The following is a 57,671-nucleotide window of genomic DNA, read 5'->3' on the forward strand; positions in this document are numbered from 1 at the left end:
CCCGCCCGCCATGGCGGCGGTCTATTCGGCGACCATGCTCAAGATCTCGGTCGGTTTCATCACCGCCGCGGGGATCGCCGTCATCGTTCGCCTGGCGGTCGAAGAGCGTTCCGGCAGAGGCGAAGTGGTGATGGCGAGCGCAACCAGCCGCGCCCGCTGGTTCCTTGCGTATGCCGTGGGCGGCCTGGCCCTCGTCGCGCTTCTCACGCTCGTCATGGCTTTCGCGATGGGCTCGCGCGGTGCCGCCGCTCTGGCCGCGGCCCCTTCGGTCGGGCAGACCCTGCAGGGTGCCGCCGAGGCGATCCCCGCGGCGTGGGTCGTCGTCGGCGCGGCCGCCCTGCTCACCGGACTCAACGCCCGCTGGGCGCCCTACGCGTGGGCCGTGCTCGGCGCCGCCTTCGTGCTGGGGGAGTTCGGGACGACGATGAACCTGCCGTCATGGCTCGTGGGGCTCTCCCCGTTCGCGCACGTCGAGGCCTACCCCCTCGGTCACTGGGACTGGGCCAATGTCCTCGTCCTCACCGCGATCGCGGTGGTGCTCACGGGAGCCGGTCTCGCGGCATACCGACGGCGCGACCTGACCTGACCGCCAACCGGCGTTGTTCCGGATGGCCGCGGTTGTTCCCGGGTACCCGGGAACAACCGCGGCATGTGGGAACAACGCCGACAGGGTCAGGTGAGGTCGGGACGGCCGCCCGCCTTCAACGCGTCGACGACCGCCTTGACATCCTGGGCCCGCTCGACCGTCGTCACGAGCACGGCATCGCCGGTGTCCACGACGACGACGTCGGTGAGACCGAGGACGGCCACGTGTCGACCGCCGCGTGGGGCGACGAACCCGCTGGCGTCGATCGTCGTCACGAGAGCGGGATCGCCGAGGACGGCGACCCCGTCGTCCGCGGTCGGCAGCAGCTCGCGCAGGGTGGCGAAGTCGCCGACGTCGTTCCACGTGAACGCGCCGGGCACGACGGCCACCCGGCCGATGTCGGCGGCAGGCTCCGCGATCGCGTGGTCGATCGCGATCCTCGTCAGCTCCGGCCAGCGCTGCGCGAGGGTCGACGGGTCGGCAGCGATGGCCCGGACTCCCGCCGCCAACTCAGGGTGCCAGCGCGTCAGCAGGTCGAGCAACACGGTCGCCTTGACAACGAACATGCCTGCATTCCAACGGAATTCGCCCGTCGCGAGATAGTTCGCAGCGCGCGAGGCGTCCGGTTTCTCGACGAATTGGCGGACCCGCGCCGCCGTCGCGTGACCGTCGAGCGCTTGGCCCATCTGGATGTAGCCGAAGGAGGTCGCCGGAAACGTCGGCTCCACCCCGATGGTCACGACGTAGTCCTCGCGCGCGACGGCCACCGCCTCGGCCACGCACGCCCGGAAGGCCTCGCCGTCCGGGATGACGTGGTCGGCAGCGAACGACCCGATCATCGCCTCCGGGTCCTCTCGCTCGATGACGGCAGCTGCCCAGGCGATGGCCGCCATCGAGTCACGCGGGCTGGGCTCGGCCAGCACCCGGTCGGGTGTCAGACCCGGCAACTGGGCACGCACGGCTTCGGCGTGCGCCACGCCGGTGACGACGACGACCCGGTCGGCGGCGAGCGGCGCGACCCGGTCGACGGTGCCCTGGATGAGGGTGTGTCCCTCACCGGTGAGATCGTGCAGGAACTTCGGGTGCCCGGCCCGCGAGAGCGGCCAGAGACGCGTGCCGGAGCCGCCGGCCGGGATGACGGCCCAGAAGTCGGGGATCGAGGACATGCCGGTCACCTTAGCGACGGGCGCCGCGGCCACGAGGAGGTGACGCCCCGGTGAACGCGTTCTCCGGCCCGATGCCCAACGCTCACCCGACCCACCCTCGCGGGTCACCGTGGCAGCACGACGCTGCACCACCGTGGTGCCCATGCGCGTGGCCATCGTCACCGAGTCCTTCCTCCCGACGCTCAACGGCGTCACCACCAGCGTCTGCCGGGTTTCCGAGCAGTTGTATGCCGGGGGCCACGACGTTCGCATCGTCGCCCCTGCACCGGCCCCCGACCGCTTCGGCGAGATCCGGGTGGCCACCTGCCCCTCGGTGTCGGTGCGGCAGTTCCCGACCGGACTCCCGACGCCCGGGCTACGACAGGCCCTGGAGGACTTCGCCCCGGAGGTCGTCCACGTCGCCTCGCCGTTCGTGCTCGGCGCGCGTGCGCTCCAGTGGGCGGACCGCACCCAGACCCCAGCCGTCGCCATCTACCAGACCGATGTGCCCAGTTACCTCGCCCAGCACACGCCCGGCAGAATCGGCACCCGAGCCTCGAACGCCGCATGGCGCTGGATCCGGCGCATGCACGCTCACGCCGACCTCACGCTCGCCCCCTCCTCGGCGACGATCGAGGAGCTCCGGCACCACGGCATACCGAGGGTGGAGCGGTGGCGCCGGGGCGTGGACCACTCCCTCTTCTGCCCGAGGTGGCGAGGGGACGCAGGGGCGCGCGAGCTCCGGCGGGCGCTGTCTCCGGCCGGGGAGGTGCTCATCGGCTATGTCGGCAGACTCGCCCCGGAGAAGGAACTCCACCGTCTGGCAGAAGCCGCAACCATCCCCGGCACCCGACTTGTGATCGTCGGTGACGGCCCCGCTCGATCCGAGGTCGGAGCCCTCCTCACCGAGGCCGTCGCGGACATGCCGGGGCGGCCCAACCGCACCCCGATCGTTCTCGGCCAACGCTGTGGCGACGACCTCGCCCGGGCGTATGCCGCCTTCGACGTCTTCGTCCACACCGGCACCCGCGAGACCTTCGGGCAGACCCTGCAGGAGGCTGCTGCGATGGGCCTGCCGGTGGTGGCGCCGGCCCGCGGTGGCCCGATCGACCTCGTCGACCACGGCCGCTCCGGTTACCTCTTCGACCCGGATCGTCCGGGCGCACTGCGCGAGGCCGCGGCGACGCTCGTCGCCGACCCACAGTTGCGAGTGTCGATGGGTGAGGTCGGGCTGGCCCGGATCGCCCAGTGCTCCTGGGGGGCACTCACCGCTGAATTGGTCGGCCACTACGAGCGAGCCCGCGTCACGCGTCGAGCCCGCGCGCCACACGCGGCCTGACAACTATTGGCGCCGACGCACTCGACGCCAGGTGCCGACCACAGCACCGAACGCCGCCGTCGCGCCGGCGCCGACGACGGCACCGGCGACGATCGAGGCCCGATCCACCGCACGTTGCTCGGCGCCCGAGAGGTCTGCCGCGGGGTCGCGGGCCGGCGCCAGGGAGCCCGCGGCAGCCTCGACCTGGGCCGCGTCCGCCGAGGGCGGGCCCTCGGCCAGTTTGTCCTGAACGCCGGGGGTGAGCGCCACCGACTGCTGCTCGTCGAGATGGTTCGCGGCCCAGGCAGATGCCAACAGGACGATCCTGGACATGTAGTTGAGCCAGACCAGCAGGCCCACGACCAGGGCGATGGAGGCGAAGAGCGGGTTGTTCATCGCGCCCAGCAAGGTCGTGCCGAGCGCCTTGAGGACGGTCAGTCCGATGCCCCCGATGAGGGCGGCCGACCGAAGCCCGCGCCAGGGTACGTCCACCCCACTGAGCAGGCGCAGCATGACCAGGACGATGAGGCCGTCGAGGACGACGCCGACGAGGACACTGATCGCCTTGACGACCCACCACGAGCCGCCGAGCCCGATGAGCTCGGCGATCCCCGAGGCGGCGGCGCCGGCGACACCGGTCACGGCCGCCGAGACGACGATAGCCAGGCCGAGCAGCACGAGGACGCCCAGGTCGCGCAGCTTGTTCGTGAAGAAGTTCCCGGGTTCGCCCTCGGCCCCGAAGATCGTGCGGATGCCGTCCCGCAGGGCCCCCAGCCACCCCAGCCCTGCCCACAGCAGGCCCGCGACACCGATGGCCCCGGTGACCGAGAGGGTGTTGCCGGTCGGCGCCTCGAGCGGGATCAGTCCCTCGTCACCCTCCTTGATGAAGCCGGGCAGGGTCTCGTTGAGGTAGTCCCGGATCTGGTCCAGCCATTCGGGGTGCCCCTTGAGGAGCGCCCCGAAGATGGTGAAGGCCAGCGCCACCGCCGGGAAGATCGAGAAGAACGCGAAGTAGGTGACGCCGCCTGCGAGCAGGTTGCCGCGCGCATCGCTGTAGCGCTGCCAGGCCCGCATCACCTCGGTCCGTTGGAAACGGCTCCAGGCTTTCTTCACTGCATCCATGCGCTTCAGCTCCTGTCCCGACCTGCGCCCTCCAGCGAGAAGGTCCGCAGCGGTCGCCACACGTCGTCGTTGCCCTGCTCGAAGAGGTCGAAACCCACGACCGGGAACTCTGCCACGAAGTCGGCGGTCGATCGGGCCGTGGCGTCGAGGGCTTCGTCCTCGACATGGTGGGCGATCGTGACGTGCGGGTGGTAGTCGAACTCGAGACGGCGTTCCACGGGTCCTGACCGGATGGCCCGCTCGAGGCGTTCGCACGACGAGATGCCTTCACTGACCTGGACGAAGACAACCGGGGACACCGGCCGGAAACTGCCCGTCCCGGCCAGCCGCATCGTGAAGGCCGGATGGCTGTCCGCGACGGAGGACAGATGATCGATGAAGGCGTCCAGGTCGGTGCCCGGGATGACGGTCGGCGGCAACAACGTCACGTGCGGAGGGATCACGGCTGCCATCGGGTCACCGGCCGCATGGCGCGCAGCCGAGAGTTTGGCCCGATGGGGCTCGGGAATGGCGATGGCGACGCCGACGACCGGCATGTTCAGGCACCCGCGGGTCTGGCCGGCAGCAGGCCCACGGCTTCGCGGACGCGCTGCATCGTGGCCCTGGCCACGACGGTGGCCCGCTCCGCCCCGGCGGCGACGATCCTGTCGAGTTCGGCCGGGTCGTCGAGCAGTTCAGCCATGCGGGTCTGGAAGGGCTCGACCGCTGCCAGCACCACGTCGGCCACCTCCCCCTTCAGCGCGCCGTACCCCTGGCCCGCGAACCGTGACTCCAGGTCAGGAAGCGAACTGCCCGAGAGCGTCGAGTGGATGACCAGCAGGTTCGACACCCCTGCCTTGGTGGCGGGGTCGTAGCGGACCTCGGCCTCGGTGTCGGTGACGGCCGACATGATCTTCTTGCGCAGCCTCTTGGGGTCGTCGCTGAGCAGGAGCAGACCCTTGTCCGGCGAGTTCGACCCCGACATCTTCGAGGTGGGGTCGGTCAGATCCATGATCTTGGCCGACTCCTTGAGGATGTAGGGCTCCGGCACGACGAGGGTGTCCGCGGCATACCGCGTGTTGAAGCGTTCGGCGAGGTCGCGGGTGATCTCGAGGTGTTGGCGTTGGTCCTCACCGACGGGGACGTATGCCGCGTCATACATGAGGATGTCGGCCGCCATGAGCATGGGATAGGTGAGCAAACCGACGTTGGCGTTCTGCCCGCGGGCCACCTTGTCCTTGAACTGGGTCATTCGGCGCGCTTCGCCATCGGCGGTCAGGCAGTTCATGACCCAGCCCAGCTCGGCGTGCTCGGTGATGTGGCTCTGGCAGAAGACCGCCGAACGCGCCGGGTCCACACCACCGGCGATGAACTGGGCAGCCGTGACGCGCGTCCGGCGGCGGAGCACGGCAGGGTCGGTCGGCACGGTCAGCGCGTGCAGGTCGGCGACGAAGTAGTAGGCGTCGAACTGGTCCTGCAGGGTGACCCAGTTGACCAGTGCCCCGATGTAGTTGCCCAGGTGCAGCGAATCGCTCGTCGGCTGCATCCCGGAGAGAATCCTGGGCACGCTGCGGTGATCGTCGGCATCGGGCATGGGGTCAACTCTAATGAACGGCGGGTTGACCAAGGTGCGCGTGTCCGGCCGGAGCGGACCCGCGCGGCAGACCTCCAGGCCAGCGACCTCATCCTGGTCATGGAGCGGGGCGTTCTCGGGCGCGCCCCTCAGCGTTCCAGCGGTCAGCGCTCGAGCGGTCGCAGCCGCGCGACGAAGACCACCCGGGTGCCGTGCGGCGAGGAGTTCTCCCAGCGGATCCGACCCTGTAGGTCCTGCACCAGTGATGTCACGATGCGCGTGCCGAGCCCGGCGAGCACCGGACGGAAACCCGGCGGCAGCCCGACCCCGTCGTCGGTCACCGTCACCGTGAGTTCCTCTGCGCCGTCCGTCCCGGTGGCCCGATGGGCCGCCAGGTCGATCGTGCCGCCGCGGTCGGCGAGCCCGTGCTCGGCCGCGTTCTGCACGAGTTCGGAGATGATCATCGCCATCGCCGTCGCGTCCTCGGCCCGCATCCGCCCGAAGCTGCCGGTCAGCGTGTGACTGACCGGATGCTCACGCGTGGCCACCTCGACAACGGCGCGCAGGCCCCGGACAGCGATCTCGTCGAAATCCACCATCTCGTCGAAGCCCTGGCTGAGCGTCTCGTGGACGAGCGCGATCGTCCCGACCCGGCGCACCGCCTCTGCGAGCGCGTTCTTGGCCGTCGGCTCCGGCACCCGGCGGGCCTGGAGCCGAAGCAGAGCTGCCACGGTCTGGAGGTTGTTCTTCACCCGGTGGTGAATCTCGCGGATCGTGGCGTCCTTGGTCAGCAGTTCCTGCTCGCGGCGCCGCAGCTCGGAGACGTCGCGCAGCAGGATGAAGGCCCCGGTGCGCGTCGCGTTCGCCGTGATCGGGATGGCGCGCATGCTGACGCTCGCCGACCGAGTGGAGAACTCGGTGCGCCAGGGCGCCCGGCCGGTGACCACCAAGGCCAGCGATTCGTCGATGGGTTGTTCAGCGGCCTGGGCGAGGTCGGTGATGATCCTGGCGAAGTTCGATCGCACGAGGTCACCCAGATGTCCCAGCCGGTGGACCGCCGAGAGCGCATTGGGGCTGGCGTAGGTCACGCCGCCGTCGACATCGAGCACGATGACCCCGTCGCCCACCCGGGGAGCTCCCCGACGCAGGCCGGTCGGCGCCGCCGGCGACGGGAACTCGCCATGGGCGATCATCCGGGCCAACGCGTCGGCCAGGCGCCGATAGGTCAGCTCGAGTCGACTCGGCGTGCGTTGGGCGATGGCATGGGTGTGCATCGTGATGACGCCCACGGTCCGGGCGCCCCGGACCACCGGGATCGCCTCGACGCGCACGCCGTACTCCTCCCCCGCATGCGGCTCCCGGCCCCGCACGAGCCGACGCGACCGGTGGGCCTCCTCGATGAGGGCCCGGCGGGTCGACGTCGGCGCCGTGCCGACGATGTCGTCATGGAAGACCATGGGCCCGGTGTTGGGGCGCACGTGGGCGACCGTCTGCCAGCCCGCCTGGCCGCCCTGGACCCAGAGGACGAGGTCGCTGAAGGCGAGGTCTGCGACGAGTTGCCAGTCCCCCACGACGAGGTGGAGCCACTCGATCTCGGCAGGCTCCAAGGTCGTGAGGGACTGGAGGTGCTCGGCGAGGGTCGTCACACCGATCAAGCCTAGTTCGCCGTTGAGGTCCTCACGTCGTGGCCGCCCCGACGCGGACCACCGAGCGCAGGGTGCGTAAGGCGACCGACAGGGCGGCAATGTTCGGGTTGTCCAGACGCACGATCGCCGAGAGCGCCCCCTTGGTCCGCGAGATCGAGTCCTGGTTGGCGCGGGCCCACACGTCGTACTGCTCGCCCGGGTCGGAGGCCGCCCCGTCGGCCGGGTTGGCGTCCAGGACCCCGCGGGTGAGTGACTCCAGCACCGAGTAGAGGTCGTCCCGGAGGGCACCCCGGGCGAGTGCGTCCCATCGGTCCTCACGGGGCAGCCGCGTGACCTTGCCCAGCATCGCGTCGATCCCGAACCGCTCCGAGACCACGTAGTAGAGCGCCGCCACGTCCTGTGGGTCGCGACCGGTGTCGGTGGCGATCTCGACGATGTCGAGCAGGGAGTACCAGTCGAGCAGGCTCGCGGTGTGCCGAGCCAGCGCCTCGGGCACCCCGGCTTTCTCGAACTCCGCCGCCCGGCGGTTGAGCCTCTTGCGCTCGTCTCCCCGGAGCAGCTCGGGCACCTGGGGTCCCATCGCCTCGACGACGGGGCCGAAGCGCTCGACCTCGGCACCGATGTCGAGCCGGCCGGGGCGGGCGGTGAGGAACCACCGCACGGCCCGGTCGAGCAGGCGTCGGAACTCGAGGTAGAGCGAGGTCTGCGCGTTGGTCGACACGACGTTGTCGAGGGCTTCGACCTGCTCGACGAAGTGCGCGAGCCCGAAGACCTCGCGGCAGACGACGAAGGCTCGGGCCATCTGCTCGACGCTGGCACCGGTCTCCTCACCGGCGCGGAAGGGGAAGGTGATGCCTCCACGGTTGACGATGGAGTTCGCGACCGAGTTCGTGATGATCTCTCGGCGCAGCGGGTGCTCGGCGAGCTCCGCGGCATACCTCTCCCGCATGGGGGTCGGGAAGTAGTCCGCGAGGGTTGCCTCGAAGTAGGGGTCGTCGGGGAGCGCCGAGGCCAGCAGATCGTGCTTGAGCGCGAGCTTGGCGTAGGCGACGAGGACCGAGAACTCCGGGGACTTCAGGCCCTTGCCCTCGTGGGCGCGCTGGGCGAGCTCGGCCTCGCTGGGCAGGAACTCCAGCTGCCGGTCGAGGTCACCGCGCTCCTCGAGCCACTTCATGAGCCGCTCGTGCACGCTCGCCATCTGGTGCTCCTGGGCGCGGGCGTTGCCGAGCAGGACGTTCTGCTCGTAGTTATCCCGGAGCACGAGATCGGCGACCTCGTCGGTCATCGACGCGAGGAAGGTGTTGCGTTCCTCGAGGTCGAGACCACCCGACCGAACGACCTCGCTGAGCAGAATCTTGATGTTGACCTCGTGGTCGGAGGTGTCCACACCCGCGGAGTTGTCGATGGCGTCGGTGTTGATCCGCACGCCCGCGAAGGCCGCCTCGATCCGGCCGAGCTGGGAGCAGCCGAGGTTGCCTCCCTCCCCCACGACCTTGACGCGAAGCTCCTCGCCGTTGACCCGGATGGCGTCATTGGCGCGGTCCCCGACCGACAGGTTGTCCTCGGTGCTCGCCTTGACGTAGGTGCCGATGCCGCCGTTCCAGAGCAGATCGGCGGGGGCCAGCAGGACGGCCTTCATCAGCTCAGCCGGCGTCATGCTCGTCGTGCCGTTGGGCAGGCCCAGTGCCGCGATCATCTCGGCCGAGACGGGGATCGCCTTGAGCGATCGGGCGAAGACGCCACCACCGGCGGAGATCAGGCTCTTGTCGTAGTCATCCCAGGACGATCGCGGCAGGTCGAAGAGGCGGCGCCTCTCGGCGTGGGACAGAGCAGCGTCCGGGTTGGGGTCGATGAAGATGTGGCGGTGGTCGAAGGCGGCCAGCAGGCGGATGTGCTCGGAGAGCAGCATGCCGTTGCCGAAGACGTCGCCACTCATGTCACCGACCCCGACGACGGTGAAGTCCTCGGTCTGGGTGTCGTGACCCATCTCGCGGAAGTGGCGCTTGACCGATTCCCACGCGCCTCGGGCGGTGATGCCCATCCCCTTGTGGTCGTAGCCGGCCGAGCCACCGGAGGCGAAGGCATCATCGAGCCAGAAGCCGTAGGACTGGGCGACCCCGTTGGCGATGTCGGAGAAGCTGGCCGTGCCCTTGTCGGCGGCGACGACCAGGTAGGGGTCGTCCCCGTCGTGGCGCACGACGTCCGCGGGCGGCACGATGTCGCCGCCCACTCGGTTGTCGGTGAGGTCGAGCAGGCCCGAGATGAACATGCGGTAGGACGCCTTCCCCTCCTCGAGCCATGCCTCGCGGTCGACGGTGGGGTCGGGCAGCGCCTTGGGGTAGAAGCCCCCCTTGGAGCCGGTCGGCACGATGACGGCGTTCTTGACCATCTGGGCCTTGACCAGGCCGAGGATCTCGGTGCGGAAGTCCTCGCGCCGGTCACTCCACCGCAGGCCACCGCGGGCGACCGCGCCGAAGCGCAGGTGCACGCCCTCGACCCGGGGGCTGTAGACCCAGATCTCGTAGGCCGGGCGCGGCGCCGGCAGGTCGGGGATCGCCTTGGGGTTGAGCTTGAGCGACACATAGGGCTTGGGTCGGCCCTCGGCGTCGGGTTGGTAGAAGTTGGTCCGCAGGGTCGCCTTCACGACGGCGAGGAAGGCGCGAATGATCCGGTCGTGGTCGAGGCTGGACACCGCGTCGAGGGCATCGAGCACCCGAGCGCTGATCTCGTCGCAGGCTGCCTCGCGGGCCTTGCGGCCGGCCTCGTCGTCGGCGAACCGGGCCGGATCGAAGCGGATTTCGAAGAGGGCGACCAGGTCGGCGGCCACCGCAGGGTTGGCAACGAGGGCGTCCTCGAAGTAGTGCTGGGAGAAGGCCGTCTGGGTCTGGCGGAGGTACTTGGCGATGGAGCGCAGGATGATGACCTGGCGCCACGTGAGGTGGGCGCCGAGCACGAGTCGGTTGAAGCCGTCGGACTCGGCCTCACCCTCCCAGACCGCCAGGACCGCGCCCTCGAAGAGGTCACGCAGGCCTTCATGGGGCAGCGATTCCCAGGTGGTGGCGTCCTTGACGCGCAGCCCGAAGTCGTAGACCTCGAGGGGGGTTCCGTCGACCCGGGTCACCTCGTAGGGCTGCTCGTCGACGACCTCGACCCCCATGTGGGTGAAGATCGGGAGCACGTCGGTGAGCGACAACGCGTCGGCCCGGAAGAGCTTGAAACGACGCACGTCGGGGCTCGCGTCGGACGGCCGGTAGAGCGCCACACTCGTACCCTGACCGCTGCTCAGGCGGTCAAGGTGGGCGAGGTCGGCGACACCCTGGCTGGTGGTGAAGGTTTCCTCGTATGCCGTGGGGAAGCCCCGCGCGAAGGAGTCGACCAGGCGGTTGCCCTCGACCTCACCGAGTCGCTCGCGCAGCGCGTCACCGAGGCGATCACTCCAGGTGCGGCTCACCGCGACGAGCCGCTCCTCGAGGCGGTGCTGCTCCGCTGCGGTGAGGTGGCGCACCCGCTCGCCCAGCGGCATACGAACGACGAACTGGAGTCGGGAGAGCGCGGACTCGGAGACGCGTGCGGTGAACTCGACGCTCTCGCCCCCGAAGGTCTCCTTGAGCAGGTCCGCCATGCGGGTGCGGACCGAGGTGTTGTAGCGATCCCGGGGGATGTAGACGAGCGCGGAGACGAATCGTCGGAAGTCGTCCTCGCGGAGGAAGAGCTTGGTGCGGCGGCGCTCCTGCAATTGGGTGATCGCCATCGCGGTGTCGAAGAGTTCGTCCGTGCTCGACTGGAAGAGCTCGTCGCGGGGGAAGGTCTCCAGGACGCCGAGGAGGTCCTTGCCCGTGTGAGAGTCAGCAGCAACGCCGGAGCGACGGATCACCTCCTCCACCTTGTCGGCCACGAGCGGGATCCGAGTCACCGAGTCGGTGTAGGCCGTCGACGCGTAGAGACCGAGGAAGCGACGCTCGCCGATGACCTCGCCGGTCTCGTCGAACTGGCGGACGCCGACGTAGTCGAGGTAGGTCATCCGGTGCACTGTCGAGCGGGAGTTGGCCTTCGTGATGACCAGGGCCTTCTTCTCATGCGCGAGCTCACGCGCCCATGGGGTGAGGACATCGGGCTCCTGGCCCATCGGCGGGTCGCTGCGCAGCAGCCCCAGCCCGGTGCCGGTCACCGGGACGACCGCCTCCCCCTCCCCGAGGTCCTTGAGGACGTAGTCGCGGTAGCCGAGGAAGGTGAAGTGGTTGTCGGCCATCCAGCGCAGGAAGGTCGTGGCGCGGCGGACCTCGTCGGCGTCCAGCCCGACCGGGGGCGTCCCCTCGAGCTCGGCGGCAATGACCAGGCAGCGGGTGCGCATCTTGGGCCAGTCCTCGACCGACTCGCGCACGTCGGTGAGGACGCCGCGGATCGTCGTCTCGAGGTCGGCCAAGGTCTGCTCGTCGGTTTCGCGGTCGATCGTCAGCAACATCCAGGACTCGTTGATCCGTCCGACGGCGTCAACACGCACACCCTGCCCCGGTTCGGCGTGCTCGACCGACTCCAGACGCCCCGCAGCGTCACGACTGACGACGAGTTGCGGGTGGACGAGCAGGTGGATGTCGAGGTCCTGACCGACGATGGCATTGGTCACCGAGTCGACGAGGAAGGGCATGTCGTCGGTGACGATCTGGACGACCGTGCGGGCGCTGGACCACCCGTCGTCGTCGGTCGTGGGGTTGAACACCCGCACGTTGGCAGTGCCCGGTTGGCGGACCTCGGCGAGCTCACGGTGGGCCGCCGCCACGCCGGCGAGCGTTGCCGCAGAACGGGACCGCAACTCGTCGGTCGCGACGTGTCGGTAGAACCGGCCCACGAAGTCAGCCGCGTCCCCCCCTCCGCCCAACTTCTCGTAGGACTCGGCGATCCGCTCGAGGATCGACTCGCGGGAGGTCATGGTCGTCTGCTCGGTCATCTCGGTGGGTGTTCCTTCGTGACTGATCGCGCCGGGCGCGGCACATCGTCGTGCCGCACCCTGAGCCTAGCCACTTCCCCGCGCGCCTGTGGACGACCCCCGGCGCACCGACCCGCAGGGCTAACGTGTGGAGGTGCCCTCGACCGATGACCTGCGATCCCGGACCAGCGATGGCCCCGGGATCCGGCTGGTGGAGGCAGGCATTCCCTCGTCCGGATCGTCACTCGAGGCAGCGCTGACGGCGGGGCCACGCTCCGCGAGCGCCTGGCTCAAGGCATTGATCACCGCCGGAGCCGACGCCGAGGAGGAGCTCTTCTCGATGATTCCGGTCCTCGGGGAGGCCTCGTCGCAGCATGCCGTCGACGACTGGGTCGACCAGGTCGTGGATCTCCTGCGGGCCATCGGCGAGCTCGCCTCTGAGACGGAGTTGCGCACCAATTTGGCAGACGGGGACCTGCCATGACGCGGGGGCTGGCCAACACGGCACCGGGCGATCCGGGCTCGATCGCCCGCCTCGCCACGGCCGCTGGGGTCGTCCAGCGCCGTCTGGCCACTCTCGACCCACCCAAGCCCCCCGTGACCGACGACCTGCCCCGCCGCCTCGACCGGGTGCACCGCGAGTTGGATCGCCAGCGGTGCTCCCTCGACCGAGCACGCACGACGGCGGCCGCTGAGCTGGGCACAGTCGGCGAGGCGTTGCGCACCCACGCCGACGAGCTCTCGACGACGCACGCGTCGCTGCGCGCGGTCCTGGACCGGGCGGCGGTCCGCGGGTTGGTGCTCGAGGACCGTCACCTGCGCCCGGAGCCCGGCATCAGGGGGACGGTCGACGTGCAGCACGAGGTCGACCTGGATGACGAATTGTCCCTTCTCGAGGCTCAGTTGCAGTCCCTCATCCGGGATGCCGCGCGCCGACGAGCTCGCCTCGAGGACGTGCTCCGCGGCTCGATGACTCGTGTGGCCGAGGAGTCCGCCCGACTGCGGCGCGGGTGAGAGGATCGCGCCCATGGACATCCGCACCCGCGCCGACTACGACCACGGGCCCAACGAGGTCTTCACCGTCCTGACGGACCCCGACTTCGTGGCGGCCACAGTGAACCAGATGTCGGTGGGCGGGCAGTCGCACCAGGTGACCACCCGTGGCGACCACACCGTGGTGACCACCCGGCGGACGCTTCCGACCGACGACCTTCCCGATGTCGCGAAGAAGTTCGCTGGGCCCGTGCTCATCCTCGACGAGGTCCAGGACTGGGGACCGGCAGGGCCGGACGGCGCCCGTCACGGGACCGTCACGCTTCGCATCGACGGCGTGCCGGTGGCCCTGACCGGCACCATCGACCTCACACCCAGCGCCAAGGGGGCCACCCAGGAGGTCAGGGCCGACCTCAAGGCCAAGGTCCCTCTCATCGGGGGCACCATTGAGAAGGCCGCCGCCCCCGCAATCCTCGCAGGCATCGACGCGGTCGCCGAGATGGCAAAGGAGCGGCTGCACGGCTGACGGCCTGCTTCTGGGGACTCTCAGCGGAGTCCTTGTCACGCATCGTTCGTTCGGCCATACCTTCCCCTGGACTGTGGGAATCCACGCACGCGGTCAGCCATCGTTGTGCCAGGCAACATCCACCTTCAGCACAGGGTGATCAGGAGGCACTCATGCGCAAGGTGGTCGTTGGCCTCGGTTCCCGCGCTGCCCAACACGACCTTCACCGTGAAGGTCTCCAAGGGCTGACGGGTCAGTCCCTCGTCGATCATGACCGCAGGGGTGTGCCGCGTGACCACGCGGCACACCCCTCCGGTCGTTTGCTCACCCCATGTGCGGGTAGGCGTGACTCGTCGGCGGCACGAAGGTCTCCTTGATCGAGCGTGGTGACGTCCAGCGCAGCAGGTTCTGCGGGGCGCCGGCCTTGTCGTTCGTGCCGGAGGCCCGACCGCCACCGAAGGGCTGCTGCCCCACCACCGCACCGGTCGGCTTGTCGTTGATGTAGAAGTTGCCTGCCGCGAAGCGCAGTGCCTGCATCGCCTCGGCGATGACCTCGCGGTCCTGGGCGATGATCGACCCGGTGAGCGCATAGGGCGAGGACGACTCCATCTGCGCCATCACCCTGCGGAACTGCCCGTCGGGGTAGACGTGGACCGAGAGGATCGGACCGAAGTACTCCTCGGTGAAGATCCGGTCGGTCGGATCATTGGACTCGATGATGGTCGGCCGCACGAACCAGCCCTCGGAGTCGTCGTAGGTGCCGCCGGCCACGATGTTGAGTCCCGCGGTCGCCTGCGCCCGGTCGATGACCGCCTTGTGCTTGGCGAAGGCGCGATCGTCGATGACCGCGCCCATGAAGTTGGACAGGTCGGTGACCGGACCCATCGACAGTCCGTCGGTGATCGTCACGAGGTCGTCCTTGATGATCTTCCACAGCGACCGCGGCACGTAGGCACGTGAGGCGGCGGAGCACTTCTGCCCTTGGTACTCGAACGCACCACGGATCATGGCCGTGCGCAGCACGTCCGGGTTCGCCGACGGATGCGCGAGGATGAAGTCCTTGCCGCCGGTCTCGCCGACGACCCGCGGGTAGTGCCGGTAGTTCGGCAGGTTCTCCCCGATCTGGCGCCACAACTCCTGGAAGACTCGCGTGGACCCCGTGAAGTGAAGCCCGGCGAACTCGCTGTGTCCCAACACTGTTGGAGTGATCGCCGGCCCATGGCCCGTCACCATGTTGATGACGCCGGGAGGCATCCCGGCTTCCTCGAGGACCTCCATGATCATCGAGGCGGCGAACTGCTGGGTGTGGCTCGGCTTCCACACCACCGTGTTGCCCATGAGCGCCGGCGCGGTCGGCAGGTTGCCCGAGATCGCCGTGAAGTTGAAGGGGGTGACGGCGTAGACGAAACCCTCGAGCGAGCGGTAGTCCGTGCGGTTCCAGATGCCCCGCGCATTCGCGGGGGGTTGCTCGGCGAGGATCTGCCGCGCGAAGTGGACGTTGAAGCGCCAGAAGTCGATCAACTCGCACGCGCTGTCGATCTCGGCCTGGTATGCCGTCTTGCTCTGTCCCAGCATGGTCGCGGCGTTGATCCGGGCTCGCCAGGGGCCGGCGAGCAGGTCGGCTGCCTTGAGCAGGATCGCGGCCCGGTCGTCGAAGGAGAGGTCGCGCCAGGCAGGGGCAGCGGCCATGGCCGCGTCGATGGCGGCCCCGGCTTCGGCCTTGGTGCCGTCCCGCAGGGTGCCGAGCACCTTGCGGTGGGCGTGCGGCTGGACGACCTTGGCTGCCTTGCCCTTGCCCTGCACCCGCTTGCCACCGATGACGTGGGTCAATTCGGTCGGTTTGGCGTTGCCCAGTTCGGCGAGCGCCACCTCCAGGGCGGCACGCTCGGCGCTTCCGGGGGCGTAGTCGAGGACCGGCTCGTTGATCGGTGCGGGGGTGCTGGTCACGGCATCCATGAAGGGACACTCCTGGGCTCGGCGATGAGATGCGCTCATCGTCTCACCCCCGCGGTGCATGCTCCCTCAGGGTGCGTCCACGAGCGCGCGAACAGCCTCGATCTCGGTCACGTCATGCCAGAGCAGGTCGCCCAGTTCGGAGCCCACCGTCTCGTCGACGTGGAAACTCACGACCGCCTTCAATGGCAGAGCGACGGTGAGGACACCGGGCATGGGGTGGTCACCGGGAATCGGGTCCACGGCGGTCTCGTCGACGTCCGCAGCCACGACGATCCGACGGCGGCCATCGGCTGTGGCCCACGTCCCGGCCAGATCGGCTGCCTGCAGCCAGGCCTCGTGCTCGCGCTCCTCGGTGGCTCCCGGCGCTACAGCGATGACCTCGGCGCCGGCGGGGAGCGCGCCGGCCTGCAGGGCCAGCAGACCATCGCGGCGCAACGGCAGGTAAACCCGCGACCGGGCCATCAGGACCGCCGTCCACGGGCACGGGGCGCGTCGAGGAGCTCTTGGAGTCCATCCACGATGCCGTGGCCGAGCACGTCGAGGTCGGGGAAGGCATCCCGGTCGGCATACAGCCCGTAGTAGACGCCGCCGTCATAGGACGTCAGACCGATCGAGAGGCCCTGGCCGGGGCTGAGCGGCATCGCCGGGTAACTCGAGACCATCGCCGCGCCCGCGGCATACAAGGGGCGCTGGGGACCCGGCACGTTGGTGACGGCGACGTTGTAGAGGCGCCGGTTGAAGGCGCCGGCCAGGCGAGCCCCCATGGCGTGCATGGTCGGTGGCGCGAAGCCGGCGAGGCCGGCGAGGGTGTCGGCGCCCATGGCACCGCCGCCCTCCATCTGTTGGCGCATGGCGAAGGAGATCTGGTGCAGGCGCATGGCTGCCCGGGGCTCGCCGATCGGCAGGTCGACGAAGCAGGCGGTGAGTTCCTTGCCGGGCTCGTCGGCTCGGTCCAGTCGAACCGGGACCATCGCACGGATGGTGGTCGTGGTGTGAACCGGCTCGCCCCGGGTGAGCAACCACGCCCGGAAGGCACCGGCCAGAGTGGCCAGGACGACGTCGTTGACCGTGATGTCCTCGGCGACATTGCCCTGGGCCAACCGCGCTCGCACGCGCCGGTGGTCCTCGAGGTCCGTGCCGATCATGACGTACCGGCGGGCCCGCCCCACCTTGGCGTTCAGGGGGGACTCGGGGGCCGACCGGGACGCGCGAGCGATGGCCGAGATCACCTCACCCGCCACGGACACTGCCCGGCCCCCGGCAGCCTTGACGTCAGAGACACCGGATCGAACCGTCTCGATGAACTCGGCAGGTCCACGGACCGAGTCCGCGATGGCGCCCACGAGCAATTCGGGCCCCGTGGGTTCGCGAGAGGGGCGCCAGGCGGGAGGGTGGGCCACTTCGGCGTCTTGAGCACCGTCGAGGATGACCTGACCGATGTCGACCGTGTTGTAGCCGTCGACGAGGGCATGGTGGGTCTTGGTGAGGATCGCAAATCGATCCTCGGCCAAGCCCTCGACGAGATAGACCTCCCACAGGGGCCGGTGCCTGTCGAGGGGGCGCGGCATGATCCGGGCCACGAGTTCTTCGAGTTGCGCATCGGTGCCCGGTCGAGGAAGGGCAGAGCGCCGAACGTGATAGCCGACGTCGAAGTGCTCGTCATCGACCCACACGGGGTTGGCCAAACCGCCGGGAACGCCTCTGACCCGTTGGCGGTATCGCGGCACGAAGGCGAGGCGGTGGGCGATGAGGTCGACCATGGCGTCGTGGTCGAAACCCCCAGGTGGCGAGTCGAAGACCATGACCGACCCCACGTGCATGGGTGTCGAGGCGTCCTCCATCACCAGGAAGGAGGCATCGAGCGAGGTGAGTCGGTCAGGCACGGGGCCATGGTGTCAGACAGCGGGCCACTGCGGCACGAGGACGGCTCAGCGACGTCGACGACGTCCCCGTCGAACGGCCGATTCCTGGGTCAGCAACCACCCGCCGGCGAAGGCCCGGATGGCCGTCACCAGCTGTCCGTCGCCTGCGACCTCGCTCAAACTGCGGCCCTCCCAGAGGGCGCGATCGGTCTCGTCCGGGGCCCAGGGCAGGCAATGCACCACGTCGAGCCCGGCGAACCGCCCGAGCAACTCGGTGATGGTGCGCTCCGGGTCGGGGCCGCAGGCGGAACGCCGGGTCTTGTTGACGACGACCCGCGGCGTGACGTCGGCATGCTCCACAACGTCCTGGACCGCGCGGACGAGTCGCTGCAGGCCCACAGGATCGGCGGACCCGACAACGACCAGTTCGTCCGCGGCGGCCAGGCTCGCGAGCGTCGTGGCATTGCGCCGGGGTGCGGCGGTATCGTAGCTGAGCTCTTCGTCGTCCTCGATCGCGAAGCCACAGTCGACGATGACGACCTGCGCCAATCGGGTGGCGACGGCGAGGACGTCCGCCATGGCGGCCGCCCTGACCTCGTGCCAACGATCGGGCCGGGGCAGGCCGGTCAGGACACGCAGGCCGGGGGCCACCTCAGGAGACACCCGCGAGAGCCTGGGCACGTCGAGCATTCCCTGCTCGGAGAGCCGGGCAGCCGCCGCGATGCCGGGCGCCTCATCGACCAGGCCGAGGACTTGCCCGATGCTGCCGCCCCATGTGTCGGCATCGATGAGGAGCACCTGCTTGCCCTCCGAGGCGGCCAGGGCCGCCAGGCTCACCGCGAGGGTCGTCCGGCCGGGGGCGCCGGTCGGGCCCCACACGGCCACCACCCGCCCCACCGGACCGTCATCGCCGGATCCGACCGACTCCTCGGGTGCGATTGACTGCGGGGTCGGATCAAGTCCTGCTCCGACACCAATGGGTCGCAACCCGGAGGCCGCAGCACCGCTTGGACCGACCAGATCGGGTGCTGGTCGGTCCACCGGGTCGGTGGCTCGAGAGAACGCGCCACCGGCACCAACGGACGCCAGCCCTTCGCCGATGCCGAGCGAACGCAGTGACTGGGCGATTGAGTCGGGCGAAGCCCCGGGGTCCACGATGTCGGGGATCCCCAGTTGCCGGAGAACTCGTTCGGCGACCTCGTCATCGGCAGCACAGACGCCGATCGTGCGCACCCCATGACTCGCGAGGGACCTGAGCGCGTCACGATCCACACCACGGAAGGTCGCCGATACCAGCGCGAGGTCGGCGGCACCCGAGGCCGCCACGGACAGCAGTTCCGGAGTGTCGGCGCAGCGGCGGACCACCCGGATGTCGGGCGCCACCTCGAGCGCGGCCACCAGTTGGGCCTCGTGGCGATGGCCGACCGCCGTGAGGAGGGTCAGCGTCATCCCTGTGCTCCGGCGCGGTCACCCGGAACCGGCACCAAGGTGATCTTGGCGGCCAGATCGATGTCCTCGACGAGGCCTTGGACTGCGGAGGTCGGCACAATGAGCTGGATCGGCACCTGACTGGAGATGCCGCCCAGGACGCTGCCCTCCTCGGGGACCGCAGCCACCGTGGCCCGCTCGAGCCGGCGTTCCGGGCCGGCCAGCACGGGTCGACCACCGGGACCGGTCGTTCCGGTGGGCCGATTGACGTAGACGTCGACCAAGGATCCCTGGGCCAGCGAGTTCGCCGCCACACTGTCGACGAGCACCGACACGACACGCGTGTCGACGCGCTCGCGGTCACCCACTGACGACCGGGAGATCAACTCACCCCCACCGATGGCACGCAGGGCGTGCAGGCCCGCGGGCAGATCGCCCTCTGCGCTCAGGTAGCGCCCCATGGTGTCGCCGAGTCGGACATCGACCCGCTGCACGTCTCCGTCACCGAGGGCCTGACCAGGCACGAGGTCGGCTTTCGCGGCATACACGGGCACGGTGTCCTCGGCTCGGGACACCACAAAGCCACCCAGGGCCGTCGACAGCAGGACGAGAAGCAAGCCGACGAGCAGGCGGGAGTCCTTCCACGTCGGCCGGCGGAGCCGGTTGGCCTGAGTGGTCGTGACGTCCGACATGCGTGTTCCTCCCCGGCGCACCCCCTGCACGCCTGAGGCGATTCTGCCCCAGCCGGTGGTGCTTCGCCCGACGGGCGGTCCGCCCTGTGGACACCACGCTTCGATCCGATCACCGGAGTGTCGTGCCTGTGGACGGCGGCGGACGGAGGGTTGAGCAGTGGCAGACTGGACCAACTGTCCACACCTGACAAGGAGACTCCCGGGTGGCCCGCCGCTTCATCCCCCTGACCGAGGTCTCCGAGATCCTCGACATCTCGAGCGACCAGGCCTATGCCCTCGTCCGCAGCGGGGACCTGCCAGCGATCAAGGTCGGCGGCCGTGGCCAGTGGAGGGTCGAGACCGTCGAGCTGGAGGCCTACATCCAGCGGATGTACGCACGCACGCGCGAGATGGTCGAGCCCGAGCAGCGGTCCTGATCCCAACCACCTCGCTCACCGACGTCGGACGACACTGACGGCGTCGAAGGGGATGATCACCCGCCCGAGGACATTTTCGGCCCGCCGAGCCTCGGTCAGGTCATGACGGGCCAGCTCGAGGGCGTCGGCATGGACGACGTCGATCGTCCCGGCCGACCGGCCACCTCGTCGGTCGACCACTTCCACGGGAGCCCGGTCGCGCGCGAGCTCGCGCAGGACTGACCCGAGGCCGAACCGGCGCGAGGTGACATCTGACCCGACGCGTCGGCCGAGCCCGGTGATCGAGAGCACCGCGGCGGTACGCACGAGGTCCTCACCACCGCTCTGCGGTCGAACAAGCAGCCAATCGGCCCCGACGTCGCGAACCGCGCCTTCGATGATCACGCCCCCGTCGAGGACGAGGCTCAGGGGCTGCGTGCGATGGCCGATGACGCGGTCGACCCAGCCGACGAGGGCCTGCTCACGACGCGTTCGATCAGCGGTCTCGGCATCAGCCTCGAGCCGGTTCTGCATCGCCATCTGGGCATCCAGATCCGCGAACAGGTCCTCCCACCGTTGCTCCCCCATGGCTCGAAGGGTGCCATGCCTCCGCCTCGGGGAGCCACCCGGTCAACCCGTCCCAGCAGCGAACGGTTGCACGGCTGACTCATCTCACTTATGGTCATATCCATGCAAACTGCCTCAAATCGCTCTATATCGCCTCATTGGCAAAAGATCGGTTGCCTTCGGCTGCTCACGGGACTGATCGGCGTCACGCTCGGATTGGCCGCCGCCGCTTGGCTCCTGGCGCTCGGCGCCTGGTGGGTCCGAGGTGAGTGGACGCGGTTGGCGAGCGCTGGCCCGGTGTCCCCGGCGGAGGCTCTGATGGTCGGCTGCTGTGCGACGGCACTCGCGGTGGCGACCCTCCTCTGGGTGCTGACCGCTCTCGAGGCCACCAGCCAGGTCTTCCACGGCCTTCGTCGAACGCGCTCTCGGGTGGGCCACGGCATGGTCCCGGCAGTGGTCCGACGCGCCGTGGCCATCGCCCTGGGCTTGGCTGTCACGACCTCGGCCCTGCCGGCCATGGCGTCGGCAGCAACTCCACAGCCCGTCGCCGCAGCCATGGCCGAAGGAACTCCGTCGCCCGTGATCGGGGCTGTCCGCGACGTCGGCTTCCGACCCACTGCCTCGGTCATGCCCGGCGGGACCGTTCCGGCGCCCGCGGCCAACTTCCGCGCCACCGCCCCCACAGTGAAGGTCCAGCCCACGCTCGACCCCCGCCCCGCGATGGCGGCGAGACCACTGGCCGACGAGAAGGTGGTGGTCCTACGGGGCGACACCCTCTGGAGCATCGCGGCAGACCATCTCGCCGCTGGCGCGCCGGACAGCGAGATCGCGGCCGCCTGGCCGCAGTGGTATGCCGCGAACGCCGCTGTCATCGGGCCCGACCCCAACCTCCTGCGTCCCGGAGTAGAGCTCACCATCCCGGGGAAGCGGTGACGGCGATGAGCCCGGTGCCGCCACCGGGAATGTCGACCTGGCTTCCGTCGGTGCGGGCGACCTCCCAACCCACCAACAGACCGGAAGTCGTCTCGCTCGACGAGGCGATCGCGCGATCCCGGGCAGACCGTCAATCCCCTCGCCACATCCAGGGCACCCTCGCGCTCGAACTGGTGCCGGACCGGATCCTCTTCGGACCTCAACCGACGGCCCGCGCCGAGTTGCCCGAGCCCCTGAAGTGGGGCCGCCGACTCGCCCAGGCGCTCGCCGAGGTGTTGGTGGGGTTGCGGCAACCCACGCAGTTGCTGCGCTGGACCACCCCCGAGGTGTATGCCGTGATCGCCCGTCGGTCGCTGGTGGCCCGTTCACGATCGGGCACCTCGGCCAGCGGCCAGTCACCCCGGCCCCGAATCGCTGTACGCAGCGTGCGCGTGTGCGAGCCGGCCGACGGGGTCGCGGAGCTTGCGGTGGTCCTGCAGGACGGTCCTCGCGTGCGTGCCATGGCACTGCGTCTGGTCGGGCAGGACGGGCGATGGCGAGTCGAGGCCCTCCACGTCGGCTGACGTCATCCCCCAATGGCGGCGTCCCGAGGGGTTGCCACTGGGCAGGCCGGGGCCCGGCGCCATCAGAGGGTCAGGAGGTCAGGAGGCCTTGCCGTGGCACATCTTGAACTTCTTGCCCGATCCGCATGGGCAGGGAGCGTTCTTCGGCGTCTTGGTCAACTGCTCCTGGGTGAGCTGCACACCCTGGCCACCTGGTCCTTCGTCGTGCTCCTCGACACCACCGCTCTCACTGGGTGCCGAGTAGTGCAGGTTCCGGGCCTTGGGTGCCTCGAGCCCCGCACCGGTGACCTTCACGCCGTGGCCAGAGGCTGATGGAGCCACCGGCTCGGTGCCATCACTGTGCGTCGCGGACTCCTCGCCGGCCGCACCGGCCAGAGCCGAGAGCATGTCGGAGACGTGCACGGGCTGGGGCGCGGCCGGGGCTTCCTCGGCCTGGACCTCGACGTGGAAGAGCAGACCCACGGCCTCCTCCTTGACCGACTCGTTCATCGCCTGCCAGAGCAGGAAGCCCTCACGCTGGTATTCGACGAGCGGGTCGCGCTGGGCCATCGCGCGCAGGCCGATGCCCTCTTGCAGGTAGTCCATCTCGTAGAGGTGCTCGCGCCACTTGCGGTCCAGGACCGAGAGCATGACGCGACGCTCGACCTCACGCATGACCTCCTCGCCCAGCGCGGCCTCGCGGGCGTCGTAGGCGTGGTGGGCGTCGGAGAGGATCTCCTCCTTGAGCCGCTCGGGCGAGAGACCGGAGAGGCCCCCGGCCGCGTCGGCGAGCTGCTCGGGCGTGACCGAGATCGGGTAGAGGCCCTTGAGGGCGGTCCACAGGCGGTCGAGGTTCCAGTCCTCGGGATAGCCCTCGGCGGTCTCGGCGTCGATGTAGCCCTCGATGACGTCGTTGACGAAGTGGCGCAGCTGCTCCTGCAGGTCCTCGCCCTCGAGCACGCGGCGACGCTCCTCGTAGATGACGGTGCGCTGGCGGTTGAGGACGTCGTCGTACTTGAGGACGTTCTTGCGGATCTCGTAGTTCTGCGCCTCGACCTGGGTCTGCGCGGACTGGATCGAGCGCGAGACCATCTTGGACTCGATCGGCACATCCTCGGCCAGGCCGGCGGTGTTCATGACCCGCTCAACCATGCCGGCGTTGAAGAGCCGCATAAGGTGGTCCTGGAGCGAGAGATAGAAGCGTGACTCGCCCGGGTCACCCTGACGACCGGCACGACCACGCAACTGGTTGTCGATGCGGCGGCTCTCGTGGCGCTCGGTGCCCAGGACGTAGAGACCGCCAGCAGCCCTGACCTCATCGTGCTCGGCGGCCACGGCCTTCTCGGCCGCGGCATACGCCTCGTCCCAGGCCGCTTCGTAGTCCTCGGGCGTCTCCTGGGGGTCCAGACCCCGTGCCTTGAGGTCCTGCACGGCCCGGAACTCGGGGTTGCCGCCGAGCATGATGTCGGTGCCTCGCCCGGCCATGTTCGTCGCCACGGTGACGGCACCTTTGCGCCCGGCCTCGGCGACGATCGCGGCCTCGCGCTCGTGGTGCTTGGCGTTGAGGACCTCGTGCTTGACGCCGCGGCGACGCAGCTGCTCGGAGAGGTACTCGCTCTTCTCGACCGACACGGTGCCGACGAGGACCGGCTGGCCCTTTTCATGGCGCTGGACGATGTCGTCGACGACGGCGTCGTACTTGGCGACCTCGGACTTGTAGACCAGGTCGGGCTGGTCGATGCGGATCATCGGCCGGTTCGTCGGGATCGGGACGACATCGACCTTGTAGATGCCGTTGAGCTCGGCGGCCTCGGTCTGGGCGGTGCCGGTCATGCCGGACAGCTTGGCGTACATGCGGAAGTAGTTCTGCAGGGTGATCGTCGCCAGCGTCTGGTTCTCGTTCTGGATCTGCACCCCCTCCTTGGCCTCGATGGCCTGGTGCATGCCGTCGTTGTAGCGCCGGCCGGCGAGCATGCGACCGGTGTGCTCGTCGACGATGAGGACTTCGCCGTTCATGACGACATAGTCCTTGTCGCGGTGGAAGAGCTCCTTGGCCTTGATCGCGTTGTTGAGGTAACCGATGAGAGGTGTGTTGCTCGACTCGTAGAGATTGTCGATGCCCAGGTAGTCCTCGACCTTGTCGATGCCCTTCTCGAGCACGCCGACCGTCTTCTTCTTCTCGTCGACGGCATAGTCCCCGCGCGGCTCGATGCCCCGCATCGGGTCACCGTCCTCACCGCGCTCGAGGCGCTGGGCGATCCGGGCGAACTCCTGGTACCACTTGGTCGGCTGGTCCGCCGGGCCGCTGATGATCAGCGGCGTGCGGGCCTCGTCGATGAGGATCGAGTCGACCTCGTCGACGATGGCGAAGTTGTGCCCGCGCTGGACCAGCTCGGCCGGGCTCCACGCCATGTTGTCGCGCAGGTAGTCGAAACCGAACTCGTTGTTGGTGCCGTAGGTGATGTCCTTGGCGTACTCCACCCGGCGCTGCTCGGGCGTCATCGAGGACAGGATGCAGCCGGTCTCCAGGCCCAAGGCCCGGTGGATGCGGCCGACGAGCTCGGACTGGTACTCAGCCAGGTAGTCGTTGACGGTGACGACGTGCACGCCCTTGCCGGTCAGGGCGTTGAGGTAGGACGGCAGCGTCGCGACGAGGGTCTTGCCCTCACCGGTCTTCATCTCGGCGACCTTGCCCTGGTGCAGCGCCGCGCCGCCCATGAGCTGGACGTCGAAGTGACGTTTGCCCAGCGTGCGCTTGCTCGCCTCGCGCACGGCGGCGAAGGCTTCGGGGAGGAGGTCGTCGAGGGTCTCGCCGGCGGCCAGGCGGGCCTTGAACTTGTCCGTCTCGCCGCGGAGCTCGGCATCGGAGAGCTTCTCGAAGTCCTCCTCGATGGCGTTGACCTGCCCGGCGATGTTCTCGAGCCTCTTGACCGTCCGGCCCTCACCGGCACGCAGCAGCTTCTCGACGATCTTCACCACGGGGGAACTCTCCTGACGCAGTCACCACTTCGACCGCGGCACATTCCGCGGGGACCAACCAAGACTAGTCGGCTGGGCGGCATACCCCGATATTCGGTTCCCTGCCGTCGGGGCCGCGTGATTGGGTGGACGCCATGGCCGACGGTAGGACGCGCGCTCCCGAAATCCCCGAACTCACCGATGGTGTCGTGCGGCTGCGCGCGCACCGGTTCGGGGACGTGCCCCGGATCGTCGAGCAATGCCTTGACCCTGAGTCGATTCGCTGGACGACCGTGCCGCTGGGCTACGACGAGGCGATGGGTCGCGATTGGGTCGAGACGAGCCACCAGGACTGGGGCGTCGAAGGGGCCAACCGGCTGTGGGCGATCGAAGCGGTCGCCGACGACGACACCGAGCACGCCCACGAGTTCCTGGGGACGATCGACGTCCGCCCCCGAGGGGGTGGCCTTGGCGCGATCGGCTTTGGCCTGCATCCCGAGGGCCGTGGACGGCACCTCATGACGGGCGCTCTGCGGCTGGCCACCCAGTGGTGGTTCGACCAGGGCGGGGTGCGCATGTTCTGGGACGCCAACGCCGGCAACTTCGCCTCGTGGCGCGTGGCGTGGGCGTGCGGCTTCACCTTCCAGGGCGTCATCCCTCAGGGTCTGGACCATCGCGGGACCATGGTCGACGCCTGGCGCGCCAGCGTGGGTCGTGACGACGACCTGACCCGTCCGGTCAAGCCGTGGCGCGAGCAGGTCGTCCTCGAGGGCGAGGGGGTCCGGTTGCGGCCGTGGAGGGACGACGATGTCGATGCCCTCGAACCCGGCGACTCGCCCAGCCACTTCATGCCGCCGGGAGCGGAGCCGATCGCCGAGACCTATGACGCCTGGCGGCTCCGGCGGGGCCTCAACCGCGCGCTGGGCAAGGCGACCAACTGGTGCATCGCCGACAGCGCCACGGATCGAGCCCTGGGTGACGTCTGCCTCATCGAGGACGGCCAGGAAGAGGGCACGGTCGAGCTGGGCTACTTCCTGCTGAGCTCTGCTCGGGGTCGGGGCGCGGCGACCGCGGCGGGGCGCCTCGCGCTGACCTACGCCTTCACGCCCGTTGAGGACGGCGGACTCGGAATGCGCCGGGCGGTCGCCCTCACGGTGGGTGACAACGACGCGAGTTCCGCAGTGCTGCAGCGCCTGGGCTTCGCCGAGTGGGGCCGCGAGCCGGCCTTCTGCGCCCGCGAGGACGGCTCCTTCGACGATGCCCGTCACTGGGTGCTGCGCGCCAACCCAACTTCTGCGTGACGCGGAAAATGGGTTCGCGAACGGTTATTTCTGCGCGAGGTACGAAATTCCGCGTCACGCAGAAGCTGGGGTGAGGGCGAGCCACTGGGCCATCAGGTCGAGTTCGGCGTCGAGTTCGGCGCGATCGCTGACTCCCCCGCGGCCCGGCTCCCAGGTGAGGCGCTGGACCCTGAGCAAACCAGCGGCGCGGTCGGCCTTGAGGTCAACCCGACCGACGAGGCCCTCACCGAGCAGGAAGGGGAGGACGTAGTAGCCGTGCACGCGTTTGGCCTCCGGCACGTAGATCTCGAGCCGGTAGTCGAAGTCCCAGAGTGCACGCACCCGATCCCGTTGCCAGACAAGGGAATCGAAGGGACTGAGCAGCGCTCTCGCGTGCACCTTCCGCGGCACTCGCGCCTCGCGGTGGAGGTATGCCGGCCGCCTCCATCCCTCCACCCGCACCTCCCGCAGCACGCCGGTTTCCACCAGTTGGGCGATCGCGGGACGAGCCTGCTCGGGCCACAAGCGGGCATAGTCCCGCAAGCACTGCTCGGTGCCGATGCCGTGGGCCCGGGCACCCAACTCGATGAGCGCGACGAAGGACTCTTCCGGACTCGGCGGGTCCGAGAGCACCTCGCGGCTGCGCGGGGGCACCACGCGCGCGGGCACGGCATACCGACGCTCGAACTGGGTGGTGCGTCCCGCGGAGGTGACCTCACCGGACCAGAAGAGGTGCTCGAGAGCGCGTTTGACCACGGACCAGTTCCACCCCCAGTTCTCGCGAGGGCGGTCGTGATCGTGGGTCATCCGAGCCTCGAGTTGACGCGCGGTGAGAGGGCCGCGGGCGGCCACCTCGGCCAGGACCGCTGCCACGACGTCCGGGTGCTCTCGGGCCACACTTTGCATCCCGCCCCAGGCATCCTGCTGGGCGCGGTCCATCCGGAAGCGGAAGTGCCGCCAGACCGGCCACGGCACGAGGCTGGCTTCGTGAGCCCAGTACTCGCCGACGTGGCGAGGGGCGCGATCCCTCAGCGCATCGAGCAGACCGGTGTCGTAGGGACCCAGTCGGGAGAAGAAGGGGAGGTACTGACTGCGGGCGAGCACATTGACACTGTCGATCTGGACGATGCCGACGGTGTCGATCACCCGCTTGAGGTCCCGGACCGTGGGGGCACTGCTCGGCCGTGGCCGCGCGAATCCCTGTGCGGCCAGGGCAATCCGCCGCGCACGGTCGCGGCTGATCACCTCGGGTGACATGGCCGACATCGCCGCGCTCAGTCCTGGTCGAGGAGATTGGTGCGCATCGCGTACATCGCTGCCGCGACCCGGCTGTGCATCTGCAACTTGTCGAGGATGTTGCGGATGTGGTTCTTGACGGTGTTCTCGGAGATGAACAGCGTCTTGGCGATCTCCTTGTTCGCCGCGCCGCGGGCCACGAGTCGCAGCACCTCGATCTCGCGATCGGTGAGTTTGGGACCGCGTTCCCGCTCCTTCGCCTTCCGCGACAATCGCCCGAACTCGGTGACGAGCATCGCCGCCATCTGCGGCGGGATCATCGAGTGCCCGGCGTGCACGGCCCGAATCCCGTCGATGACTGCCTCGGCGGGCTCGTCCTTGAGCAGGTAGCCACTGGCTCCCGCCCGCAGGGCGTCGAAGAGGTCGGCCTCCTCGTCGCTCATGGTGAGCATGAGGATCTTGGCCGAGGGAACGAGGTCCTTGATGCGCCCACAGGCCTGGATGCCGGTCAGGACGGGCATGCGGACATCCATCAACACCACGTCCGGCACCAACTCGACCGCGAGGTCGACCGCCTCGGCCCCGTTGCGACCCTCCCCGACGACCTCGAGGTCATCCTCCTGTCCGAGGACCACCTGCATTCCCCGGCGATAGAGGTCGTGGTCGTCAGCCACGAGTACGCGCAACCGGTCGATGCCCACGGGCGGCACAGCGTTCACGGCGACCATGCTTGCACGGACCGCCGACGAGGCAAGGTCAGGATGCCGCTTCTTCGGCATTCTCGGCGTCGTCGCCCCCCGCAGACCGGCGAAGATCCAGGTGAAGGACGCCATAGGACCACCCGTGGCGCCGATAGACCACGCTGGCCTTGTCGGTCTCGACGTCGTGGAAGAGGTAGAAGTCGTGACCGACGAGCTCCATCTCACGCAGAGCATCGGCGAGGGTCATCGGCGCCGACGTGTGGATCTTCTCCCGCACCTCGACGGGACTGTCGTCGAAGCCGTCACCACCATCAGGTGCCGACTCCTCGGGCGCGGGGCTCACCGACGGCTCGGCCGCCCAACTGCGCGCTGTCGCACTCGCGACCGATTCGGGGCTGCGCCGACCACGCCGCACCTGGCGCCGGTCGTTCTGCCGGCGCAGGCGTTCCATCAACTTGTCGAGCGCGACGTCGAGCGCGGCATACGGGTCCTCTTGGCAGGCCTCCGCGCGCACCACCGGCCCCTTGTCGTGGCACGTGATCTCGACGCGTTCGCACGCCTTGGCCTGCCGGCGGTTGGGTTCATGGCTGACCATGACCTCGACCCGGCGGGTCCGGGGGGCGAGTTGCGTGACCTTGGCCAACTTCTCGGTGATGTGCTGCCGGAAGCGGTCTGAGACGTTCACGTGACGGCCGGTGACGACAATGTCCACAAGTCCTCCTTGGGGCTTCGACTGGTGATCTGCGCGGGCGCACCGAACCCGATGATTGGGGCCGCACCACCTCCCGAGGGGATGTCCGTGTCCCCTGACGCTAGTCGGGTTCGCGGTCGCGGACAACCGGTTGTCGCTGGGTCGCGGCGAGCACCGCCGCACGAGGGTGTGCGCCACACTCCCGGAGGACCCGCGCCGCCTCGACGAGGGTGGCGCCTGTCGTCATGACATCGTCGACAATCACCACCTGCCGTCCCTCGAGCCGGCGCCCCAGACCCGGTGACGGCATCATCGACTCGCGCAGGTTCGCGGCACGGGCTTCCCGATCGAGTCCGGCCTGGTCCGCCGGTGACCGCGCGAAGACAACGGCCCGCCACACCGGCGGCGGATCCGCGAGCCGAGCAGTCGCCGCCACCACCAGGTCCTCGACCGGGCGATCACCGCGGTGACGTCGGCCTCGCGATGAGCCGGGCACGGGGACCACGACAGGTGACGCCGTCGCGTGGACGGCCACCCGGAGGGCACCGGCCAGGACGTCGGCGAGCAGGTCGACCAGGTCGCGGCGACCTTGGTCCTTGTAGGCCGTCACCAACCCCCGAAGCGGCTCGACGAGGGGAGCGGCGGTGATCGTCGTCGGGAGCCCCGGAGGGCAGGGGGTCGGGGTGGCCCGGGAGGGAAACGGCAGGCGCGCCCGGGAGAAATCGTGGCGGCAGGGGCGACACAGGACGTCAGCCGGCTGCCCGCACGACGCGCAACGGCCGGGCAGGAGAAGCCCGACCACGGCGCGAGCCACATCACCCACCGAGCGCCGCATCCCCATGCGCCCAGCCTTGCGCCACCGCCGCTGCGGAACCAATCCGTCCGAGCCGCCTGTGGACGACGCCCACATCGCGAGACGCCTGTGGATCACCGCCCGGGGACGAGCACCTCGGCACCTTCACCGGCGGACAGCCACAACTGCCCGGCACGCACGAGCACGTGACCGCTGCCGTCGAGCACGACGAGACCACGCTCGTTGTCGGCCGATGTCAGGGAGAGCGCAGCCGGCGTGTCGGGCAAGGACAGCGAGGTCCCGTCCAGCGAGAGCACGACCGGTCGGGTCACCCCTCCCTCTGCCGTGGCGAGCGTCGCAACACTCGTGGAACTCAACCACACCACGGCCTGCTTGCGGCCCACCTGCGCCCCGAGTTCGACCGGCTCGGCCAGACTGGTCGGCGCCGCTCCCGCCCCGCGGACAACGCCCGCAACGAGCAGTCGCGACGCGCCGCCCTCGGTGCCCACGAGCAGTGCCACGCGCTCACCGTCAGGGCTGACCTTCACGGCCTGGACGGCCTCGCCGGCGAGCCAGTCGGCGCTGACCTCACGCGGCGCAGCCGTGGCTGGGGCCTCGGCCAGACTGATGACCCGAACCGGGTTTCCGTCGCTGCGGCCACCGATGGCTGTCCACAGATAACCCCGGCTGTCGAAGGTCGGGGGGGCGAGGGAGGACCCGAAAGGGGCAACGTCGTAGCGGTCACGACCTCGCCACCTCGCCAGGTTGTTCCCGTCACGGGTGAGCGCGGCCACGTCACGAACATCAGCCGACACCGCCACCGAGGTCCATGCCGCACCGATGGCGGGCAGGTCGTCACGGGCCGGGGCGGCGGACTTGGGGTCCTGTCCACTGATCGGCGCCTCGGTGTCCAGGGGCCACAGTCGGTCGCCGCGTCGCACCAGCGGGGCTGCCGTCGTCAGGGGGATCGGGGCAAAGCCCACCTGACTGGGATCCGACACGGGCACGGACGCACCCGGCGGCTCGATCGCCGAACCGTCGACCTGGAGGGTGACCGACACGACGCTCGGATCCTGGGTGAGGGTGGCCACGAACTGGGCCCAGAGGTTCTGACGAATCGCTTGGTCCGCCGGGGGCCTGACCGACAGGTCCACCGTCGCGACCCCGTCGACGACCGAGACGGACTCAGCGGCCAACCGGGTGCCGGCCGGCACGGCCGTCGTGGCGACCCCGGCAAGGGCGTCAGGCACCGGCGCCAGCTGGGCGCGAGCCAGCCGCGAGGTCAGGTGATCGAGGGGGAACCAGCGGAGGTCCTGGATCAGGGAGCGTCGGTCCACCGCGACGTAGTTCACCGCATACGGCTGGACCAGGCGCCCGACATCCGCACCGGCGAGCCACCGCGCGAAGCCGTCGGGCAGTTGCGCGATCCTCCACTCCCCCTCGATGCGGGCGAAGCGGAAGGTGGCCTGGACGGTGTCGCCGGGCGCAGCCGCGGCATACCGGCCGTCGGCGCTGATCCTCGCCAAGGCCGGCACGGTGACGGTCGTGGTGGCGTCGTCCACCGTGTGGATCGCCACGTCCGCCTCGGTCGAGAAGACGAGGATCTCGCCGTCGGGCACCCAGGACTTCGCGGCGTCAGGGGTCAGGAAGGACCGGGCGGTGTCGTAGTCGCCATCGCTGGCGGCACCGCTGCGCAGGAATCCCCTGATGATCGACTCGGGCGTGGCGCCGTTGACGGGGCCGGGAAAGAACACGCGCACGCGGGGTGCGTCGGCCCCCCCGACCTCGAGACCGGGCTGCACCGGAGAGGTTCCCCCGATCCCCGCGCACCCGGAGAGCCCCAGGAGCGCGGCGACAAGCACCAGGAGCACAAGCCGCGGACGTCTCACGCCGACACCTCGTCCGGGTCCAGCGGCAAGGGTGCGAGGGTGATGGACTCGCCGGATCGGCGGGGCAGCGTCAACCGGAACCTGGCACCTTCCCCGGGGCGCCCCCAGGCCTGCAGCCAGCCGTTGTGCAGGCGTGCATCCTCGAGGGCGATGGCCAGTCCCAGTCCGGTCCCACCCGTCGTGCGGGCCCGAGCCGGGTCGGCTCTCCAGAAGCGGTTGAAGACCAGCGAGGCCTCCCCCGCTCGGAGTCCGACACCGCGGTCCTCGACCACGACGGCGACCGCGTCACCATCGGAGCGAGCCGTGGCCACGACCGGATGACCTTCGCTGTGTTCGATCGCGTTGACCACCAGGTTGCGCAGGATGCGCTCGACCCGCCGCTCATCGACCTCGGCCTCGCAGGGCGTGTTGGGCAGGTCGAGAGTGAGGTGCGTGCCGCGTCGATCAGCCAATGGCCGGGCCGCGTCCACCACCTTGCGCAAGGTGGTGCGCAGGTCAACCGGTTCAAGATCCAGGTTGGCGGCACCGGCATCGAATCGGCTGATCTCGAGCAGGTCGGCGAGGAGGGACTCGAATCGGTCCAGTTCCCCTTGGAGCAGCTCGGCCGATCGAGCCACCGAGGGCTCGAAGTCCTGCCGGCTGGAGTGGATCAGGTCAACAGCCATCCGGATCGTCGTCAGTGGGGTGCGCAACTCGTGGGACACGTCGGAGACAAAGCGTTGCTGGACCCGCGAGAGCCCCTCCAGTTGGCGGATCTGGCTCTGCAGCGAGTCTGCCATCTCGTTGAAGGTCGTGGCGAGCAGGGCCAGATCGTCCTCACCGTGCGACGCCATCCGCTCGTTGAGCTTCCCGCTCGCCAGCCGCTCGGCGACCGCGGCTGCGCGACGCACCGGGGTGACGACCTGACGCGTCACCACCCAGGCGATGGCGCCGACGAGCACCGACAGGATGAGTCCGGCGATCAGGAAACTGTTCTGGATGAACTCCATCGTCGCCTGTTCCTGGCGCATCGGGTAGACGAAGTACAGGTCATAGGCGCCGGCCGAGGGCACTTGGATCGAACTGCCGACCATGACGGCGGGCACCCGCGCGCCGTCGATGATGACATCGCTGAGTTGCGTCTGCTGAGTGCCGGGGTGATCGTTGACCGCCTGCTTGAGCTCACTGCGGATCGAGGCCAGGCCGAGGGACCCGGACTCGACCGTCGCCAACACCGTGGGGTTGGTGTTGCCGATGCCGCGAGTCATGATGACGTAGCGGTTGGGGTCCGGATCCGAGGGACGCAGGCGCGCCATGATGTCACCGGCCGCGATGTTGAGCTCGCCGACCGTGCGCGCCGTGGATGACTCCCAGCGGGTCTGCGCCTCCCGCGACAGGGTGCGCGCGTCGTATTGGCTGGCGGTGATCTTCTGGTCCTTGAGCCCGCGAGCGATCTCGTTGTAGAGGTAGGCCCCGAGGAGGCCGATGACCAGCACACTGAGCAGCACCGTCGTCGCCACGACCCGCAGCTGCAGTGACTGCCGCCACTCACGGACCGCGCGACTCGAGGTGGTCCGCGCCGCACGTTCGAGGCCGCGCAGGCCGGACGAGCTGGCCGTGCGGAATTGTCGCAGGTGGCCGGCGAGCGTGGGTGTGGTGCCCGCCTCCATGATCAGGCCGGGCCGGCCTTGTAGCCGACGCCGCGAACGGTGACGACGACCTCGGGGCGCTCCGGGTCCTTCTCGACCTTGCTGCGCAGGCGCTGCACGTGGACGTTGACCAAGCGCGTGTCACCGGCGTGGCGGTAGCCCCAGACCTGCTCCAGCAACACCTCACGGGTGAAGACCTGCCACGGCTTGCGGGCGAGGGCGACGAGCAGGTCGAACTCCAGGGGCGTGAGACTGAGCGGCTCACCATCGCGTTTGACCGAATGTCCGGCGACGTCGATGGTCAGGTCACCGATCTGGAGACGCTCTGGCTCCGGGTCGTCACCGCGGCGAAGCCGGGCCCGCACCCGGGCGATGAGCTCCTGGGGCTTGAACGGCTTGACGACATAGTCGTCAGCCCCCGACTCCAGCCCCAGCACGACATCGACGGTGTCGGTCTTCGCGGTGAGCATGACGATCGGGACCCCGGACTCGGCGCGGATCCGCCGGCACACCTCGAGGCCATCGATTCCCGGGAGCATGACGTCGAGCAGGACCACATCGGGGCGTGACTCACGGAAGGCGGCAACGGCGGACGACCCGTCGGCCACGTGGGTGACCTCGAGACCCTCATTGCGCAGGACGATGCCGAGCATCTCGGCGAGCGCCAGGTCGTCGTCGACGATCAGGATTCGTCCCTTCACCTTCTGCGCTCCCTCTGTGCGGCGGTCCGGACAATCTTCACACATCGGCCCGTGATCACCAGGCGGGATTCCCCGAAGCGGGTATGCCGCGCCGCCGGCGACCTTACCCTTCCCCCATGCCCGGAGAGGTTCGCCAAACACTCGACCTTTCGACCAAGATCCGGCTCGGGTTCGCGGTCGTCGCGCTGAGCAGGTCAGGGCAGGGCCGCCCCCATCCCCGGGCAAGTGGTCTTCAACGATCCCTACCCTGCACTGTCCAGCCGTCCGTGGATCCAACAGCCTGGGCGGATGGCTCTTGCTCACCCAGCCGAACCTGACCGTGGCGGTCGATACTCGGACCTACCTGTACGACTATGACTACTTGGTCGCCCAAGGCAGGGCGCGGGGGCTCCGTCCGGGATGGCAGGCGTTCGTGGCGGCCACCGGTGCCGGCGCAGCGGTCCTCCCCACCGAGGACCCGATGACCCTGGCGTTGGTCCAGCAACTCGATTGGACAGAACGTCAGAGGACCGACGGCTACACTCTGTTGGTCGCCCCCTGACATGGGTATGCCGCGCGCCCGGGCGGGCGCGCGGCATACCGAAGCCGTTGTGTGAGTTGAGAACTCAGTAGCGGTAGTGCTCCGGCTTGTAGGGGCCGGCGACGTCGACGCCGAGGTACTCGGCCTGCTCCTTGGTCAACTCGGTGAGTTCCACACCCAGGGCCTCGAGGTGGGCGCGGGCGACCTTCTCGTCGAGGTGCTTGGGGAGGGTCTTGACCTCCGGCTTGCCGTCCTCGTCGACGTACTCCTCGGTCTTGGTGAAGAGCTCGATCTGGGCGATCGTCTGGTTTGAGAAGGAGTTCGACATCACGAAGCTCGGGTGACCGGTCGCGTTGCCCAGGTTCATCAGGCGGCCTTCGGACAGCACGATGATCGAGTGGCCGTCGGGGAAGGTCCACTCGTGGACCTGCGGCTTGATCTCGGTCTTCTCGATGCCTTCGATCCGGGCCAGGCCGGCCATGTCGATCTCGTTGTCGAAGTGGCCGATGTTGGAGACGATCGCCTTGTTCTTCATCGACGCCATGTGCTCGGCGGTGATGACGTCGTAGCACCCGGTGGTGGTGACAAAAATGTCGCCGTACGCGGCGGCCTTGTCCATCGGGACGACCTGGAAGCCCTCCATCGCGGCCTGGAGCGCGCAGATGGGGTCGACCTCGGTGACGACGACGCGCGCGCCCTGGCCCTTGAGCGCGTCGGCGCACCCCTTGCCCACGTCGCCGTAGCCCGCGACGACGGCGGTCTTGCCGGCGATGAGCACGTCGGTGGCGCGATTGAGTCCGTCGATGACCGAGTGGCGGCAGCCGTACTTGTTGTCGAACTTGCTCTTGGTCACCGAGTCGTTGACGTTGATGGCCGGGAAGAGCAGCTCACCGGACTTGGCGAGCTCGTAGAGGCGGTGGACGCCGGTCGTGGTCTCCTCCGTGACGCCCTTGATGCCCTTGGAGATCTCCGTCCACTTCGTGGGGTTCTCCGCGAGGGTGCGGCGCACGAGCGCCTTGAAGACGCCGAACTCCTCGGAGTCCTCCTCGGTGGTGGGCGGCACCTGGCCGGCCGTCTCCCACTCGCGGCCCTTGTGGACCAGCATGGTGGCGTCGCCGCCGTCGTCGAGGATCATGTTCGGGCCCTCGCCACCGGGCCAGGTGAGGATGGCGTCGGTGCACTCCCAGTACTCCGGGAGGGTCTCGCCCTTCCACGCGAAGACCGGCACACCCTGCGGGTCCTCGGGGGTCCCGTTCGGGCCGACCACGACCGCCGCCGCGGCGGCCTCGTCCTGCGTGGAGTAGATGTTGCACGAGGCCCAGCGGACCTCGGCGCCGAGCGCGGTGAGGGTCTCGATGAGGACGGCCGTCTGGACCGTCATGTGCAGCGAGCCGGCGACACGGGCGCCGGCGAGCGGCTTGGAGTCTCCGAACTCCTCGCGCAGCGACATCAGGCCGGGCATCTCGTGCTCGGCCAGGCGGATCTGGTGGCGGCCGGCCTCGGCGAGGCCAAGGTCTCGCACCTTGAAGTCGAAGGACATGACAAATCTCCTTGGGGAAGGTGGCTGACCCGGCGCCGCCCATCTGGGCTGGAGGTGGTGGGTTATCGCCCACGCCGGCAAGGTTCGATTCTACCGGTTCGCCGACCCCCCATTAGCCTTCACCCATGAGTGGTGGCCTCTTCGCGCTCCTGGACGACATCGCCGTGCTCGCCAAGGCGGCGGCGGCCTCGATCGACGACGTCGGCGCGGCCGCGGGCCGGGCCAGCGCCAAGGCGGCCGGTGTCATCGTCGACGACACCGCGGTGACCCCGCGCTACGTCCAGGGCCTGGACCCCAAGCGCGAGCTCCCGATCATCAAGAAGATCGCCATCGGCTCCCTGCGCAACAAGTTGCTCTTCATCCTTCCGGCCGCCCTCCTGCTCAGCCAGTTCCTGCCGTGGGCCCTCACCCCCCTGTTGATGATCGGTGGCACCTACCTCTGCTTCGAGGGTGCCGAGAAGATCTGGGAGAAGATCTCACATCACCCCGAGGGCCAGGCCGACGAGCTCCACGAGGGCGGGCAGGTCGCCGACGAGAAGGACATCGTGTCCGGCGCCGTGCGGACCGACTTCATCCTCTCCGCCGAGATCATGGTCATCTCGCTCAACGAGGTCGCCAATGAGCCACTGCTCTCGCGGGCCGTCATCCTCGCGATCGTGGCTCTTGCCATCACCGCTCTCGTCTACGGCGTCGTCGCGCTGATCGTCAAGATGGACGACGTGGGGCTCAACCTCGCAGCGCGTGGGAACGGCGTCGCGAGCCGCCTCGGCCGGGGCATGGTCGCTGCCATGCCCAAGGTGCTCACCACGCTCAGCACGGTCGGGATCGCGGCGATGATCTGGGTCGGCGGCCACATCCTGCTCCTCGGCCTCCACGACCTGTCGGAGATGCTTGGCTGGCACGTCCTGGCCCTCCCCTACGAATGGGTTCACCACGCGGAGGAAGCCGTCCATGGGGCGACCGGCGCGCTCGGCGGCCTCCTGGGCTGGATCACCAACACGATTGGTTCGGCGATCCTCGGCCTGATCGTCGGCGCCATCGTCGTCGCCGTGCTGCACCTGCTTCCCCAGCGCGCCCGCGTCGCGGCGGAAGCCCACTGATGGGTATGCCGTCCGCCCACGGCACGCTCCCCTGGTCACCAGCCGCTGAGCACCCCGAGCTCCTGGCCGACGCCACCGCGGACGCTGTCGCCTCGTGCCCGAGCGCCCAGGTGGCGCCCATCGACGACACCCTCGCGGACACGGCCGCTTTCTGTGCGGCATACGACGTGGCCCTGGGTTCGTCGGCCAACTGCGTGGTCGTTGCCGGACGCCGCGGTGACCGCGAGACCTACGCGGCCGTCATGGTGCTGGCGACCCACCGAGCCGACATCAACGGCGTGGTGCGGCGCCACCTCGACGTCCGCAAGATCTCCTTCGCGCCGCGCGAGGAAGCGACCGGGCGAACGGGCATGGAGTTCGGTGGGATCACGCCCATCGGGCTGCCGTCGGACTGGCCGGTCCTCATCGATCGGGCGGTACTCGAGGCGGGGCCGGTCGTCGTCGGCTCGGGCCTGCGGCGCAGCAAGATCCTCCTCGACGCCGCAGATCTGGCGGCGCTGCCCTCCGCCGCGGTCCTCGACCTCGCATCCCCGCTGGCCTGACCCACCCCACCCCCCCACCCGGCACGGGACCGAAACCCAACGTCTGCGTGACGCAGACGATCGCAACCCACGCAGCAATAACCGGTCGCAATCCCAGCTTCCGCGTGACGCAGAAGTTGGTTTCAGTGATCGGTGCGGCGACGCAGGTCCGCCACGTGCGGTGAGTCCGTCGGGTCCACGCCCAGTCCGAGGGCGGCATACGTCACGGCGTAGTCACCCAGCGACATCAGCGAAGCAAGCCGGACCAATGGGGCTCCGGCGCTCGCCTCGATCTCGCGCACCTTCACACCGGCGTCGCGAGCAGACTCGGCCACCGCTGTGGCCAGGTTGACGCGATCGGCCTCGACGCGGGTGAGCCGTGACGGATCGGGCGACGCGTCCCGCACGAGCAGCAGGCTGAGCGGCAGCGTCGCCGGGGCGTCGAGGTAGGGGTCAGCGAAGATGTCCGCGTCCGGTCCGCGTGGGGCTCCAAACCGACCGGCACCCGCGAGCGGGCCGTCGAAGCACGCGACGACTTCCGCGGCAGCATCGGGCAGCGTGCCATGCGTCGCGGGGATCCGGGCAGTCCGGGCCAAGCCGGACGCCAGTCGACGCCCGGCGACCCCCGCCAGGGGCCCGTCGGCCAGCACGATCGGGATGACGCCGGAGAAGGCCATCGCAAGGTCCTTGGCCGGATTGACGAAGGATTCGCTCGACGGTCGGCATTCATCGGCTCTGGCCTCGAGCAATGTCGCCACCGACTCGAGGACCTCCTCGCCGACCTCGACCAGACCCAGGCGCCCCGCGGCATACAGGGCCGGAGTGAGCAGCGACCACAGCGCTGTGCGTGTCGACGACGCGGTGCTGACGAGGTCGACGTGGGTGCCCCGCGCCCGCGCGCACACGTCGGCGAGCGGGCTGTCGGCGGCACCGATGGTGAGCAACTGCGCGCCTCGCCGCGCCGCCTCATGCGCGAGCGCGAGGGGTCCCGCCGCCCGACCGGATTGGGAGACGGCGATCACCAGGTCCAGTGGACCCACCCAGCCCGGAAGGGGCGCGGAGTGGCGCGTCGTGACGGGCACCGGACTGTGTGGCTCGGCCAGCAGGTCCAGAACGTCCGCGACGACCGCGGAGCCGCCGATCGCCGCGACGAGCACCGAGCGAGGTCGGTCCTGCGGGCTCCAGGAGTCGATGCCGGCCTCGCGGGCGGCGAGCAGCGAACGCCTGACCTGGGCACCGGAGGTCGCGAGCGACCGGAGCGCCTCCTTGCGGTCCAGCGCCTCGAGCGCCGCGACGTCGTCGAGTCGCGCCTCGTCCAGCCAGGTCATGGTCGAGTCATTCGGGGCGTCGGGCCTCGTCGATGAGCAGGACCGGTATGCCGTCGTCGAAGCGATACGCCAAGCCGCACTCGGCGTTGGTGCAGACCAGCTCCGCCCCGTCCGGACCGGTGTCGTCGCGCAGCTCGGACCGGCACTGGGGGCAGCGCAGGATCGCGCGCAGCCACGGCTCGATGGTGCTCATCGGCCCTCTCCTCTCACGATGGCGAGCACGTCATCACGCACCCGTTCCATGGTCTCGGTGTCGGCGGCCTCGACGTTGAGGCGCAGCAGCGGCTCGGTGTTCGAGGCGCGCAGGTTGAGCCACCACATGGCATCCCCTCCACTGCCGGCATGGGTCAGCGTGAGGCCGTCCAGGGTGTCCTCGGTGACCTCGTGGTCGGCTGCCCAGGCCCGGACCTTCTCCGTGGCGGCGGCCGCATCGCTGACGGTGGAGTTGATCTCGCCCGAGGCCACGTAGGCCGAGTAGTCGGCCATCAGCTCACTGAGCGGACCATCCTGCTCGCCGAGGGCGGCAAGCACGTGCATGGCCGCGAGCATGCCCGTGTCGGCGAACCAGAAGTCGCGGAAGTAGTAGTGGGCGCTGTGCTCCCCGCCGAAGACGGCCTCATGCTCGGCCATCTGGGCCTTGATGAACGAGTGCCCAACCCGCGTGCGCACCGCCCGCGCGCCCTCGGCGGCGATGATCTCGGGCACCTGCGCCGACGTGATGGCGTTGTGCACGATCGCCACGTCCGAGGCGAGACGTCCGGCGGCACGTTCCTTGCCGATCTCGCGCCGGGCGATCATGCCCGTGATCGCGCTCGGGCTCACGGCTCCACCTCGTTCATCGACGACGAAGCAGCGATCCGCATCACCGTCGAAGGCCAGGCCCAGGTCCGCACCCTCCGCGACGACCGCCGCCTGGAGGTCGAGGAGGTTCTTGGGGTCGAGCGGGTTGGCCTCGTGGTTGGGAAAGGAGCCGTCGAGTTCGAAGAAGAGCGGCACGATCTGAAGCGGCAACTCGGGCAGACCTGCCGCCGTGCCGAGCACCGCGGGCACGGTGTGTCCGCCCATGCCGTTGCCCGCATCGACCACCACCTTGAGGGGGCGGATTGCACTCAGGTCGACCAGCGAGCGCAAGAAGGTGCCGTAATCGGCAAGCACGTCCTGCACCCGGACGGTGCCCTCGGGCTCGATGGCGCGGATCTCGGCGGAGCCGTCGAGGAGTTCCTGGGCGAGGTCTCGGATCTCGGCCAAGCCGGTGTCCTGCCCCACGGGTCTCGCGCCGGCCCGGCACAGCTTGATTCCGTTGTATGCCGCGGGGTTGTGGCTCGCGGTGAACATCGCGCCGGGCAGGTCGAGGGACCCACTCGCGTAGTAGAGGCCGTCGGTGCTCGCCAGACCGATCTCGATGACGTCAACCCCCCGGCTGGTGACCCCCCGCGCGAAGGCCCGGGACAGTTCGGGTGATGAGTCACGCATGTCGTGGCCGATGACGACCGCGCGCGCAGCCTCGCGCACGGCGACCACTTCGGCGAAGGCGGCACCGAGGGACCACGCGGCATCGACGTCGAGTTGTTCGGGCACCAGGCCACGCACGTCGTAGGCCTTGACGAAGTCGGTCAACGGGGGGCGGCTCACGAGGTCAGAGGCTACTTGACCACGGACCGGGACGGTCAGCCGGTGCTCAGTCGCGCAGGGTGCACTCAGGGGGTGTCGTCGAGCCCGGGCAGGACGCGCAGGTGCCCCCGAGCCCGCCCGAGCGTCTCGAGCGACGCGGGCCTGGTCTCGACGGGCTCGGTCCGGTCAGCGCGAGTGGCCCGATGGGCCGGTCGCTCGCGGACGGCATCCACGACGGCAAGCAGGTCATCGGTGTCGGTCACGACGACGTAGCCATCGGAGGACAGACGGACGATGTCCCAGCCACGCGGAGGCGTCAGACGCATCGCGTGGTCGGCGCAGAGGTCATAACTGTGCGGCTCGGCGTGGGTGGCCAAGGGGCCCACGACGACGGCGCGATCGCCATAGGCATAGGTCAGGGTCGCCACGGCCGGCTGGCGGCACGCGGTCTTGCTGCACCCACGCGCGGAAGTCACGCAGCGACTCTAGGTCACGGTGACGCCGAGCGACGCCCGGCACGCCGACCCGTGGTCGTAGCATGCTGGGCATGACCACGACCCCGCCGGCGTCACCGGCTGGCCGGAGTCGACCGGCCCGGGACCGTCGCGGACGGGGCCTGCGTGGCCCCTTGGCGTGGCCACCGGTCCCGACGATGACCACCCGTCGTGACCGCTTCGACGACTTGGTGCTCGCCGCGGCCGAGCGTGCCCGCCCCTGGTTGGGCAGCCGACACGGTGACATCTCGTTCGCGGTCGAGGAGGTCCCCCCGGACGATCCCGCCGCGTGGGAGGTCCGGGCCACCAGCCTGGGTCGGCTCGTCGGGACTCGTTCCGAGCGACGGATCGTGATCTACCGTCGTCCCGTCGAGGCACGCGCTGGCAGCCAGTCCGAGGTCGCCGCCCTGATCCGCGATGTGGTGGCCGAGCAGGTTGCGCTCGTTCTCGGAGTCCCGCCGGACGAGATCAGCCTCTGACCGCCGGACCGCGCCGGTCAGGGAAGCGGTGAGGCCGAGGTCGTCGAGGCCTCGAGGAGGACATCGAGCAGCGGTGTGGCAGCCAGCAGGCGGGTCGGGCCGGTGCCGACGGCGCTCAGGACGGCCCCGTGGACGCCCTCGCCGCTGTCGCGGCCCTCGCCGGTAGCCACCCAGACGGACTGCGCACCGGTGAGATCGACGAGGACCAGGGTGTCGGCGGGCAGCGAGACATCCTTGGCCGTGACCGTTTGCCCACGGGTGATCACGGTCACCGTCGCGTCCGCCCCGCTGCTCACGAGGGCGAGTTGGCGGGTCCCCGCGCCGAGTTCCGGCAGAGGCAGGCCAAAGAGTGGTCCGAGGGTGGCCGACGCGGGGGTCCACGCGAAGTCACCCGGTTCGCTGGCCGCACGGGCCGCAGAGAACACGGCGGTGACAACCGGGAGGTCGGCGTTGATCTCGACCGCGTAGGTTCCGGCCGGGACATCGGCGAGGGGGATGTCGACACTGGAGCCGCCGGCGATTCTCTGCACACCGCCCCCGGGGAGCGGGGCGGCTCCGCTCGTCGAGACCAGCCGAGCATTGACGACGGCCTCGGTGTCTCCGGGGACGGCGACCCGAAGCACGCCGGCCTGCGCCAAGTCGGCCACCGGGACCAGTTGTCGAATCGCTGGGGCGGCAGCGGCCGTGGTCGTCTCGGCGCCGGCCGGGACCGAGCCGTCGAGCCAGGTATCGGCCAACGCCGGCACCACCGTGCCACCCCGCACGGTCACGTGCACCGTCGGAGAAGCCTCACCGGCGGCCACGGCGTCCAGGAGCACGCTGGTTCGCCCACGACCGGGAACCACGATCCCCCGCCCGTTCTGGGAGGCCACGATGCCCTTGGCGCCCAGCACGGTTACGTCGACGGTGACCTCGTTGGCGCCTGGGTTGGCCAGCAGGAGTCGTTCCTGGCGTCCGGCGTCGCCGCCGCCTGCCACGAGCCAGGCATCGGCCACCGGTTGACCGCAGCCGGCCAGTGACAGGCCACGAAGATCGTTGGTATCACTCGAATACTGCTGCGCCGCAATGAGTCCGGGTGCAGATCCGTCGTGCCCGGTGCCGGTGACCGTTCCGGGCTGACCGGTCGACACCCCTGCGACGCGCCCGGCGGTCGTCGTGCGGGAGCCATCGGGTGCGGCGAGGTCGATGGAACCGGGGTCGGTGATCCCGCTGACCTCGGCCGGTGGCGCCTCCGCCCGCACCGTGACCTCTTGGAGCTGGTCGGGGACGTCGCGCAGGCCGCTGAGTTCTGGCCCCACGCAGTGGACCGAACTCGTGGTCGGGCGGCTGAGCGGCGTGGTGCGCTGCTGCTCAGACGGCGACGCGCCGGCGAAGTCGACGACGGCGGTCGACGACGTTGCCGCGACGGTGAGCCCGACCAGTGCAAGTGCCGCGAACCCGGCCCGGATCCACCCGATCTCGCGGGGCTTCACGACCGGCTCCTCGATGCGCGGCTGCCGAACGGAATGGCGAGGAAGAGCACGATCCCCAGCAGCGCGAACTGCAGGAGCCGCCAGCCGTGATGTGGGTCCATCAGGCTGATGTCAAGGGTTCCTTCGCCCGGTGTCAGACGGTAGACGGCTCTCTCCCCGGGCTCGGGCGCCACGACCTGACCCAGCCAGATGACCTGCGCGTGGGCCGACCACCCCTGGCCCTCGGCCACAGTGAGTCGCGTGTCGTCGCCGGTCACGGTCAAGGTGGTGGTGGTCGCCGCATGGATACCCGTGGTCGGCACCAGGACGGTCGAGTGGCCCGTGCCGTCGCTGAGTTGCAGGCGCGGTGGGGCCACGGGTCGCGTGTTCTCGGCGCCGGACGCGGTGACCCGCCAGTAGTTCCACCCGTCGCGCGCCACCAGACGGGTCATCCCGTCGGCGGAGTCGAGCGCCCTGGTCAGCCCCGGATCGGCGCCCTCGGTCAGGGCCACGACACCGATCGCGAACTGCTGCAGGGCGGCGGCACCTTCGCCGTCATCGAGCAGGGCCGAGACGGTGGGAGCCAGGACCGCGTCATCGGACCGATCCACCGGGAGCGAGCGCGCGACGTCCGTGATCTCACGGGACACGAGGCGATAGCCGACCCCGTCCCCGCCCGGGAGGAGGAACAAGGTGCGTCCGGCGACGTCTCCCTGCGCGTGTTCGACGGCGACCGCGGGCCGCGGATCCTGCCAAGCCACCAGGCCGACGCCCAGACCGGTCACCACGAGCAGTCCGCCGGCAAGGACCCCCGCCAACCCCAGCACGGCTGTTGCGCCCGAGCGCACGGCGCGGGACGAGCGCGTTGCGCCCTCTGGTTGCTGCCAGACCAGGAGTGCCCCGCCCAGGAGCGCGATGAGAAGGAACATCATGGGCAGACCGACCCACGGTCGGACCGGGTCCACCCCCTCCCCCGCCGACGTCAGAGCCACCCTGGGGGCGATCAGGACGGCACCCAGCGCGATCAGGGCCGTGGCAGCGGCGCCGGTGGCGACGCTCCGCACGCCGGTGCCACGGGCCCACCCCAGCACCGCGAGCACAGCGATCGCGCCGACCGTGGCGATCGACCAGACCTGAGGATCCGGCGCGAGTTGGAGCAACCCGAGTTGCCATGGCTCGAGGGTCTCGTCGACGCGGGAGGTGAGCCCCGGCCCGGCCAGGGCCAACTGAGGGTGGCTCCACACCGTGGCCGTCCAGGGCCCCAGGAGCACTCCCGGCACCACCAACGGCACGACGGCACGCAAGCGCGCGGCGGCGGTGGGCGCCGCCAGGACGAGAAGGAGCGCCACCGCCATGACGAGCAGGAGCGCGACCGGAGCAAAGGCCCCCAAGAGGGCGGCCGCGAGAGCAGTCGCCCAAGCCGCGGTGGCCGTGCCCCGCGGACGGGCGAGCAGGACCAGGCCGGCGGTTACCGCGGGCAGGAGCACATGGGCAACGACCGCGCCCACTCGACCTTCGCCGTAGACCTGCGCCATCGGGCCAACCGTCGCCCAGGCGAGAGCAGCGGCGGCACGCGGCCAGCGGGCCAAGGTGATGACCCGGCCCGCGGCATACGCACTGATCGTGGCGAGGACGGGGCCGGCGACGAGCAGCAGCCCGACAACCAGGCCCCCCGGGGAGGTGAGGCCTGCGAGTCCGGGGAGGTGCTCGACCACCCAGGTCGGCAGGGCCAGCACGGCCAGGTGCGGGCCGCCGATGAGTTCGGTGGCCGACCCCAGACCCGCGCCCCGCCAAGGGTCGGTGGCCGCATGCCAGAGAGCGGACGAGGTGAGGCGCCCGCCCAGAAGTTCGCCGCCAACGGGGCCGCCCCCCAGGCCGGCCAGGAAGGGAAAACCGAGGGTCCGGCCGGCGGCCGCGAAGACGGCGGCCACGACAACAGTGGCCAGCAGGCCAGGATTGGTCAGCGCTTTGAGCGCACTGGAGCGGCTCAGTTCCGGGGGTCCGTCCTCCACCGTTCCACGACCCGGCACGACCGCCTGGTGGACCTGGTCGGCCAACCTCGCGCGGACCTGGGCGGCGGACACGAAGAGTCCCTGCAGGTCGCGGCGGCGCACCGGTGCGGCTCCGCGCGTCCGCAACCAAGCTGGCACCACCCGAAAGGGATCCAGAGCGAAGACATCGGCGAGAGTGGTCCACGCCGATCGAGGTCGCTTCGCCAACAGCAGGCCAGCAGCGCCGGCGATCGAGGACACCAGCAACCACACGGCCAGAAGCGGTGCGCCCCACCAACTTGCGCGAGTGAGCGCGACCCGGCGTCCGGCGCGCCGACGAGCACCGGTGGTGGCGGTTGCATCGCCCAGCCCGTCGGCGACCCGGACCGTCGTCTGTGGGTGGACCAGGACACGGCGGCCCAGGCGTTGGGCTCGCCAGCCGAAGTCGAGATCGGCACCGACGTCCCCGAACGTGCGCTCCCAGCCACGCAGATCCCGGATGAGGGCGGCTTCGATCAGGGCGCCGGTGACCGGCACGGCGAGCACATCTGCGCGGCGGTCGAATTGGCCCTGGTCGGCCATCCCATCGGGCGGGTCCGGCACGATGCGGCCAGATCGGGTGGCGGAAATGCCGACACTGCGCAGGCGGTGAGGATCCGTGGCCTGCACCAGCTTGGGGCCGACCACCCCCACGGAGGGTGACCGCCGGTGCGCCCCCAAGAGTTCGGCGAGCGCGGTCGCCGAAGGGGTCACGCCCGAGCCCAGCACCCACACGAGCCAGCCCGTCGGGTCGTCGAGGTCGAGGACGGTGGCGTGAACGGCGGTCCGCACGGGGACAGGGCCGGTCCTGTGCACGAGGACTTCGCTGTCCGGCAAACGAATCCGCGCCAAGGGCTGCAGGTCCACCGGTGGCCTGCCCGGGTCGCTCTGGCGTCGGTCGACGAGGACTACTCGCTCGGGGGTGACGGTCTGGGCGGCCAGCGCATCCAGGGCGGCGTTCACACCATCATCGCCGTCGCCGGTGACCACGAGGGCAGCAACCCTCGTCCGCGCCGGCGTGGGCGAGGAGAGAGTCGTGTCAGACAGGGTCAACGTCATGGGTGGCGAGGGCGGCGGCGGCCGCGCCGCTCAGACGGCCCGCTTCTTGAGCTTGCGACGCTCGCGCTCGGAGAGGCCGCCCCAGATGCCGAAGCGCTCGTCGTTGGCCAGCGCATACTCCAGGCACTCGGACCGGACCTCGCACCCGATGCAGACCTTCTTGGCCTCGCGGGTGGATCCTCCCTTCTCCGGGAAGAAGGCCTCCGGGTCCGTCTGGGCGCAGAGCGACCGCTCCTGCCACGACAATGCTTCCTCGTCCGAGACGAGCGAATCGATCACCATCAACTCACGCATCTGTTGCCTCCTCGACCCAATCGACCCTCGACCACTGCGTGCGCGACAGCCCTACGACCGACCCGCGAGACGGCGGACATCCGCTCCCGCCGCTGAACCACAATGATGAAATTACACGCGTGTCTGGATGATTCGTCAAGCCGCAATCTGCTATGCACCCCCCGCGGCCGACGAGCCCCGGCTGCTGACAGGATGGACACATGCGCATCACCGCCCTGGCCGGTGGCGTCGGCGGCGCTCGATTCCTGCGCGGCCTGCTCCACCACCTGGAGTCCGTTTCCGGACCCGACGCCGCCCCCCACGACCTCACCATCGTCGCCAACACCGGCGATGACATCACCCTCTTCGGGCTGCGCGTGAGCCCGGACATCGACACCCTTCTCTACACGCTCGGCGGCGGCATCAGCGAGGCCCAGGGGTGGGGCCGAGCCGAGGAGTCGCATCGTGTCCAGTCCGAGTTGGCGGCCTACGGTGCCCAACCGCAATGGTTCGGACTGGGCGACCTCGACTTCGCGACGCACATCGTGCGCTCCCAGTGGCTGGGACAGGGCGCGACCCTCTCCGAGGTGACATCGCGGTTGGCCTCCCGATGGGGATTGCCGGACCGCGGGGTGCGCGTGATGCCCATGACCGACGCACCGGTGGAGACCCACGTCGTCGTCGAGGACGAGCAGGGGCAGCGAGCCATCCACTTCCAGGAGTGGTGGGTGCGCCACGGGGCGACCCTGCCCGCTCAGCGCTTCGTCGTCGCCGGTCTGGATCGCGCGGCGCCCGCCCCCGGGGTGCTCGAAGCCATCCGTGACGCCGACGTCATCCTTCTGCCGCCCAGCAATCCGGTGGTCTCCATCGGCATCATCCTGGGCATCCCCGGCGTCCGGGATGCACTGCGCGGGTCCCGCGCCCCGGTCGTCGGCGTCTCGCCGCTCATCGACGGCCAACCCGTCCGCGGCCACGCCGATGCCTGTCTGGCCGCGATCGGTGTGCCGTCGACGTCCGTGGCGGTGGCCGGCCTCTACGAGGACTTCCTCGATGCCTGGCTCATTGATCCGGCCGATGCAGGCATTCGCTTGCCCCGCGCGCGCGTCGCGATTCACCAGGGCCCCCTGCTCATGCGCGACGTGGAGTCCGCCGCGGACATCGCCGGCGCAGCGCTCGCGCTCGCCACAGGCCTCCGGCCATGAGAGGTATGCCGCGGGGCCGGGCTCTGCGGGGCCGGGACCGGCGATGACGGCACCACTGGTGGTCACGCCCCTGCTCGGCTGGCCGGAGGTGACCGAGGGCGCCGATCTCGCTGCCCTGCTGGCGCCGACTCTGGCCGGGATGCCCACACCGATCGCGATCGTGCTGTCGAGCAAGGTCCTCTCGAAGTCCTTGGGGTTGCGCGCCCCAGCGGCCGACAAGGACGCCGTGATCGCGGCCGAGACCACTCGGGTCGTGGCGGAGCGGGCAACCGGTGGCCGCGTGACCCGCATCGTCGCGGCGGCCGCCGCCGGTCCGGTGATGGCGGCAGCCGGGGTCGATGCCTCCAACGTGGGGGGTGAGGACGTCGTGCTGGTGCTTCCCCGCGATGCCGACGCGCTCGCCGCGCAGATTCGTCAGGATGTGCTCGGTCTGCTGGCCCGCCCCGTCACCGACGCCCTGGCCGTCGTCGTCTCCGACACCGCCGGCCGGCCCTGGCGCGGGGGTGTCACGGACTTCGCACTCGGCTCCGCCGGCATCCGCCCACTGATCGACCACCGCGGAGAGCTCGACGCCGACGGCCGTCAACTCTCGGTGACCGTCCGCTGCCCGGTCGATGAACTGGCAGCGGCCGCCGATCTGGTCAAGGGCAAGGCCAGCGGCATACCGGCTGCCCTGGTGACTGGCCTGCCCGCGTCATGGTTCGACGCCGACGCCGCAGGTGCGGGCACGGTCGTCCGGACAGGCCCCGGTGACTGGTTCGCGCTCGGCCATGTGGAGGCGGTGCGCGCCGCTCTCGGGGTCCCCCCGGGCACGGAGCGCTCCTCCACCATCGGGATCCCTTCGGTCGGCGCCCTCGACCACTGGTCTGCTCGCGCGCACCGGGTGCTCGGGCTGGCGCTCGATGACCCCGAGGTCGCCATCGACGTCGAGCACCGCGACGCCTGCGTCGACCTGGCCCTCAGTGGCCCGGACCGTGCCGTGGGGCGCATCCTCGGACGCCTGGAGGTCGCTGCGTGGGCCGAGTCGCTCGCCATCTCGCTCGCTCCGGCCACGGTGCGTCTCAGCGACGCTGGTGCAGCCGACTCGGCACGTGGGTCGGCAGCGTCATCCGCGGACCCCGTCGCGGACGCATCCCTGCCGCGGCCGTGATGAAGACCTGCGCCCGATACCGCTGGCCGGTGTAGGGAGCGAGCAGGGCGCGGGCCTCGTCGTCACCTGCAGGAGTGCCCGTCAGTGCCCAGGTGAGGTTCTTGGCCATGTGATAGTCGCCGAAACTCGGGGAGTCGGGGTCCCCGAGCGCCCGCTGGGCCACCTCAGCAGCCGTCCACTCCCCCACCCCGGGCAGCACCCGCAGGCGCCGATGCGCCTCGACGAGGGGGAGGTCAGCCACCGCCTCCAGCCGACCGGCATACGTCGAGGCGCGGACGGCCGTCTCGGCCCGGGACTTGTCGATGCCCGACGTGATCCATTCCCAACTGGGGATGTGTGCCCAATCACGCGGGGCGGGCGGCACCATGAGGCCCAGATCGGCGCCCGGACCGGGTGCGGGAGAACCGAATCGGCGCACCAGCCGGGTGTGCCCGGCGAAGGCCTCCTTGCCCGTCACCCGTTGCTCGATGATGGCCGGGACGAGCGATTGCACCACGAGCCGGCTGCGGGCCACTCGCCAACCCGCCATGACGCGCGCACCCTCGGCCGCCAGGGCGTCGTGGGCGACGAAGCCGGCCGGGTCGTCGTCGCAGCCGAGCAGGTGGGGCGCATTGTCGACAGCCCACGCCGCGCCGTCGCCCCAGCCCTGGGCCTCCACACCGTCGTCCGTTCGGCGCAGGGAGAGCGTGGCCGGACCGTCCGGAGTCGCCTGGCCGAACCACCAGCCACTGGCATCGGTTCGACAGGTGGGGTCCGAGGCGCCGTGACGGAGCACGCCGACCGTGCGCGAGAGCGAGTAGCCCTCGGGCACGGGGACGAGACGGCGAGCGCTGGACACGGGGCCATTGAACACCGCGGGTTACCGTGGACGCCTGGCCGACGAAAGGAACGACGTCGATGCGAACTCCCGTCCTCGGCTGCCTCGTCGTGGCTGCGCTGCTGGCGGCCTGCACCGGCGAGTCCCGGCCGAGCACGCCGGGCCCATCCGGCGCACCGACCGGCGCGGGCACACCTTCGGCCGGTCAGCCCTTCGTCGTCACCCCCGTGGCGACCCTCGACCAGCCGTGGTCGATGACGTTCCTGCCCGACGGCCGGGCGCTGGTCGCCGAGCGCCCGGGTCGACTGCTCCTCGTCGACGTCGTCCAGGGCAGCACGACCGCGGTCGAGGGCGTCCCCGAGGTCGTCGACGCCGGTCAGGGCGGCCTCCACGACGTGATCCTGGCGCCCGACACCGGCGGTGAGCCCACGGCATACCTCTCCTGGGTGGAGGCCGGCGAGGGTGTGACCGGCGGCGTCGTCGGTCGGGCCCGGCTCGACGTCACCGGCACCCCCACGCTGCGCGGACTCGAAGTCATCTGGCGGCAGACCCCGAAGACGTCCGGCGACGGGCACTTCTCACTGCGCCTGGCCGTCGACCCCACCGGCGAGCACCTCTTCGTCACCTCCGGCGAACGCCAGAAGATGCAGCCTGCCCAGGACCTCACCAACACGCTCGGGACAATCGTCCGGCTCACCCCCGACGGCGGGGCCGCGCCAGACAATCCGTATGCCGCGCGGGGTGGGGTGAGCGCGCAGATCTGGTCCCACGGACATCGCAACCCACTGGGGATCGCCTTCGACGCCCAGGGGCGGCTGTGGGCCGACGAGATGGGCCCCCGTGGAGGCGATGAGGTCAATCTCATCGAGCGCGGAGCGAACTACGGCTGGCCGCTGGCGTCCAATGGGTCGCACTACAGCGGTCAGGACATCCCCGACCATGTGGCCGGCGATGGGTTCGCGGCCCCCGCCGTCTGGTGGAATCCCTCCATCTCACCTGCCGGGCTGATGATCTATGACGGAACCGCCTTTCCGCAGTGGCGCGGCGACGCCTTCCTCGGCGCCCTGTCCGGCCAGGCCCTCATCCGAGTGGATCTCGACGGCACGAGCGCGGCCAAGGGTGACCAGTGGTCGATGGGGGCACGGATCCGCGAGGTCGAGCAGGGTCCTGATGGCGCGATCTGGGTCCTCGAGGACGGCGAGGGCGGGCGGCTTCTGCGACTCGACCCCGCGGCCTGAGGGCGTCCGGTCCGAGGGTTCGGTGGTCAGCGAACGCGGCGCGGAGCCACGGCCAGGTCCGGGCCTTCGGGTGCGCCCGTGCCCTTGAAGGCCAACCAGACATAGGTCGGCACGGCGGGGAGGAGCGCAGCGAGAGCCCGCTCCGGCAGTCGGCTCACCCAGGCGGGCACGATGTCGTCGCCGGCGAATGCCACGGGGTCGGCGAGCACGGGCAACGTGTAGTCCCAGACGTCGTAGGCAGCGAAGAGCCGCCGCAGTCCCGCCGGCGTGTAGTAGTGCTCGTAGTAGTGATCACCCTTGCCCGCCAGCCGGAGGTAGCGATCCGCGAGCCGTTGCGGGAGCCACGACAGCAAGGGCAATCGGTGATGCGGCTCGAGGACCTGCCACTTGTGCCCGACGCCCAGGTAGAGGACCCCACCGGGTCGCAGCACGCGATGGATGGCGGCGACGACGGCCTCGGGGTTCACGACGTGTTCGTAGATGTGGTTGAGGACGACGACGTCCATCGAATCGTCCGCGAAGGGCAAGTCCTCCCCGCGCGCCACCTGGAAGTCGACCCGGTCTCCGAAGCGCTGGCGCGCCTTGGCCAGGCCGGGTTCGTCGATGTCGACGCCGTGCGTGGCCGCACCGGCCAGGGCCAGCTCGTCGGCAATGAAGCCGGCCGAGCACCCGACATCGAGGGCTCGCAGGCCCGACAGGTCCTCGACGCCGAGGCCGTGACGAATGACCGCGATCAGCTTGCGCGCCTTCTGCCGACGTTTGCCCTCGTCGAGCATCGTGGCCATCTGCTCGGAGTAGGCAAGTTGCTCTTCGCGCTCACTCATGATCACTCATGATCACTGCTCACCGCTCCCGATGAGGTGGTGCCGTCGGGCCCAGAGGTAGGCGCCACCGGCCACGAGCAGGTCAATGACCACCGACAGGAAGCGGTGCACGACGACGACGGCGGTGGCCGCCGCGGTCGACGTGAAGGGAGCCAGCATGAGGACGAGCAACCCGTCGCGGACACCGAATCCGGCGGGAACGAGCACCGAGAACATGCCGATCGCGGCCGCGAGGCAGAACCCGCAGACGGCCGCGAGGAAGAGCGTGCGTCCCTCGACGTCGGGAGCCAGTCCGGCGGCCAGCACCCAGGCCGCGGCACCCATCGCGACCCAGGCGCCGACGAAGAACACGACGGTGGTGGCCAGCGCACGCGCACTGAGCGGCTGCGGCAACGGCTGGCGACCGAGCAGGCGCAGCCCTCGGTCGAGCAGTGCATTGAGCAGCCGCGGCCAGAGCACGACGACGGCGAGCAGGATGGCCAGGACGACCCACCAGGGCGAGACGGCGTCCTCCGGGGCGCGCCGCAGCAGCAGCGGCACCGCAGGAAGGCCGACGAGGGTGCCGGTGAGGGCAGCGAGCGCGATGTTGAGGAGCCCGGCCACGCCCAGCGTGCGGCGAGGGACACCCAGGCGCCCGCCCATGTCCGCCTGCACGGCGATGCTCCAGAGCGAGCCGGGGAGATACTTGCCCAGTTGTCCGACGAAGAAGACACTCGCGCTGGACGGCAACGGCAAGGGCGTGCCGAGGTCGGCGAGCAGAACCCGCCAGCCCACGAGCGTCAGCCAGGGCGCGACGAGGGCGAGCAGGAAGGCACCACCCAGGGATATCCAGGAGAGCCGGGCCAACTCTGGCGCCACCTTGTCCCAATTGCCCTGCAGCGCAACGAAGATCGCGACGAGCACGAGGAGGCCGACGACGATCCGCGCGCCGTCGAGCAGTCGCTGCCTGGTCACCGGTCTCGCCTATCGCCGACGGAAGGTCAGCCGCAGGATCCCGTATGCCGCGGGGTCGCCTCCCGCGACCGCGCCCCCGTCGCGACGCATGCGGCGCATGAGGTCACCGTCCAGGTCGCCGACGAGCACCAGGCCGAGGTCGCCGGCGCGTGCCAGGACACCCCGGATGTCGGCCGGGGTGAGCGCCCACTCGGGGTCGCCCTCTCCGAGCGGCAGGGTGATGACGAGCAGGCCGCCGGAACGCAGTGCCCACGAGGCCTGACCGAGGGCATGGTCGATGTCGTCGGCCGCGCACCCACCGGGATGGAGGCGGGTGATGACGTCCAGGCTCGCGGTGTCGACGTCGAGGACCTCGACCGAGGTCCGCCGACCGGTCAACTCCAGCTCGACCGGGGCGAAGCCCAGCGCCCGCACCCAACGCGACAGCGGGCTCTTGGTGCCGGACTCGTCGACGATGACGGCGTCGCGGCGCCCATCGCCGTCGGTGATCCGCACGATGGCGGCCAGGGCACCGAGCGCCGCCCAGGCAGCCACCGCGTCGGCGCACTTGGGGAGCCCGAGGTCGGCAGCGGACTGCCGTGCGTCGACGGCGTCGCTGTCCAGGGTGAGGACGTCGGACGGTCGGATCCAGTCGGGGAAGTCGGTGGGACGCAGCGCCAGGACCGGCGTCGACCGCAGCCGAGCGCGCAGTCCGGCGACCTGGTTGCGCACCCGCCCGCCGATGCTGTTGGCCGGTGGTGGGACCGGCCGGTCACCGATCGCGTCCGATTCGGCACTGGCCAAGGCCTCGAGCGCGCCGACATAGTGCGCCCAGGGCCCCGACTCGTCGAGGGGACGCACGCTGGAACGCAACTGCGCGGCATACGAAGGGTCGGCGAGGCGGGTCAGGGCGGCGGTGAGGGCCGGCACGTCGCCGGGTGGCACGAGCAGGCCGTCGACCTCGTCGCGGACCTGCTCGGCGAAGGTGCCGACCGACGACGCGATGACGGGCAGGCCGTGGCGGCGGGCGAGCAGGACGTTCTGGGACGCCGTGGCATCGCGGTAGGTGAGGGCCAGGACGTCGTGCCGGGCGAGCAACTCGGGGATCCGGTCGGCGGGGACATATCCCCCGTGGACCTCGACCCGGTCCTTGAGCCGTGGGTCGCGCGCCAACTCCTTGACGGTGCGGCCGGCGTCTCCCCACATCTCACCGGCGACCGTGACGGTGACGTCCGGAACCTCCTTGGCGGCCTCGAGCAGCAGGTCGACGCCCTTGTAGTCACGCACGATGCCCAGGGCAAGGATGCGAGTGCGCCCGTCCCCGGGCACGGCGGTGATCGCCGGGCCACCGGGCAGATGGGGTGGCAGGTCGAGTTCGCGGACGTGCCGTGCCCCCAGCTCGGTGGCCAGTCGGGCCTGCGCGTCGCTGTGGACGACGACCGAGTCGACCCGCGAGAAGAAGGCGGTGAGCAGTTGGCGGTCGCCGGGGCGGGCCTCGTGCGGCAGGACGTTGTGCGCGATGACGATCGTGCGCGGGCCGATGCCGGTCGCATTCGTGCGGGCGGCGCCTGCGGCCCGCAGCAGTGCCAGGTGGGCCGGGATGACCGGTGGGATGACGTGCACGACGATGATCGCGTCCATGTCGGCCAGCCGGCGACCGGTGCGGATCCAGGTGTCCGGACGCGCCCAGGACAGCGCGCGAATGGTGCGCGGGAAGGGCTCGACATCGGGAGCGCCCCCGGGCACGGCCTGCTCTCCCGGGTAGATCAGGCTCGGGTAGAGATGGCTCCACGACACCAGGGTGACGTCGTGCCCGGCGTCGGCGAGTTCGTGCGCCAAGGTGGTCGTGTGGGACGCCACGCCACCCTTGTAGGGATGGCTGGGTCCGACCACCGCGATCTTGAGCGCAGCGGGCGATGTGAGATCCCGCCCGCCGATGACGTTGTCAGACACCATCTCTCGATCTCACGACGAGGTCGGACAGCAGGGCGAGGGAGCCGATCATCACGCCACTGACGACGAGGAGCACCGTGTTGGCGGGGAAGTAGAAGGGGTGACGCACCATGTCGACCACGCCCTTGACGACGCCGAGGAGGATCAGCCAGATGGCCGGCGGCATGAGGACCTTGAGGGGGTCGAAGTACATGACCATCCGCAGCACCTGGAGGATGTAGCGGTAGGCATCGGAGACGAAGTGGAACTTGCTCGTCCCGGCTCGCTTGGCATAGGTGGTCTCGACGTACTTGATGTCGTGCTGGTTGGACAGGAAGGCGATCGTGATCGTCGTGACGCACGAGAAGCCGGCCGGGAGCAACCGCAGGTAGGGCAGCGCCACCTCGCGGCGGAAGGCCCGCAGCCCACTGTTGAGGTCGGGGATCTTGGTCTTGGTCAGCCATTCGGCGACCTTGCGGATGAACCACTTGGCGGGGACCCGGGCCCACTTGTGGGTACCCTCCTCGGTGGTCCGCGCCCCCACGACCTGGTCATAGGTCGCGTCGTCGCGCAGGATGCGGACCAGGTCCGGGATCTTCTCGTTCTCGTAGGTCATGTCCGCATCGGTCCACACGACGACCTCGCCGCGGGCCTGCTGGGTGCCGATCCGGCGGGCCGTGCCGGAGCCACCGTTGCGCCGGAAGGGCAGGATGCGCAGGTGGGCGTAACGCTGGGCCGCATCGCGCAGCACCGCGAGCGTGTCGTCGGTGCTCGCGTCGTCGATGCAGAGCACCTCATAACTGAACTCGCTGGCGTTCATCGTCGCCGTGATGCGCTCGATCTCCTTGAGCACGTGGGCGCCCTCGTTGTAGCAGGGCAGCACGATTGTCACGTAGGGCGCCGGTCCCGCGCCGGCGGGCCCGTCCTCGATGGGGTATGCCGCGTGCCCGGCGTGGCGGGAGATCGCACCGTAGTGGGGGCTGGTGCTGGGCGGGGTGACCGGAATCAACTCGGTCTCGGCGTGCTCGTTCATCGCCGTCGAGCCTACCCGCGCGATGTGAGAGCGTAGGTCCCATGGCCGGCCTGTCGACCGACGCGATCCTCACCCTGCTCCAGGAGGTGGCCGCCGACCTCATCACTTCGCGCTTCCGGTCCCTGACCGAGCACCAGGTCATGGAGAAGAACCCCGGGGACCTGGTCACCGTGGCCGACCGGGAGGCGGAGGTGGCGATCACGGCGGCGTTGACCGCGGCATACCCCGACGTCGTCGTGCTCGGTGAGGAGGCGCACAGCGCCGACCCGAGCCTGCTCGAGCGCTACCTCGCCGCCGACCACACCTTCACCGTGGACCCCGTGGATGGGACCAAGAACTTCGTCGAGGGCTCGCCCGACCATGCCGTCATGGTCGCCGAGTCGCGCGCAGACGAGACGGTGCGCGCGTGGATCTGGCAGCCGGAGCACGAGGTGGCGTGGGTGGCCGAGCGCGGTGCAGGGGTGTGGCGCAACGGCACCCGCGTGGTGCGGACCCCGCTCCGGGACGTGTCAGCAGCTCTGGGCGCGACGTCGACCTGGGCGCTGCGCGGCAAGCAACTGGGCCACCTGCCGACCATGCGCCTGTCCTGGGTCTGCTGCGGCGTGGACTACCCGCACCTGCTCGACGGCGACTGCGACTACATCATCTACACCCGGAGCAACGCCTGGGATCACCTCCCCGGCACCCTCATGGTCGCCGAGGCCGGTGGGGCCTTCGGGCAGGCCGACGGCTCGCCCTACACCCGCCGCTCGGACGTGCGCGGCCTGGTCGTGGCCGCCGACCCGCAGACATATGCCATGGTGCAGCCGCTCGCGCAGGAGGCACTCACGCGGTCTCGCTGACGTGGCCGCGTGGGATCAGGGCCTGGCGAGGCGGACCACGAGGGCCAGCGGATCGAGGTGGCTGGGTCGGCGCTCGAGAGCATGTTCGCTCTCCTGGACCGTCTGGTCGACGATCGTCATCCACTCCCCCAGTCCCGAGACAGCGCTGCTCTGGTCATCGTCCGCCGACAGGTAGACGAGCCTTCCGCCCGCTGCCGCAACGCTTCCCCGCACCTGCTGGGCGGCCGCCACCAGTGCCGCCTGGTCTCGGCGCAGAGCAGGACTGGTCGCCAGGGACGCATTCCCACACTGGCCCCTCACGACCTGCACCCACTCGTTCGCCGCCCGCGCGTCGACCATGAGCACGACATCGCGGGGCTGAAGTGCCGCGCACACCTGCTCCACGGCCGTCAATGAACCCGCCTCGACTCGCGCACTTGCGAGCGGCCACGTCGCGAGGGTGGTCGGCACGACCATTCCGACCGCCGCAAGGGCAGCGACCGCCCGCCCGACCCCCCGACCCCCCAGTCGAGTGAGGAGAACATGCGGTATGCCGTGGGGCTGAGACGGCGTGTTCTCCTCACTCGACGTGGGGGCTGGGGGCGTTGGCGACAGTATGGGCACGGATCCAGCGGCGAGGTGGCGGATCGACGCGAGGGCGAGGAGCAGGACCAGCGGGATGGCGATGACGAGGCGACGCTCGGCCCACGGATGGTCCGGTGTGATCCCCGGCCGCCAGAGCGTCATCAGGGTCGATCCGAGGGCCACCAGCAGGGGCCACGACCAGGGCGGCAGGTCCTGCGCGGCAACCCATCGCGTGGTCGCATGATGCACGAGCCAGACCAGGGCCAGGGCGGCGAGCACCAAGGAGATCGGACCGAGCCACCAGTTCAGCCAATCGACACTCTGCTCGGCATAGGTGCGGGCCCCGTCGACCGGCAGTCCCTGCCGGGTCTGCATGCCGGCGACATAGCGCGCCCCCGGGTCGTTCGGGTCCTGACGGGCCGTCATCCAGAGCGGTCTGGAGGCCAGCCCGATGAGGACCAGGGCGGTCAGGCCGCCGACGGCGCGTGGGAGGCGCGCGGCATACCACGGGGGCAGGCGGGCGCCACGACGCTGCCACCACAACCCGCCGAGCATGACCAGTGCGACGGCGACTCCGATGGCGAGCAGCGGCAGCAGGCTCCCGGCAATGTCGCCGAGGTAGCGAGGCGACAGTCGTAGGCCGGCCAGCAGGCCGACCCCTGTCGACACACCGACGCCGACGAGCAG

51 protein-coding genes and 1 pseudogene (1 of these 52 only partly in view) are annotated in these 57,671 nt (G+C 70.0%); 17 read left to right on the top strand and 35 right to left on the bottom strand.

The features are described from left to right. Positions 1–586 (top strand): annotated as a pseudogene (locus tag BN10_RS04370) (ABC transporter permease); the annotation flags it as partial. 86 nt (positions 587–672) lie between these two features. Here the strand turns inward: BN10_RS04370 and BN10_RS04375 are convergent. Continuing rightward, the gene (locus BN10_RS04375) at positions 673–1,752 is read right to left on the bottom strand and encodes a mannose-1-phosphate guanylyltransferase (RefSeq protein ID WP_040752510.1); all 1,080 of its coding nucleotides are present in this window, start codon (positions 1,750–1,752) and stop codon (positions 673–675) included. A gap of 142 nt (positions 1,753–1,894) precedes the next feature. Here BN10_RS04375 and BN10_RS04380 point away from each other — a divergent pair, with 142 nt between their 5' ends. Continuing rightward, positions 1,895–3,070 (top strand): glycosyltransferase family 4 protein, encoded by a 1,176-nt coding sequence (locus tag BN10_RS04380; RefSeq protein ID WP_010849958.1) that lies wholly within the window; start codon positions 1,895–1,897, stop codon positions 3,068–3,070. Positions 3,071–3,073: 3 nt separating this feature from the next. Here the strand turns inward: BN10_RS04380 and BN10_RS04385 are convergent, their stop codons facing one another. From BN10_RS04385 to BN10_RS04405, 5 genes are all read right to left on the bottom strand, one after another. Then, entirely contained in the window at positions 3,074–4,171 is a 1,098-nt protein-coding gene (locus tag BN10_RS04385) for a YihY/virulence factor BrkB family protein (protein WP_010849959.1), read from the bottom strand. Positions 4,172–4,176: 5 nt separating this feature from the next. After that, positions 4,177–4,707, bottom strand: coding sequence for a 2'-5' RNA ligase family protein (locus BN10_RS04390; RefSeq protein WP_010849960.1), 531 nt, complete (start codon positions 4,705–4,707; stop codon positions 4,177–4,179). A 2-nt stretch (positions 4,708–4,709) separates the two neighbouring features. Continuing rightward, positions 4,710–5,744: a tryptophan--tRNA ligase gene (trpS, locus tag BN10_RS04395; protein ID WP_010849961.1), complete on the bottom strand. Its 1,035-nt coding sequence runs from the start codon at positions 5,742–5,744 to the stop codon at positions 4,710–4,712. A gap of 143 nt (positions 5,745–5,887) precedes the next feature. Beyond that, a complete protein-coding gene (locus BN10_RS04400) occupies positions 5,888–7,369 on the bottom strand; it encodes a sensor histidine kinase (RefSeq protein WP_010849962.1) in 1,482 nt (493 codons plus the stop codon). 31 nt (positions 7,370–7,400) lie between these two features. Beyond that, positions 7,401–12,314 carry an NAD-glutamate dehydrogenase gene (locus BN10_RS04405; RefSeq protein WP_010849963.1) on the bottom strand — a complete coding sequence of 1,638 codons (4,914 nt, stop codon included), beginning with the start codon at positions 12,312–12,314 and terminating at the stop codon, positions 7,401–7,403. A 133-nt stretch (positions 12,315–12,447) separates the two neighbouring features. On the opposite strand from BN10_RS04405, the gene BN10_RS04410 reads away from it, so the two are divergent. Genes BN10_RS04410 through BN10_RS15550 form a run of 3 tightly spaced genes read left to right on the top strand, consistent with a single transcriptional unit; the run spans position 12,448 to position 13,812 of the window. Next, on the top strand, positions 12,448–12,777 hold the full coding sequence (locus tag BN10_RS04410) for a hypothetical protein (protein WP_156917130.1): 330 nt from the start codon (positions 12,448–12,450) through the stop codon (positions 12,775–12,777). Beyond that, positions 12,774–13,307: a hypothetical protein gene (locus BN10_RS04415; protein ID WP_010849965.1), complete on the top strand. Its 534-nt coding sequence runs from the start codon at positions 12,774–12,776 to the stop codon at positions 13,305–13,307. Before BN10_RS04410 ends, BN10_RS04415 begins: the two co-directional genes overlap by 4 nt. 13 nt (positions 13,308–13,320) lie before the next feature. Next, a complete protein-coding gene (locus BN10_RS15550; protein ID WP_010849966.1) occupies positions 13,321–13,812 on the top strand; it encodes a DUF2505 domain-containing protein in 492 nt (163 codons plus the stop codon). A 125-nt stretch (positions 13,813–13,937) separates the two neighbouring features. Here the strand turns inward: BN10_RS15550 and BN10_RS16705 are convergent, their stop codons facing one another. The 6 genes from BN10_RS16705 to BN10_RS04445 form a co-directional block, all read right to left on the bottom strand. Beyond that, positions 13,938–14,090 (bottom strand): hypothetical protein, encoded by a 153-nt coding sequence (locus BN10_RS16705; protein ID WP_156917131.1) that lies wholly within the window; start codon positions 14,088–14,090, stop codon positions 13,938–13,940. A gap of 25 nt (positions 14,091–14,115) precedes the next feature. Then, positions 14,116–15,747, bottom strand: coding sequence for an L-glutamate gamma-semialdehyde dehydrogenase (pruA, locus tag BN10_RS04425; RefSeq protein WP_010849967.1), 1,632 nt, complete (start codon positions 15,745–15,747; stop codon positions 14,116–14,118). A 66-nt stretch (positions 15,748–15,813) separates the two neighbouring features. Beyond that, complete coding sequence (locus BN10_RS04430) at positions 15,814–16,209, bottom strand: DUF6912 family protein (RefSeq protein ID WP_010849968.1); 396 nt, start codon at positions 16,207–16,209, stop codon at positions 15,814–15,816. Continuing rightward, positions 16,209–17,630 (bottom strand): WS/DGAT/MGAT family O-acyltransferase, encoded by a 1,422-nt coding sequence (locus tag BN10_RS04435; protein ID WP_010849969.1) that lies wholly within the window; start codon positions 17,628–17,630, stop codon positions 16,209–16,211. The genes BN10_RS04430 and BN10_RS04435 overlap by 1 nt, the downstream gene beginning before the upstream one ends. Positions 17,631–17,675: 45 nt before the next feature. Continuing rightward, on the bottom strand, positions 17,676–19,058 hold the full coding sequence (locus BN10_RS04440) for an AAA family ATPase (protein WP_010849970.1): 1,383 nt from the start codon (positions 19,056–19,058) through the stop codon (positions 17,676–17,678). Beyond that, on the bottom strand, positions 19,055–19,729 hold the full coding sequence (locus BN10_RS04445; protein WP_010849971.1) for a CpaB family protein: 675 nt from the start codon (positions 19,727–19,729) through the stop codon (positions 19,055–19,057). Before BN10_RS04445 ends, BN10_RS04440 begins: the two co-directional genes overlap by 4 nt. A 203-nt stretch (positions 19,730–19,932) precedes the next feature. Between BN10_RS04445 and BN10_RS04450 the strand changes: the two genes are divergently transcribed. After that, positions 19,933–20,145, top strand: coding sequence for a helix-turn-helix domain-containing protein (locus tag BN10_RS04450; protein WP_010849972.1), 213 nt, complete (start codon positions 19,933–19,935; stop codon positions 20,143–20,145). A gap of 15 nt (positions 20,146–20,160) precedes the next feature. Here the strand turns inward: BN10_RS04450 and BN10_RS04455 are convergent, their stop codons facing one another. Then, positions 20,161–20,712: a hypothetical protein gene (locus tag BN10_RS04455; RefSeq protein ID WP_010849973.1), complete on the bottom strand. Its 552-nt coding sequence runs from the start codon at positions 20,710–20,712 to the stop codon at positions 20,161–20,163. A 102-nt stretch (positions 20,713–20,814) separates the two neighbouring features. Between BN10_RS04455 and BN10_RS04460 the strand changes: the two genes are divergently transcribed. Then, positions 20,815–21,624 (top strand): LysM peptidoglycan-binding domain-containing protein, encoded by an 810-nt coding sequence (locus BN10_RS04460; RefSeq protein WP_156917132.1) that lies wholly within the window; start codon positions 20,815–20,817, stop codon positions 21,622–21,624. Positions 21,625–21,629: 5 nt separating this feature from the next. After that, entirely contained in the window at positions 21,630–22,187 is a 558-nt protein-coding gene (locus tag BN10_RS04465; RefSeq protein ID WP_010849975.1) for an Rv3235 family protein, read from the top strand. A gap of 78 nt (positions 22,188–22,265) precedes the next feature. On the opposite strand, the gene secA is transcribed toward BN10_RS04465, so the two are convergent. Further along, positions 22,266–25,145, bottom strand: a complete 2,880-nt coding sequence (secA, locus tag BN10_RS04470) for a preprotein translocase subunit SecA (RefSeq protein ID WP_010849976.1) — start codon at positions 25,143–25,145, stop codon at positions 22,266–22,268. 134 nt (positions 25,146–25,279) lie between these two features. On the opposite strand from secA, the gene BN10_RS04475 reads away from it, so the two are divergent. Continuing rightward, a complete protein-coding gene (locus BN10_RS04475; RefSeq protein WP_010849977.1) occupies positions 25,280–26,425 on the top strand; it encodes a GNAT family N-acetyltransferase in 1,146 nt (381 codons plus the stop codon). A 54-nt stretch (positions 26,426–26,479) separates the two neighbouring features. On the opposite strand, the gene BN10_RS04480 is transcribed toward BN10_RS04475, so the two are convergent. The 7 genes from BN10_RS04480 to mtrA all read right to left on the bottom strand — a co-directional run bounded on the left by BN10_RS04480 (position 26,480) and on the right by mtrA (position 34,043). After that, positions 26,480–27,670, bottom strand: coding sequence for a winged helix-turn-helix domain-containing protein (locus BN10_RS04480; protein WP_010849978.1), 1,191 nt, complete (start codon positions 27,668–27,670; stop codon positions 26,480–26,482). A gap of 8 nt (positions 27,671–27,678) precedes the next feature. Beyond that, positions 27,679–28,368: a response regulator transcription factor gene (locus BN10_RS04485; RefSeq protein WP_040752520.1), complete on the bottom strand. Its 690-nt coding sequence runs from the start codon at positions 28,366–28,368 to the stop codon at positions 27,679–27,681. 28 nt (positions 28,369–28,396) lie between these two features. Beyond that, complete coding sequence (hpf, locus tag BN10_RS04490; protein WP_010849980.1) at positions 28,397–29,053, bottom strand: ribosome hibernation-promoting factor, HPF/YfiA family; 657 nt, start codon at positions 29,051–29,053, stop codon at positions 28,397–28,399. Between the two features lie 100 nt (positions 29,054–29,153). Then, positions 29,154–29,873, bottom strand: coding sequence for a ComF family protein (locus BN10_RS16185; protein ID WP_156917133.1), 720 nt, complete (start codon positions 29,871–29,873; stop codon positions 29,154–29,156). A gap of 86 nt (positions 29,874–29,959) precedes the next feature. Next, complete coding sequence (locus BN10_RS04500) at positions 29,960–31,714, bottom strand: LpqB family beta-propeller domain-containing protein (protein ID WP_010849982.1); 1,755 nt, start codon at positions 31,712–31,714, stop codon at positions 29,960–29,962. Continuing rightward, positions 31,711–33,363, bottom strand: a complete 1,653-nt coding sequence (mtrB, locus tag BN10_RS04505; protein WP_010849983.1) for an MtrAB system histidine kinase MtrB — start codon at positions 33,361–33,363, stop codon at positions 31,711–31,713. The genes BN10_RS04500 and mtrB overlap by 4 nt, the downstream gene beginning before the upstream one ends. 2 nt (positions 33,364–33,365) lie before the next feature. Beyond that, positions 33,366–34,043 (bottom strand): MtrAB system response regulator MtrA, encoded by a 678-nt coding sequence (gene mtrA, locus BN10_RS04510; protein ID WP_010849984.1) that lies wholly within the window; start codon positions 34,041–34,043, stop codon positions 33,366–33,368. Positions 34,044–34,338: 295 nt separating this feature from the next. Between mtrA and BN10_RS04515 the strand changes: the two genes are divergently transcribed. After that, a complete protein-coding gene (locus BN10_RS04515) occupies positions 34,339–34,584 on the top strand; it encodes a hypothetical protein (RefSeq protein WP_010849985.1) in 246 nt (81 codons plus the stop codon). Positions 34,585–34,648: 64 nt separating this feature from the next. Here BN10_RS04515 and ahcY read toward each other — a convergent pair whose 3' ends face one another. Further along, positions 34,649–36,103 (bottom strand): adenosylhomocysteinase, encoded by a 1,455-nt coding sequence (gene ahcY, locus BN10_RS04520; RefSeq protein WP_010849986.1) that lies wholly within the window; start codon positions 36,101–36,103, stop codon positions 34,649–34,651. 125 nt (positions 36,104–36,228) lie between these two features. Between ahcY and BN10_RS04525 the strand changes: the two genes are divergently transcribed. Then, a complete protein-coding gene (locus BN10_RS04525; protein ID WP_010849987.1) occupies positions 36,229–37,203 on the top strand; it encodes a DUF808 domain-containing protein in 975 nt (324 codons plus the stop codon). After that, positions 37,203–37,745 carry a YbaK/EbsC family protein gene (locus BN10_RS04530; protein ID WP_010849988.1) on the top strand — a complete coding sequence of 181 codons (543 nt, stop codon included), beginning with the start codon at positions 37,203–37,205 and terminating at the stop codon, positions 37,743–37,745. Before BN10_RS04525 ends, BN10_RS04530 begins: the two co-directional genes overlap by 1 nt. A 122-nt stretch (positions 37,746–37,867) precedes the next feature. On the opposite strand, the gene BN10_RS04535 is transcribed toward BN10_RS04530, so the two are convergent. The 4 genes from BN10_RS04535 to BN10_RS04550 form a co-directional block, all read right to left on the bottom strand. Next, positions 37,868–39,052, bottom strand: coding sequence for an SIS domain-containing protein (locus BN10_RS04535; protein ID WP_010849989.1), 1,185 nt, complete (start codon positions 39,050–39,052; stop codon positions 37,868–37,870). A 7-nt stretch (positions 39,053–39,059) separates the two neighbouring features. Beyond that, positions 39,060–39,245: a Trm112 family protein gene (locus tag BN10_RS04540; protein WP_010849990.1), complete on the bottom strand. Its 186-nt coding sequence runs from the start codon at positions 39,243–39,245 to the stop codon at positions 39,060–39,062. Further along, positions 39,242–40,684, bottom strand: coding sequence for a phosphomannomutase/phosphoglucomutase (locus BN10_RS04545; protein WP_010849991.1), 1,443 nt, complete (start codon positions 40,682–40,684; stop codon positions 39,242–39,244). The genes BN10_RS04540 and BN10_RS04545 overlap by 4 nt, the downstream gene beginning before the upstream one ends. Before the next feature lie 65 nt (positions 40,685–40,749). Further along, on the bottom strand, positions 40,750–41,139 hold the full coding sequence (locus tag BN10_RS04550; RefSeq protein WP_010849992.1) for a DUF3499 domain-containing protein: 390 nt from the start codon (positions 41,137–41,139) through the stop codon (positions 40,750–40,752). A 71-nt stretch (positions 41,140–41,210) separates the two neighbouring features. On the opposite strand from BN10_RS04550, the gene BN10_RS04555 reads away from it, so the two are divergent. Next, positions 41,211–41,636, top strand: a complete 426-nt coding sequence (locus tag BN10_RS04555) for a metallopeptidase family protein (RefSeq protein WP_010849993.1) — start codon at positions 41,211–41,213, stop codon at positions 41,634–41,636. A gap of 17 nt (positions 41,637–41,653) precedes the next feature. Here BN10_RS04555 and BN10_RS04560 read toward each other — a convergent pair whose 3' ends face one another. Genes BN10_RS04560 through BN10_RS04570 form a run of 3 tightly spaced genes read right to left on the bottom strand, consistent with a single transcriptional unit; the run spans position 41,654 to position 46,470 of the window. Continuing rightward, the gene (locus BN10_RS04560; protein WP_010849995.1) at positions 41,654–43,108 is read right to left on the bottom strand and encodes a DUF5719 family protein; all 1,455 of its coding nucleotides are present in this window, start codon (positions 43,106–43,108) and stop codon (positions 41,654–41,656) included. Further along, complete coding sequence (locus BN10_RS04565) at positions 43,105–46,176, bottom strand: glycosyltransferase family 2 protein (RefSeq protein ID WP_010849996.1); 3,072 nt, start codon at positions 46,174–46,176, stop codon at positions 43,105–43,107. The genes BN10_RS04560 and BN10_RS04565 overlap by 4 nt, the downstream gene beginning before the upstream one ends. 30 nt (positions 46,177–46,206) lie before the next feature. Further along, positions 46,207–46,470, bottom strand: coding sequence for a WhiB family transcriptional regulator (locus tag BN10_RS04570; protein ID WP_010849997.1), 264 nt, complete (start codon positions 46,468–46,470; stop codon positions 46,207–46,209). 200 nt (positions 46,471–46,670) lie between these two features. On the opposite strand from BN10_RS04570, the gene cofD reads away from it, so the two are divergent. Both cofD and BN10_RS04580 read left to right on the top strand, forming a co-directional pair. Continuing rightward, positions 46,671–47,651: a 2-phospho-L-lactate transferase gene (cofD, locus tag BN10_RS04575; RefSeq protein ID WP_010849998.1), complete on the top strand. Its 981-nt coding sequence runs from the start codon at positions 46,671–46,673 to the stop codon at positions 47,649–47,651. A gap of 43 nt (positions 47,652–47,694) precedes the next feature. Further along, a complete protein-coding gene (locus BN10_RS04580; RefSeq protein ID WP_010849999.1) occupies positions 47,695–48,801 on the top strand; it encodes a coenzyme F420-0:L-glutamate ligase in 1,107 nt (368 codons plus the stop codon). Here BN10_RS04580 and BN10_RS04585 read toward each other — a convergent pair. Further along, positions 48,713–49,639, bottom strand: a complete 927-nt coding sequence (locus BN10_RS04585; protein ID WP_156917136.1) for a DNA-3-methyladenine glycosylase family protein — start codon at positions 49,637–49,639, stop codon at positions 48,713–48,715. The two genes, BN10_RS04580 and BN10_RS04585, sit on opposite strands and share 89 nt — an antisense overlap. Positions 49,640–49,698: 59 nt before the next feature. On the opposite strand from BN10_RS04585, the gene BN10_RS04590 reads away from it, so the two are divergent. Beyond that, on the top strand, positions 49,699–50,856 hold the full coding sequence (locus BN10_RS04590) for a PQQ-dependent sugar dehydrogenase (protein WP_010850001.1): 1,158 nt from the start codon (positions 49,699–49,701) through the stop codon (positions 50,854–50,856). Positions 50,857–50,882: 26 nt separating this feature from the next. On the opposite strand, the gene BN10_RS04595 is transcribed toward BN10_RS04590, so the two are convergent. From BN10_RS04595 to BN10_RS04610, 4 genes are read right to left on the bottom strand one after another with little or no spacing between them, the layout of a single operon-like run. Continuing rightward, positions 50,883–51,680, bottom strand: coding sequence for a class I SAM-dependent methyltransferase (locus BN10_RS04595; RefSeq protein WP_040750928.1), 798 nt, complete (start codon positions 51,678–51,680; stop codon positions 50,883–50,885). Between the two features lie 12 nt (positions 51,681–51,692). After that, positions 51,693–52,634: a lysylphosphatidylglycerol synthase domain-containing protein gene (locus tag BN10_RS04600; protein ID WP_010850003.1), complete on the bottom strand. Its 942-nt coding sequence runs from the start codon at positions 52,632–52,634 to the stop codon at positions 51,693–51,695. 9 nt (positions 52,635–52,643) lie between these two features. Next, a complete protein-coding gene (locus BN10_RS04605; protein ID WP_010850004.1) occupies positions 52,644–54,569 on the bottom strand; it encodes a glycosyltransferase family 4 protein in 1,926 nt (641 codons plus the stop codon). Further along, positions 54,559–55,578: a glycosyltransferase family 2 protein gene (locus tag BN10_RS04610; protein WP_010850005.1), complete on the bottom strand. Its 1,020-nt coding sequence runs from the start codon at positions 55,576–55,578 to the stop codon at positions 54,559–54,561. Before BN10_RS04610 ends, BN10_RS04605 begins: the two co-directional genes overlap by 11 nt. A gap of 41 nt (positions 55,579–55,619) precedes the next feature. Between BN10_RS04610 and BN10_RS04615 the strand changes: the two genes are divergently transcribed. Next, positions 55,620–56,420 (top strand): inositol monophosphatase family protein, encoded by an 801-nt coding sequence (locus tag BN10_RS04615; protein ID WP_010850006.1) that lies wholly within the window; start codon positions 55,620–55,622, stop codon positions 56,418–56,420. 15 nt (positions 56,421–56,435) lie between these two features. Here BN10_RS04615 and BN10_RS04620 read toward each other — a convergent pair whose 3' ends face one another. Beyond that, on the bottom strand, positions 56,436–57,671 hold the 3' portion of the coding sequence (locus BN10_RS04620; RefSeq protein ID WP_010850007.1) for a hypothetical protein. Its footprint extends 927 nt past the window's final position; only the last 1,236 of its 2,163 coding nucleotides appear in the window; the start codon falls outside the window, past its right edge; it ends in the stop codon at positions 56,436–56,438.

This window comes from Phycicoccus elongatus Lp2, from assembly GCF_000367525.1.
GTDB classification, from domain to species: domain Bacteria; phylum Actinomycetota; class Actinomycetes; order Actinomycetales; family Dermatophilaceae; genus Phycicoccus_A; species Phycicoccus_A elongatus.

Bases quoted from the DNA above. Each gene is read 5' to 3' on its own strand.
- BN10_RS04375 (WP_040752510.1), bottom strand. From the start codon at position 1,752: ATGTCCTCGATCCCCGACTTCTGGGCCGTCATCCCGGCCGGCGGCTCC.
- BN10_RS04380 (WP_010849958.1), top strand. From the start codon at position 1,895: ATGCGCGTGGCCATCGTCACCGAGTCCTTCCTCCCGACGCTCAACGGC.
- BN10_RS04385 (WP_010849959.1), bottom strand. From the start codon at position 4,171: ATGGATGCAGTGAAGAAAGCCTGGAGCCGTTTCCAACGGACCGAGGTG.
- BN10_RS04390 (WP_010849960.1), bottom strand. From the start codon at position 4,707: ATGCCGGTCGTCGGCGTCGCCATCGCCATTCCCGAGCCCCATCGGGCC.
- trpS (WP_010849961.1), bottom strand. From the start codon at position 5,744: ATGCCCGATGCCGACGATCACCGCAGCGTGCCCAGGATTCTCTCCGGG.
- BN10_RS04405 (WP_010849963.1), bottom strand. From the start codon at position 12,314: ATGACCGAGCAGACGACCATGACCTCCCGCGAGTCGATCCTCGAGCGG.
- BN10_RS04415 (WP_010849965.1), top strand. From the start codon at position 12,774: ATGACGCGGGGGCTGGCCAACACGGCACCGGGCGATCCGGGCTCGATC.
- BN10_RS15550 (WP_010849966.1), top strand. From the start codon at position 13,321: ATGGACATCCGCACCCGCGCCGACTACGACCACGGGCCCAACGAGGTC.
- pruA (WP_010849967.1), bottom strand. From the start codon at position 15,747: ATGGATGCCGTGACCAGCACCCCCGCACCGATCAACGAGCCGGTCCTC.
- BN10_RS04430 (WP_010849968.1), bottom strand. From the start codon at position 16,209: ATGGCCCGGTCGCGGGTTTACCTGCCGTTGCGCCGCGATGGTCTGCTG.
- BN10_RS04440 (WP_010849970.1), bottom strand. From the start codon at position 19,058: ATGACGCTGACCCTCCTCACGGCGGTCGGCCATCGCCACGAGGCCCAA.
- BN10_RS04445 (WP_010849971.1), bottom strand. From the start codon at position 19,729: ATGTCGGACGTCACGACCACTCAGGCCAACCGGCTCCGCCGGCCGACG.
- BN10_RS04455 (WP_010849973.1), bottom strand. From the start codon at position 20,712: ATGGGGGAGCAACGGTGGGAGGACCTGTTCGCGGATCTGGATGCCCAG.
- BN10_RS04460 (WP_156917132.1), top strand. From the start codon at position 20,815: ATGCAAACTGCCTCAAATCGCTCTATATCGCCTCATTGGCAAAAGATC.
- BN10_RS04465 (WP_010849975.1), top strand. From the start codon at position 21,630: ATGAGCCCGGTGCCGCCACCGGGAATGTCGACCTGGCTTCCGTCGGTG.
- BN10_RS04475 (WP_010849977.1), top strand. From the start codon at position 25,280: ATGGCCGACGGTAGGACGCGCGCTCCCGAAATCCCCGAACTCACCGAT.
- BN10_RS04480 (WP_010849978.1), bottom strand. From the start codon at position 27,670: ATGTCGGCCATGTCACCCGAGGTGATCAGCCGCGACCGTGCGCGGCGG.
- BN10_RS04485 (WP_040752520.1), bottom strand. From the start codon at position 28,368: ATGGTCGCCGTGAACGCTGTGCCGCCCGTGGGCATCGACCGGTTGCGC.
- BN10_RS16185 (WP_156917133.1), bottom strand. From the start codon at position 29,873: ATGGGGATGCGGCGCTCGGTGGGTGATGTGGCTCGCGCCGTGGTCGGG.
- mtrB (WP_010849983.1), bottom strand. From the start codon at position 33,363: ATGGAGGCGGGCACCACACCCACGCTCGCCGGCCACCTGCGACAATTC.
- ahcY (WP_010849986.1), bottom strand. From the start codon at position 36,103: ATGTCCTTCGACTTCAAGGTGCGAGACCTTGGCCTCGCCGAGGCCGGC.
- BN10_RS04525 (WP_010849987.1), top strand. From the start codon at position 36,229: ATGAGTGGTGGCCTCTTCGCGCTCCTGGACGACATCGCCGTGCTCGCC.
- BN10_RS04530 (WP_010849988.1), top strand. From the start codon at position 37,203: ATGGGTATGCCGTCCGCCCACGGCACGCTCCCCTGGTCACCAGCCGCT.
- BN10_RS04535 (WP_010849989.1), bottom strand. From the start codon at position 39,052: ATGACCTGGCTGGACGAGGCGCGACTCGACGACGTCGCGGCGCTCGAG.
- BN10_RS04540 (WP_010849990.1), bottom strand. From the start codon at position 39,245: ATGAGCACCATCGAGCCGTGGCTGCGCGCGATCCTGCGCTGCCCCCAG.
- BN10_RS04555 (WP_010849993.1), top strand. From the start codon at position 41,211: ATGACCACGACCCCGCCGGCGTCACCGGCTGGCCGGAGTCGACCGGCC.
- BN10_RS04565 (WP_010849996.1), bottom strand. From the start codon at position 46,176: ATGACGTTGACCCTGTCTGACACGACTCTCTCCTCGCCCACGCCGGCG.
- BN10_RS04570 (WP_010849997.1), bottom strand. From the start codon at position 46,470: ATGCGTGAGTTGATGGTGATCGATTCGCTCGTCTCGGACGAGGAAGCA.
- cofD (WP_010849998.1), top strand. From the start codon at position 46,671: ATGCGCATCACCGCCCTGGCCGGTGGCGTCGGCGGCGCTCGATTCCTG.
- BN10_RS04580 (WP_010849999.1), top strand. From the start codon at position 47,695: ATGACGGCACCACTGGTGGTCACGCCCCTGCTCGGCTGGCCGGAGGTG.
- BN10_RS04590 (WP_010850001.1), top strand. From the start codon at position 49,699: ATGCGAACTCCCGTCCTCGGCTGCCTCGTCGTGGCTGCGCTGCTGGCG.
- BN10_RS04595 (WP_040750928.1), bottom strand. From the start codon at position 51,680: ATGAGTGAGCGCGAAGAGCAACTTGCCTACTCCGAGCAGATGGCCACG.
- BN10_RS04605 (WP_010850004.1), bottom strand. From the start codon at position 54,569: ATGGTGTCTGACAACGTCATCGGCGGGCGGGATCTCACATCGCCCGCT.
- BN10_RS04610 (WP_010850005.1), bottom strand. From the start codon at position 55,578: ATGAACGAGCACGCCGAGACCGAGTTGATTCCGGTCACCCCGCCCAGC.
- BN10_RS04615 (WP_010850006.1), top strand. From the start codon at position 55,620: ATGGCCGGCCTGTCGACCGACGCGATCCTCACCCTGCTCCAGGAGGTG.